This window comes from Mucilaginibacter arboris, from assembly GCF_009754915.1.
In the GTDB taxonomy this organism is placed as follows: domain Bacteria; phylum Bacteroidota; class Bacteroidia; order Sphingobacteriales; family Sphingobacteriaceae; genus Mucilaginibacter_A; species Mucilaginibacter_A arboris.
In genome coordinates this window covers 57,672-115,342 of the sequence record NZ_WPIK01000006.1, presented here as the reverse complement: position 1 = coordinate 115,342, position 57,671 = coordinate 57,672, and the positions used below count along the sequence as shown (strand labels likewise).

47 protein-coding genes and 1 pseudogene (2 of these 48 cut by a window edge) are annotated in these 57,671 nt (G+C 38.7%); 21 read left to right on the top strand and 27 right to left on the bottom strand.

Features of this window, described 5'->3' with window-relative positions:
• The 3 genes in view from GO621_RS08015 to GO621_RS08005 are tightly spaced (at most 10 nt apart) and all read right to left on the bottom strand, a layout consistent with a single transcriptional unit that may run on beyond the window.
• Positions 1 to 84, bottom strand: partial view of an MlaD family protein gene (locus GO621_RS08015; RefSeq protein WP_157565840.1) — the 5' portion only. Its footprint begins 915 nt before the window's first position; only the first 84 of its 999 coding nucleotides appear in the window; it begins with the start codon at positions 82 to 84; its stop codon lies off the left edge, out of view.
• Between the two features lie 3 nt (positions 85 to 87).
• The gene (locus tag GO621_RS08010) at positions 88 to 864 is read right to left on the bottom strand and encodes an ABC transporter ATP-binding protein (RefSeq protein WP_157565838.1); all 777 of its coding nucleotides are present in this window, start codon (positions 862 to 864) and stop codon (positions 88 to 90) included.
• Between the two features lie 10 nt (positions 865 to 874).
• Entirely contained in the window at positions 875 to 1,687 is an 813-nt protein-coding gene (locus tag GO621_RS08005) for an MlaE family ABC transporter permease (protein WP_157565837.1), read from the bottom strand.
• Positions 1,688 to 2,046: 359 nt separating this feature from the next.
• Between GO621_RS08005 and GO621_RS08000 the strand changes: the two genes are divergently transcribed.
• Positions 2,047 to 2,382, top strand: a complete 336-nt coding sequence (locus tag GO621_RS08000) for a YtxH domain-containing protein (protein ID WP_157565835.1) — start codon at positions 2,047 to 2,049, stop codon at positions 2,380 to 2,382.
• 141 nt (positions 2,383 to 2,523) lie between these two features.
• Here the strand turns inward: GO621_RS08000 and cysM are convergent, their stop codons facing one another.
• From cysM to GO621_RS07980, 4 genes are all read right to left on the bottom strand, one after another.
• Entirely contained in the window at positions 2,524 to 3,396 is an 873-nt protein-coding gene (cysM, locus tag GO621_RS07995; RefSeq protein WP_157565833.1) for a cysteine synthase CysM, read from the bottom strand.
• Positions 3,397 to 3,406: 10 nt separating this feature from the next.
• Positions 3,407 to 4,219, bottom strand: a complete 813-nt coding sequence (gene epsC, locus GO621_RS07990) for a serine O-acetyltransferase EpsC (RefSeq protein WP_157565831.1) — start codon at positions 4,217 to 4,219, stop codon at positions 3,407 to 3,409.
• A 217-nt stretch (positions 4,220 to 4,436) separates the two neighbouring features.
• Complete coding sequence (locus GO621_RS07985; RefSeq protein ID WP_157565829.1) at positions 4,437 to 5,165, bottom strand: DsbA family protein; 729 nt, start codon at positions 5,163 to 5,165, stop codon at positions 4,437 to 4,439.
• Positions 5,166 to 5,173: 8 nt separating this feature from the next.
• A complete protein-coding gene (locus tag GO621_RS07980; protein ID WP_157565827.1) occupies positions 5,174 to 6,115 on the bottom strand; it encodes a manganese catalase family protein in 942 nt (313 codons plus the stop codon).
• 268 nt (positions 6,116 to 6,383) lie between these two features.
• Here GO621_RS07980 and GO621_RS07975 point away from each other — a divergent pair, with 268 nt between their 5' ends.
• Positions 6,384 to 6,695: a hypothetical protein gene (locus GO621_RS07975; RefSeq protein ID WP_157565825.1), complete on the top strand. Its 312-nt coding sequence runs from the start codon at positions 6,384 to 6,386 to the stop codon at positions 6,693 to 6,695.
• Position 6,696: 1 nt separating this feature from the next.
• Here the strand turns inward: GO621_RS07975 and kdsB are convergent, their stop codons facing one another.
• From kdsB to trpS, 3 genes are all read right to left on the bottom strand, one after another.
• Positions 6,697 to 7,446 (bottom strand): 3-deoxy-manno-octulosonate cytidylyltransferase, encoded by a 750-nt coding sequence (gene kdsB / locus GO621_RS07970; protein ID WP_157566092.1) that lies wholly within the window; start codon positions 7,444 to 7,446, stop codon positions 6,697 to 6,699.
• Positions 7,447 to 7,570: 124 nt separating this feature from the next.
• On the bottom strand, positions 7,571 to 8,185 hold the full coding sequence (locus GO621_RS07965) for a deoxynucleoside kinase (RefSeq protein WP_157565823.1): 615 nt from the start codon (positions 8,183 to 8,185) through the stop codon (positions 7,571 to 7,573).
• Between the two features lie 103 nt (positions 8,186 to 8,288).
• Positions 8,289 to 9,284, bottom strand: coding sequence for a tryptophan--tRNA ligase (gene trpS / locus GO621_RS07960; protein ID WP_157565821.1), 996 nt, complete (start codon positions 9,282 to 9,284; stop codon positions 8,289 to 8,291).
• A gap of 39 nt (positions 9,285 to 9,323) precedes the next feature.
• Here trpS and GO621_RS07955 point away from each other — a divergent pair, with 39 nt between their 5' ends.
• Positions 9,324 to 10,079 carry a lysophospholipid acyltransferase family protein gene (locus GO621_RS07955; RefSeq protein WP_157565819.1) on the top strand — a complete coding sequence of 252 codons (756 nt, stop codon included), beginning with the start codon at positions 9,324 to 9,326 and terminating at the stop codon, positions 10,077 to 10,079.
• Positions 10,051 to 10,341: an Asp-tRNA(Asn)/Glu-tRNA(Gln) amidotransferase subunit GatC gene (gatC, locus tag GO621_RS07950; RefSeq protein ID WP_157565817.1), complete on the top strand. Its 291-nt coding sequence runs from the start codon at positions 10,051 to 10,053 to the stop codon at positions 10,339 to 10,341. The genes GO621_RS07955 and gatC overlap by 29 nt, the downstream gene beginning before the upstream one ends.
• 61 nt (positions 10,342 to 10,402) lie before the next feature.
• Here gatC and GO621_RS07945 read toward each other — a convergent pair whose 3' ends face one another.
• Complete coding sequence (locus tag GO621_RS07945) at positions 10,403 to 11,383, bottom strand: chitinase (protein WP_157565815.1); 981 nt, start codon at positions 11,381 to 11,383, stop codon at positions 10,403 to 10,405.
• A gap of 117 nt (positions 11,384 to 11,500) precedes the next feature.
• Here GO621_RS07945 and GO621_RS07940 point away from each other — a divergent pair, with 117 nt between their 5' ends.
• The 3 genes from GO621_RS07940 to GO621_RS07930 all read left to right on the top strand — a co-directional run bounded on the left by GO621_RS07940 (position 11,501) and on the right by GO621_RS07930 (position 12,663).
• Complete coding sequence (locus tag GO621_RS07940; protein WP_157565813.1) at positions 11,501 to 12,049, top strand: cob(I)yrinic acid a,c-diamide adenosyltransferase; 549 nt, start codon at positions 11,501 to 11,503, stop codon at positions 12,047 to 12,049.
• Between the two features lie 71 nt (positions 12,050 to 12,120).
• Entirely contained in the window at positions 12,121 to 12,342 is a 222-nt protein-coding gene (locus GO621_RS07935) for a DUF2795 domain-containing protein (RefSeq protein WP_002996718.1), read from the top strand.
• Positions 12,343 to 12,501: 159 nt separating this feature from the next.
• Positions 12,502 to 12,663: a lmo0937 family membrane protein gene (locus GO621_RS07930; RefSeq protein WP_157565811.1), complete on the top strand. Its 162-nt coding sequence runs from the start codon at positions 12,502 to 12,504 to the stop codon at positions 12,661 to 12,663.
• A gap of 31 nt (positions 12,664 to 12,694) precedes the next feature.
• Here the strand turns inward: GO621_RS07930 and GO621_RS07925 are convergent, their stop codons facing one another.
• Both GO621_RS07925 and queA read right to left on the bottom strand, forming a co-directional pair.
• Positions 12,695 to 13,372: a 2-C-methyl-D-erythritol 4-phosphate cytidylyltransferase gene (locus GO621_RS07925; protein WP_157565809.1), complete on the bottom strand. Its 678-nt coding sequence runs from the start codon at positions 13,370 to 13,372 to the stop codon at positions 12,695 to 12,697.
• A gap of 44 nt (positions 13,373 to 13,416) precedes the next feature.
• Positions 13,417 to 14,466, bottom strand: coding sequence for a tRNA preQ1(34) S-adenosylmethionine ribosyltransferase-isomerase QueA (queA, locus tag GO621_RS07920; RefSeq protein WP_157565807.1), 1,050 nt, complete (start codon positions 14,464 to 14,466; stop codon positions 13,417 to 13,419).
• A 208-nt stretch (positions 14,467 to 14,674) separates the two neighbouring features.
• On the opposite strand from queA, the gene GO621_RS07915 reads away from it, so the two are divergent.
• The 4 genes from GO621_RS07915 to GO621_RS07900 all read left to right on the top strand — a co-directional run bounded on the left by GO621_RS07915 (position 14,675) and on the right by GO621_RS07900 (position 18,861).
• The gene (locus GO621_RS07915; RefSeq protein WP_157565806.1) at positions 14,675 to 16,027 is read left to right on the top strand and encodes a sensor histidine kinase; all 1,353 of its coding nucleotides are present in this window, start codon (positions 14,675 to 14,677) and stop codon (positions 16,025 to 16,027) included.
• 25 nt (positions 16,028 to 16,052) lie between these two features.
• The gene (locus GO621_RS07910) at positions 16,053 to 16,430 is read left to right on the top strand and encodes a response regulator (RefSeq protein ID WP_157565804.1); all 378 of its coding nucleotides are present in this window, start codon (positions 16,053 to 16,055) and stop codon (positions 16,428 to 16,430) included.
• A complete protein-coding gene (locus GO621_RS07905; RefSeq protein WP_157565802.1) occupies positions 16,430 to 17,473 on the top strand; it encodes an adenylate/guanylate cyclase domain-containing protein in 1,044 nt (347 codons plus the stop codon). Before GO621_RS07910 ends, GO621_RS07905 begins: the two co-directional genes overlap by 1 nt.
• 101 nt (positions 17,474 to 17,574) lie before the next feature.
• Positions 17,575 to 18,861, top strand: coding sequence for a citrate synthase (locus GO621_RS07900; protein ID WP_157565800.1), 1,287 nt, complete (start codon positions 17,575 to 17,577; stop codon positions 18,859 to 18,861).
• Positions 18,862 to 19,051: 190 nt separating this feature from the next.
• Here GO621_RS07900 and GO621_RS07895 read toward each other — a convergent pair whose 3' ends face one another.
• From GO621_RS07895 to GO621_RS07885, 3 genes and pseudogenes are all read right to left on the bottom strand, one after another.
• Complete coding sequence (locus GO621_RS07895; RefSeq protein WP_157565798.1) at positions 19,052 to 20,329, bottom strand: NupC/NupG family nucleoside CNT transporter; 1,278 nt, start codon at positions 20,327 to 20,329, stop codon at positions 19,052 to 19,054.
• Positions 20,330 to 20,403: 74 nt separating this feature from the next.
• Positions 20,404 to 21,006, bottom strand: coding sequence for a bifunctional nuclease family protein (locus GO621_RS07890; protein WP_157565796.1), 603 nt, complete (start codon positions 21,004 to 21,006; stop codon positions 20,404 to 20,406).
• Between the two features lie 70 nt (positions 21,007 to 21,076).
• Positions 21,077 to 21,337 (bottom strand): annotated as a pseudogene (locus tag GO621_RS07885) (electron transfer flavoprotein subunit beta/FixA family protein); the annotation flags it as partial.
• A 42-nt stretch (positions 21,338 to 21,379) separates the two neighbouring features.
• Between GO621_RS07885 and GO621_RS07880 the strand changes: the two are divergent.
• Together GO621_RS07880 and chrA are read left to right on the top strand one after the other, a co-directional pair.
• Entirely contained in the window at positions 21,380 to 21,721 is a 342-nt protein-coding gene (locus GO621_RS07880) for a tetratricopeptide repeat protein (protein WP_157565792.1), read from the top strand.
• An 11-nt stretch (positions 21,722 to 21,732) separates the two neighbouring features.
• Positions 21,733 to 22,932: a chromate efflux transporter gene (gene chrA, locus GO621_RS07875; RefSeq protein WP_157565790.1), complete on the top strand. Its 1,200-nt coding sequence runs from the start codon at positions 21,733 to 21,735 to the stop codon at positions 22,930 to 22,932.
• Here the strand turns inward: chrA and dnaB are convergent, their stop codons facing one another.
• A complete protein-coding gene (gene dnaB / locus GO621_RS07870; RefSeq protein WP_157565788.1) occupies positions 22,933 to 24,495 on the bottom strand; it encodes a replicative DNA helicase in 1,563 nt (520 codons plus the stop codon).
• A 312-nt stretch (positions 24,496 to 24,807) separates the two neighbouring features.
• Here dnaB and rlmB point away from each other — a divergent pair, with 312 nt between their 5' ends.
• Positions 24,808 to 25,575: a 23S rRNA (guanosine(2251)-2'-O)-methyltransferase RlmB gene (gene rlmB, locus GO621_RS07865; RefSeq protein WP_157566090.1), complete on the top strand. Its 768-nt coding sequence runs from the start codon at positions 24,808 to 24,810 to the stop codon at positions 25,573 to 25,575.
• Between the two features lie 210 nt (positions 25,576 to 25,785).
• Here rlmB and GO621_RS19375 read toward each other — a convergent pair whose 3' ends face one another.
• On the bottom strand, positions 25,786 to 25,965 hold the full coding sequence (locus GO621_RS19375) for a transposase (protein ID WP_394350183.1): 180 nt from the start codon (positions 25,963 to 25,965) through the stop codon (positions 25,786 to 25,788).
• A gap of 836 nt (positions 25,966 to 26,801) precedes the next feature.
• On the opposite strand from GO621_RS19375, the gene GO621_RS07855 reads away from it, so the two are divergent.
• The 3 genes from GO621_RS07855 (at position 26,802) to GO621_RS07845 (ending at position 31,793) form a co-directional block, all read left to right on the top strand.
• Positions 26,802 to 28,937, top strand: coding sequence for a glycosyl hydrolase (locus GO621_RS07855; RefSeq protein WP_157565786.1), 2,136 nt, complete (start codon positions 26,802 to 26,804; stop codon positions 28,935 to 28,937).
• Between the two features lie 5 nt (positions 28,938 to 28,942).
• Positions 28,943 to 30,217, top strand: a complete 1,275-nt coding sequence (locus tag GO621_RS07850; RefSeq protein WP_198170177.1) for a glycoside hydrolase family 28 protein — start codon at positions 28,943 to 28,945, stop codon at positions 30,215 to 30,217.
• Positions 30,218 to 30,287: 70 nt separating this feature from the next.
• Complete coding sequence (locus GO621_RS07845) at positions 30,288 to 31,793, top strand: rhamnogalacturonidase (protein ID WP_157565782.1); 1,506 nt, start codon at positions 30,288 to 30,290, stop codon at positions 31,791 to 31,793.
• 92 nt (positions 31,794 to 31,885) lie between these two features.
• On the opposite strand, the gene GO621_RS07840 is transcribed toward GO621_RS07845, so the two are convergent.
• From GO621_RS07840 to GO621_RS07800, 9 genes are all read right to left on the bottom strand, one after another.
• On the bottom strand, positions 31,886 to 32,350 hold the full coding sequence (locus tag GO621_RS07840) for a hypothetical protein (RefSeq protein WP_157565781.1): 465 nt from the start codon (positions 32,348 to 32,350) through the stop codon (positions 31,886 to 31,888).
• A 289-nt stretch (positions 32,351 to 32,639) separates the two neighbouring features.
• Entirely contained in the window at positions 32,640 to 32,783 is a 144-nt protein-coding gene (locus GO621_RS07835) for a hypothetical protein (RefSeq protein WP_157565779.1), read from the bottom strand.
• A 10-nt stretch (positions 32,784 to 32,793) separates the two neighbouring features.
• The gene (locus tag GO621_RS07830) at positions 32,794 to 34,848 is read right to left on the bottom strand and encodes a beta-galactosidase (protein WP_232335612.1); all 2,055 of its coding nucleotides are present in this window, start codon (positions 34,846 to 34,848) and stop codon (positions 32,794 to 32,796) included.
• A gap of 354 nt (positions 34,849 to 35,202) precedes the next feature.
• Entirely contained in the window at positions 35,203 to 37,575 is a 2,373-nt protein-coding gene (locus tag GO621_RS07825; protein ID WP_157565778.1) for a glycoside hydrolase family 2 protein, read from the bottom strand.
• A 15-nt stretch (positions 37,576 to 37,590) separates the two neighbouring features.
• Complete coding sequence (locus GO621_RS07820; RefSeq protein ID WP_198170175.1) at positions 37,591 to 38,982, bottom strand: glycosyl hydrolase 53 family protein; 1,392 nt, start codon at positions 38,980 to 38,982, stop codon at positions 37,591 to 37,593.
• Between the two features lie 40 nt (positions 38,983 to 39,022).
• A complete protein-coding gene (locus tag GO621_RS07815) occupies positions 39,023 to 41,626 on the bottom strand; it encodes a glycoside hydrolase 5 family protein (RefSeq protein WP_198170174.1) in 2,604 nt (867 codons plus the stop codon).
• Between the two features lie 124 nt (positions 41,627 to 41,750).
• Complete coding sequence (locus GO621_RS07810; RefSeq protein ID WP_157565774.1) at positions 41,751 to 42,806, bottom strand: glycoside hydrolase family 53 protein; 1,056 nt, start codon at positions 42,804 to 42,806, stop codon at positions 41,751 to 41,753.
• A gap of 68 nt (positions 42,807 to 42,874) precedes the next feature.
• Entirely contained in the window at positions 42,875 to 44,383 is a 1,509-nt protein-coding gene (locus GO621_RS07805; RefSeq protein ID WP_157565772.1) for a RagB/SusD family nutrient uptake outer membrane protein, read from the bottom strand.
• Between the two features lie 17 nt (positions 44,384 to 44,400).
• A complete protein-coding gene (locus GO621_RS07800) occupies positions 44,401 to 47,484 on the bottom strand; it encodes a SusC/RagA family TonB-linked outer membrane protein (protein WP_157565770.1) in 3,084 nt (1,027 codons plus the stop codon).
• Between the two features lie 464 nt (positions 47,485 to 47,948).
• Here GO621_RS07800 and GO621_RS07795 point away from each other — a divergent pair, with 464 nt between their 5' ends.
• The 4 genes from GO621_RS07795 to GO621_RS07780 all read left to right on the top strand — a co-directional run.
• Positions 47,949 to 52,145 carry a hybrid sensor histidine kinase/response regulator transcription factor gene (locus GO621_RS07795; RefSeq protein WP_157565768.1) on the top strand — a complete coding sequence of 1,399 codons (4,197 nt, stop codon included), beginning with the start codon at positions 47,949 to 47,951 and terminating at the stop codon, positions 52,143 to 52,145.
• Between the two features lie 319 nt (positions 52,146 to 52,464).
• Entirely contained in the window at positions 52,465 to 52,755 is a 291-nt protein-coding gene (locus GO621_RS07790; RefSeq protein ID WP_157565766.1) for a hypothetical protein, read from the top strand.
• A 166-nt stretch (positions 52,756 to 52,921) separates the two neighbouring features.
• Entirely contained in the window at positions 52,922 to 55,156 is a 2,235-nt protein-coding gene (locus tag GO621_RS07785; protein WP_157565764.1) for a polysaccharide biosynthesis tyrosine autokinase, read from the top strand.
• Positions 55,157 to 55,435: 279 nt separating this feature from the next.
• On the top strand, positions 55,436 to 57,671 hold the 5' portion of the coding sequence (locus GO621_RS07780) for a S9 family peptidase (RefSeq protein WP_157565763.1). It continues 89 nt past the right edge of the window; only the first 2,236 of its 2,325 coding nucleotides appear in the window; the start codon lies at positions 55,436 to 55,438; the stop codon falls past the right edge of the window.

Genomic DNA, 57,671 nt, shown 5'->3' with positions numbered 1-57,671 from the left:
AAAAATGCCTACAATAAAAATTAAAAGGCCAAAAAATATAAATAGACCGACTAATACGTTTCGTTTAGTTTCTGTTGTCTGCATGGTTTATTGAATAAAATTGTAAGTATAAAATGTTTTTACACGTTCATCATCTGTATCAAACACTTCTTTAAAAGTTCCTGTCCGCATAAATTTTCCATCTAAAAGCATTGCAACACGATCACCAGTCATTTTTGCACAGGTTAAATCATGAGTGATGATGATGGAAGAAGTGTGATAACGCTGCTGTACTTCGTTTATCAGGTGATTTATTTCCAAACAGGTAATTGGATCAAGGCCTGCAGTTGGTTCATCGTACATCATAATTTCCGGCTTTAAAATTAAAGTGCGGGCAATACCGATACGTTTGCGCTGGCCACCAGAAAGTTCCGAAGGCATTTGATTGATGGTTTGCAGTAAACCAACAGCATCAAGTACTGATTCTACCTGTTCATTCACTTCTGCTTTGGTTAAATTTCGCTGGTTGCGTACTAATGGAAACTCTAAATTTCCGCGCACCGTCATACTATCGTATAAAGCACTGTTTTGAAAAGAAAAGCCAATCCGCAGGCGTAGTTTCTCTAATTCTTTCGGGTTTAAACTGTTTACATCTTGTCCGAGTACATTTACTGTTCCGGTATCAGGCTTTAACAAACCAGAAATTATTTTAATTAAAACAGACTTTCCAGTTCCAGACCGGCCCAAGACAACTACGTTTTCTCCCTGGTAAACTTCAAGATCAATCCCACGGAGCACCTCATAATCTCCAAAAGATTTTTCGAGGTTTTTGATATCGATAACTGATTTACTTCGATCAATAAAGGATACTTTTTCTTTTTCCATCAGTTATAAATTATGTCCGGAAAAAGCCGGAAATCTGTACAATTACAACCTCTTCCACAAAAACCAGAAACATGCCTAACACTACAGCAGAGTTAGCTGCTTTACCAACTCCTTCTGTTCCTTTATCAGAATTAAAGCCCTGATAGCAGCCTACCATTCCGATGGTAAAACCAAATACGATAGATTTAACTAATGAAGTATTGATATCAAGAAATGAAAGCGGCTCGAAAGCGTCCTGAAAAAAAGCCTTAAAGCTGGTGCCTTCATTGGTAGTAACATTAACAAAAGCACCAAGCATCGAAACCAGTGCGGTGTACATCACCAAAATCGGGATGCTGACAGTTGTTGCCAGCACACGCATACAAACCAAAAACTTAAAAGGCTTCGTTGCAGATACTTCCATCGCATCAATTTGTTCGGTCACTTTCATGGAAGCTAATTCTGCACCAATGCTTGAACCTACTTTTCCGGCAGCAATTAGTGCGGTAACTAAGGGTGCCAATGCTCTAAAAATAGCGATAGAAACTAAGGAAGGTATCCAGGAGGTTGCACCAAATTCGGCCAGCGAAGGGCGCGATTGTTTGGTAAATACAAGCCCGGTAATAAAACCAGTTAAGGTAATTAGCGGGAATGACCTGTAGCCAACTTCATAGCATTGCCTTACAAATTCTTTAAATTCGTAAGGAGGTAAAAAAGCTTCTTTAAAAAAACGGAGGATAAAACGATAAACGAGGTATATATCTTCAAAAAAAACAGAAAAACGCGATGGTAATTTTGGCTTTGCTGTTTCCTCTGTCAGTACGTTGTTGTAATCAGGCTTCATTAAGATTGTTCAAAGTATTTTTATCCTTTTTGTTTGCAGTTTTCTTAATTAAATAATTGATGATCTAACATAGAAATACAAACAAGCTTTGTGTTTTTTATAAAATGTGCAGGCAAATATAGAAAGATGGAAGAAGTTAATCGTTTGATTAAATAAATTATACGCTTGTATGATAAACGTTTATAACAGTTAAACTTCTTAATGCTTCTTTTACTGCCTTAAAAACAGCATTTCTATCGAAACATAAATAAAAGCTTTATGTTGCTGCATTGTTCGGTTTTTGGTTTTAAAATTGTTAATTCAATAGATGTAAGATCAGAAACCGGTCAAAAATTTACTTAACCCTTAAAATAATAACAATGAAAAGCGAATCAAAATTAATTGCCGGTATATTAATCGGCGTTGCAGCAGGCGTTTTAGCGGGTATTTTATTAGCACCGCAAAGCGGAGACGATACACAGGAAGCAGTTGCTGATGCAGCTTCTGATTTTGGTGATAAAGTAAAAGACAAATTTTCCGGACTGATGGATGAAGCAAGCGAGTTAAAAGAAACGCTTGGCGATAAAATTTCATCTAAATTAGATGATCTTGCCAGCCTGATCTCTTCTAAATTAGGTGATGCCAAAGATTGGAAAGACGAAAAAGTAAGCGAAGCTGCTGATAAAGCCGCAGATTTGAAAAGTAAGGTTTCTTAGTCTGTTATCAGTTTTAAGTTGTGGGTTGCCGGTTTTAACCCCTTATTTACAGGTATCAATTTTAGGTTGATAAAAGAAGTATAAAAGTTTTAAGCTAAACTTAGAACCGGAAACTTAGAACAGGCAACCCGCAACTTAACTTCATCCAAACAGATCGCTGCTTAAATAACGGTCGCCGCGGTCGCAAGCAATAAATACAATTACACCGCTTTCTAATTCCTGCGCAACTTTAACTGCTGCTGATAACGCGCCCCCGCTGCTCATTCCTGCAAAAACGCCTTCTGTACGAGCTAATTTTCGTGTCATTGCTGTTGCTTCAGCCTGAGAAACATCCATAATGCGGTCAACTCGTTTCGGATCAAAAATTTGTGGGAGATAAGCAGCAGGCCAGCGGCGTATTCCCGGGATGGAAGATTCTTCTGTTGGCTGGCAACCAATAATTTGAATATTCGGGTTTTTCTCCTTCAAAAACATAGAATTGCCCATAATAGAACCTGTTGTGCCCATAGCACTAACAAAATGAGTGATGCTGCCATTGGTATCGCGCCAGATTTCCGGTCCGGTAGTTTTATAATGAGCTAAATAATTATCCTTGTTGGCAAACTGGTTCAACAAAAAGTAATCTCCTTTTGCTGCTTTTTCTACTGCATAATCACGGCAAGCTTCAATCCCTTCCAGTAAAGTAACTTTTGCCCCGAAGGCTTCCATCGTTAACACCCTTTCTTTAGTAGAATTGGATGGCATTACCAGTTCAATTTCCAGATCAAATAATCTTGCAATCATGGCTAAAGCAATTCCAGTGTTGCCGCTCGTTGCTTCGATTAATTTGGTACCGGCTTTAATTTCTCCACGATCTAATGCACTTCTGATCATGTTTAAAGCAGCCCTGTCTTTTACACTGCCGCCCGGATTATTGCCTTCCAGTTTTGCATAAATTTTAACGTTTGGGTTTGGGTTTAACTTCGTAATTTCTACTAAAGGTGTATTTCCTATCAGATCAATAATTCCTGCCATAATGCTTCTTTTAACTGTTAATTTTTCCTTCAATTACTTCGATATTGGGTTTATGGTAAACCACAGAACCCGGAGGGACGCTTTTTGTCAACCAAACATTTCCGCCGATAATGCTGTTTGCGCCAATAACCGTATCTCCGCCTAAAATAGTTGCGCCCGAATAAATAACCACACCGTCTTCTACCGTTGGGTGCCGTTTAATATTAGCCATTGTTTTGTCTACGCTCATGGCGCCCAACGTTACGCCCTGGTATAATTTTACATGATTGCCAATGGTACAGGTTTCTCCAATTACGGTACCTGTTCCATGGTCAATGTGCAAATGCTCACCAATGTTAGCTGCAGGATGAATATCAATGCCAGTTTTAGAATGGGCATATTCTGTTAAAATGCGGGGCAAAAGCGGGACATTGGTTTTGAGCAAAGCGTGTGCAATACGATAAAAAGAAATGGCATAAAAACCGGGATAAGTCCGCACTACTTCAAACTCACTTTTTGCAGCCGGGTCACCATTAAAAATAGCCTTTACGTCTGTATTCAGCACCCGGTAAAGTTCTGGTAGTTGCGCAAAAAAGGTTTCTGATAGCTGGTTATTATCACAATTGTGGCAGGCACCTGTTGCTTCCATAATTGTATAGAGCTCATTTTTTAAAAATGCAAATGCTTCTTTTAGCTCACTAATTGTTGTAAACGATAATTTTGCCCTTTCCGGATAAAGCAAACCAATTACTTTCAAAGCCCATAAAGCAATTTCTTCGTTAGATGGAACAGTTTCCATCTGCTGCTTTTTATCCAATAAATGCTGGTAAAATTCCTGATCCATAAGTAGTATCCCAATGGTTTTAGCCAGTAGGATTTAAATATGCAATTGTAGGAATTAGTATTTGAACTGATTGTAAAAGAAACGTCGTTATTTAACAGGAGGCTGAATTAAATGCCTGAAACTTATATCCCTGTGACAGTAGCAATTATTGATGAAGATAAATTATTTGGAGAAAATAACCCTTTTTTAATATTTGAAGCCATTTGAACAGGTAAATTTATCCTTTCTGTTCAGCAGTATTGCCCAGTATTTCGGGAGCAATTACCTGAATTGCCTGAAGCAGGACTTCGTAAGGGCGGTAACCTGTTATCATAATTCCGGATTGGCCAGGTTTATGAAGGGTTAAGGTAGGAAAGCGGCCAATACGGTTATAACGGACTTTTTGCAGATCATTTCTGAACAGTTCCAGGCTTTTTTCACTGCTGATATCTTCTAAAAACTGATTGTAGTCTAAAAGGCCAGGGTTTTCTTTAGAAAATTTTTGGGCTATTGCTGCTAATACTTCCGGCTGTGCAATATTTTGTTTGTGTACCATTACGGCTTCACGAAGCTTAAACAAATATTTTTCGCCAGCTTCTTTAGATTGCATTTCTGCACTTTTTACAGCAATACAAGCCGGATAGGAAGAAGTTGGAGGATCTTCTACCCATATCTGCGGATCAATTACGGCATCTGTAATTTGTGCGGCTTCCATCCATAGTGGCCCTAATTGTGCCGGCCGGCTAATATCATTCATGGGGTCCTGGTAATTTTTCCAATCAGGAATCAATCCGCCCATACAATAAGCATAAGTAATAACAGCAGAAAATTCTTTTAACAACCTTTGCCAATGCTGCTCGAATGCCCAGCTCCAGCAACAAAGCGGATCGGTATAGTATTCTATAACTAACCGGTCCGCTTCTTTTACGGGTAAAAAATTGATGTTTTGTTCTAATTGCAAAGACATCAACAAAACTACTTAGAATCAGGATAAGTGCTCCATTGGTTTTCACCTGTTGGAACAGCACTTTTAACTTCATCGCTTCGTTCTTCGCTTAACGCTTTGTTCATTTTCTCTACTGATTTTTCTGTACGGTCTGTTCCTTTTGGTTTTAACCCTTGCAATCCGCTTGTTTCCTGTACAAATGCTAACGGATCAGCAATGTATTGCCAGGTTTCTCCTAATTGAGAGCTTTTACCTTCATTCCACGGGCCAGTTGCATCTGCACCGTTAGACATGTTATAATAGGTATTGCTATGTCTTGGATCGCCTTGCAAAATACCCGGAGGGAAATTAGGCTGGATGGTATTTAATGCAGCTTCAAATTGCTGGTAATGGGTTACTTCCCGTGTCATTAAAAAACGTAACGTTTCTTTAACGTAAGGATCGTCAGTAAATTTCATCAGATACTCATACACAATTTTTGCACGGGATTCTGATGCAATATTAGAACGTAAATCAACAGTCAGGTCGCCGTTGGCAGTTACGTAAGCAGCTGTCCAGGGATTGCCGTTGCTATCCGTTAAAGTTGGGCCGCCGCCGCTTAAAACTGTAAATTGCGGGTTAAACATAGCTTCGTGCATAAAATCTTCTTTTGCAGCTTTGCCATCCATCAATTTCATGATTTCTGATTCTTCTACCGCATTTTTTAACTCGCCGTTTACACCGCCTAATAACATTTGGATAGTTGCACCAACAATTTCAAGGTGACTAAATTCTTCTGTGGCAATATCCATCAACAGATCATACTTGTCCGGGTAAGGTTGTTTACAGGTAAAAGCCTGTGTGAAATATTGCATGGCAGCTTTTAATTCGCCATTGCTGCCGCCAAATTGTTCTAACAGCAAGCGTGCGAAACGTGGATCAGGTTTTGATACCCTGGCATTAAACTGAAGTTCTTTTACATGATAAAACATACGTTTTTAATTTAGTAGGACGTGAATGATAATTTAGTAGGAAGTGAATGATTAATTCTGACACTTACTACTTCAACAATAATTACAGCAATACGTTTTAATTATTAGGAAATGAATTTCAAAGGTTTTAATTATAAACAAATTGAAAACATAACTTCCTTTTTGTTGGTCACTATCAATTTTGTAGGCAAAAAGAGTAAACATATCTGTTAAACAGTAGTTATATTTCCAGATTAAATTTTATATTTGGTCACCAACCTAAATTATTATGAAAACCGAATTATTAAAAGAATTATCTGTATTGCATACCAAAGTTGCTGCATTAAAAGTATATGATAGCGAAAGTGCCGCACTGCTTAAACAATATAACCAGGAGTTTGAAGCAATATTAACCCGGTTGCTTGCTTTTAATGCTGATAGATTTAAAGCCCTTGCCGCTTCCCATCATAAAAAAACAATACCTGAAACACACGATGTGGATGTGCACGATGATACGGCCAGCAGTCATGGTTTTTACGATAGCGTTGCTGATTTAAACAACTGCATTAACGATTCGATTGGAACGATGAACAGTATTTAGTTTATTGGCTGTCTGCAGAATACTTTTTCAGTACGTTTTCCAGATCTGCCGGCGTATCAACTGCTAATGTTTCCAGTTCGGTTTCGGCAACTTTAATTCGATAGCCGTTCTCTATCCAACGCAGTTGCTCTAAACTTTCTGCTTTTTCTAAGGTTGAAACAGGCAGTTTGGTAATTTCCTGCAAAATATCAGCACGGTAACCATAAATACCGATATGCTTATAAAAGGTATGATGCTGCAACCAGTTTTGCAACTGCTGTCCGCGGATGTACGGAATAACCGAACGCGAAAAATATATAGCTTCAGAACGGTTGTTTAAAACAACTTTTGGTGTATTGGGATTATGAAGTTCCTCGTCCTGCTCAATTTTTTTTACTAAAGTAGCCAGCTCTGTTTTTTTATCGATAAAACAAGCAGCAACTTTGGTAATTTGTTCCGGGTTGATAAAAGGTTCATCGCCCTGAATATTAATTACCACATCAAACTCAGGAAAAGCAGCAGAAACTTCGGCACAACGATCTGTACCGCTCTGATGATACAGCGAAGTCATTACAGCTTTGCCGCCAAATTGCTGTACATGTTCTAAAATCTGCTGCTCATCGGTAGCAATAATCACTTCATTTAAAATAGTACATTTTTTAGCTTGTTCGTAAACTCTTTGAACCATGCTTTTTCCGGCAATATCAACTATTGCTTTAGCAGGAAAGCGGGTAGAAGCGTAGCGGGCCGGAATGATGCCGAGAATTTTCATTGGTTCAGTTCTGGAGTTTTCAGTTGTAAGTTCTGTATTTGCCATCCCGAGCTTGTTGAAGGATTATTGCCGGTAAAAGAAGCATCGTATAAATTTAGTTGAAACCAGTAATGCTGATTAACAACTAAAACAGCCCATTTATTTCAACTTCAATTTTTTCAATTACAGAACCTAAGTCTTCCGTATTGTTGGCAAAATCTAATTTGTCTTTATCCAGTATTAACAACTTGCCGCTTTTATAGCCTTGGATCCATTTGGTATATTTTTCGTTCAACTTAGAAAGATAATCCAGGCGGATGCCAATTTCGTATTCCCGGCCACGGCGCTGAATATTGTTTACCAAAGTTGGAACCGAAGCTTTCAGGTAAATCAACAAATCAGGAGGTTTGATAAAAGAGGTAATGTTATCAAAAATCTTGCGGTAGTTTTCGTAATCCCTTTCCGTCATTAAATCCATATCACGCAGGTTGGCCGCAAAAATGAAAGCATCTTCATAAATTGTCCGGTCCTGGATAATATTGACGTTACTTTTCTGGATTTCCATAATTTGCTGAAAGCGGCTGTTTAAAAAGAAAATCTGCAAGTTAAAACTCCAGCGTTTCATGTCGCTGTAAAAATCTTCCAAATACGGATTGTTTTCTACAGATTCGTACTGCGGCAGCCAGCCATAATTCTTTGCTAATAATTCGGTTAATGTGGTTTTTCCGGCTCCAATATTTCCAACAACGGCAATGTGCATTTGGGTTGATAGTTTTTAGTTAATAGTTCATGGTAAAGCAATTGCGATTGGGTTTTGGTTGAGAGCTATGAACGATGAACTATCTTCCATGAACCTTTCTAAATCAAAATTTCTTAAAACCAATAATTTCCCTTACTTCTTTAATGGTTTTTTGCGCGCTTTCGCGTGCTTTTACGGCACCATAACGGCTTACTTGCCGCAAGTAAGCCTCATCTTTAGCAATATCTTCAATCCGTTCGCGAATTGGCGCAGTTGCAACGATCATATCTTCTGCCAACTGCTTTTTAAAATCGCCGTACCGGATCTGGCATTTGTTGTACAAATTATTAAAATGTGCTACAGTATCCGCAGAAGAAACTACTTGCATCAAATCAAACAGGTTTTGTATTTCGGTTGGTTTAGGTTGATTTTCTTCAGTCGGGCCACTATCTGTAACCGCACGCATTACTTTTTTACGGATTGCTTCCGGCGGATCTGATAAAAACACGGCATTTCCTTCGCCTTCAGATTTTCCCATTTTCCCTTTTCCATCCAACCCCGGAATTTTAACTAAATTTTCGCTAAAGTTGAACGCGTAAGGTTCCGGAAAATATTCGTGCTGGTACAAACGGTTAAAACGGTTGCCAAAAGTGCGCGCCATTTCCAGGTGCTGCTCCTGGTCTTTCCCAACCGGAACTTTAGTTGCCCGATGAATTAAAATATCCGCAGCCATTAAAACCGGGTAAGTTAATAAACCAGCATTTACATTTTCGGGCTGCGCACGAATTTTATCCTTAAAAGAAGCACCGCGCTCCAGTTCGCCCAAATACGCATTCATGTTGAGGTACAGATACAGTTCTGCAACTTCCGGCACTTCAGATTGTACATAAATTGTTGCTTTTTCCGGGTCAATCCCTGCTGCCAGGTATTCTACCAAAACCTGTTTTACATTGCTATGTAAATTGGCAGGTGTTGGATGCGTAGTTAACGAATGCAGATCGGCAATAAAGAAAAAACAGTTGTATTCGTGCTGCATCTTCACGAAATTTTGTACGGCTCCGTAATAATTGCCCAGGTGCAATTTTCCGGTAGAGCGTATGCCGCTAAGAACAGTTTCCATAGGTGGCGAAAGTAAGGAATTTTTATATTTTTGATGCTGATGAAATTATCGATCAGGAAGCTGCACACTTATTTTTATATGTTTTGCGTGCTTCTTTTATACCTCTTTTTTTATCCTTTTTTTTATTATTTCTCCCGTAAGGAAAGCCGCTATCCAACCTTAAACAAGTTACGCAGGCTTTGGGCAAAATTGAGTTCGGGAATTAGCGGTATTTTTTACAGCTTTGAGTATGAGGTGCCGGTTGACTGGAAAAAAACCTATATCATTTGCCCGAACCATACTTCTAACCTGGATGTTTCCTGGGTAACTATCCTCACCAAAAATAATTTTAGTTTTATGGGGAAGGAGGAGTTGCTGCAAAACCCAACTACCAGATTATTTTTTAAAACGATTGATATCCCGGTTAAACGCGATAGTAATATGGCGGCTTTCCGGGCTTTTAAAAGGGTTTCTAAATATCTGAAAAACGGAATTACGATGATTATCTTTCCTGAAGGTAAAATTGCAGATATTTATCCGCCGCAATTACAGGAATTTAAGAACGGGCCATTTCGGCTGGCTATTGAACAACAAACGGCCATTATTCCGGTTACTTCTTTTAACACCTGGAAAATATTGTGGGACGATGGTTTAAAGTATGGCAGCCGGACAGGAATTTGCAATATTTACATTCACAAACCAATAGAAACTGTAGGTTTGAAACTTACAGATGCAGATGCTTTACGCGATAAGGTTTTCCGCATTATCAACCAAAAACTGAAGGAATATGAAGATAGACACGAATACAGTAGATAAAATTGCGAAACTGGCACGGTTGGAAATTGCACCGGAAGAGAAAGAAAACGTTATCAAAGACCTTAGCAAGATCCTTTCTTTTATGGAGAAGCTGAATGAGCTGGACACAACCGGCGTTGAACCTTTAGTTTACATGAGTGCCGGCGTAAACATTACCAGAAATGATGTGGTAAAAGAAGTAATTACGCACGAAGAAGCCTTACAAAATGCACCAGACCATGATGCAGATTATTTTAAAATACCAAAAGTGATTGAGAAGTGAAACAGGTATCAGGTGTGAGGTATCAACAATCAGTTGCAACCTCATACCTCAAAGCTTTCTCTCACGGATACGGCTGCATTTTCCCACAGGAACAAGCACAGTTAGTATCAGCAACTTGTAACTTTTTTAAAAAAAGCTGGTAAAAACCAATGCGGTCGTTCATATCGAAGTTTTTATCTCCTTTGTTGCATTCAATGCCACCGTTGATGATGTTGGTTGTCATGCCAAAACCTGCAACACGTCCTGCTGCTTTATCAGCTTCTGTTGGCTGCCAGTTTCCGGCCATAACATCATGCGCAGCAGGTTTTGCATTTTGCGGCATCATCCAGAAATAGATAGCTGTTTTAAAAGCCGTCACCGCATCGGCTGTTACCAGGTCCGGGTTTTGCAACAGCTTGTTTTTATCCCCAAAAATACAATCGCTGGCAAAACCATAGTTGCCGTTGTAGCTTAGTTGCAAGGGGCCGCGGCCATAATATTTCTTTCCTGGAACAGCAGGATAAACATTATTCGGACTGGTATAAGTTAGTTTGGTATTCAGTTCATGCAAAAACATCAGGCCGTCATTGTATTTGCCATCTTCGCCGCCGCGCGTTTCGTGTGCGCACTGGGCTAAAAAAGCAGCCAGCTCTTTTTTATTGGTTTCCGGGCTTTTTTCTGAACAGAAAGCGCTAAAATTAACGGTAAAAGAAGTGTATTTTTTTTGCTGTGCCCAGGCTTCGTTCCAGTCGGCATCCTGCCTCACTACAGTTGATTTACCGGTTGTTAAATCTGTACGCGTAATTTTATACATCCATACATCTCTTTTTTCTACCTTGATTTTTACTGCGGATAACTCTTTTACAGCTTTTAAAAATGATGGATAAGTATAAAACTTGTTACGCATCGGAAAAAAATCATTAAAAATCTTCTCCGCAAAAAAAATATTTAAAGGCGTATTGGCAGCAAATGATATTTTTGCAGGAACAACAACCGGGTTTTTAAAACCGGTAAATAAGGTATTAGTCAGGACAAAAGCACTTAAAATGAGCAATCTTTTCATTATTTTATAGGGATAAAAGAAGCATCCAAGATATTTATAAAACTTAATTATTGTAATGCTTCTTTTACCGGCAATTTTTCTACCTAAACAAACTAAAGCAAAATTAATTGTATCAGCATGAAACTTTATACCAAAACGGGCGATGATGGTTATACTTCCTTAATTGGCGGAACGCGTGTCCCAAAGTATCACCTGCGGATTGAAAGTTACGGTACGGTTGATGAACTGAACAGTTATATCGGCTTGATCCGCGGTCAGGAATTGGATGAAAAGGAGCAGTTGATGCTTAAAGAAATACAAGACAGATTGTTTACGATTGGTTCTTCCTTAGCTGCTGACCCTGAAAAATCCAAAATGAAAATCCCTGATCTTAAACTTGATGACATTGAATTGCTGGAAACAGAAATAGACAGAATGGAAGCAACTTTGCCCGGATTGAAACATTTTATCCTGCCTGGCGGTAATAATGCCATTTCGTTTTGTCATTTGGCCAGATGCGTTTGCCGGCGTGCAGAAAGAATTACCATACAGTTGTCAGAAAGTAGTTTTGTAGAAGAAAAAGTGAAAGTTTACCTGAACAGATTGAGTGATTACTTGTTCGTGCTGGCAAGAAAGATTGGTTATGATCAAAATATAGCAGAAAGCCTGTGGAACCCGAGGAATTAATCTGCTAAAAAATTTTAATAATCATTTTAAAATATTATACTTTTGCGAACTTTTTAAATAATAGAATTATTATGTATTGGACATTAGAATTAGCATCACATTTAGAAGATGCACCATGGCCGGCAACTAAAGATGAGCTGATTGATTATGCAATACGATCAGGAGCGCCGGTTGAGGTAATTGAGAATTTACAGGCTTTGGAAGATGATGGCGAGCCTTATGAAAATATAGAAGAAATCTGGCCTGATTACCCGACAAAAGACGATTTCTTTTTTAACGAAGACGAGTATTAGAATTATTAGTGAAAATGGTTACGGGTTATAGTTTCTAGTTAGGATAGATGGCATATAACTTCTCTTTTTAACTATTATTGCCTGAAGTTGATTTCTGGAACAATTTTAGCTTTTAGATGTTTAAAATCTACTAAAACACTAAACTAAAACTTAAAAACAATGGGAAATCTACTGTACCTTATCGCCGTAATTTTAATTATTTTATGGGTAATCGGCTTCTTGTTCCACGGGTTGGGGACTTTTGGAGACGGAGGAATAATTCACGTATTACTTGTTATTGCTGTTATTATAATCCTTTTAAAGGTAATAAGAAGGGCATAATATTTTTTAAATAAAATGAAAAGAGCCGTATTTAGCGGCTCTTTTCATTTAAAATCAATTCTGCCATCAGTAAATCGGCAGGGAAAGTTATTTTAAAATTATCAGGGTCTCCCGGTAACAAGTTAATCCTTATACCAAAACTTTCTGCCACACTTGCATCATCTGTAAATTCCTCTTTGTATTCCTGCTGATAGGCCTTTTTTATCATTTCAGATTGAAAGGTTTGCGGTGTTTGTACCAAAAATACTTCGTTTCTGTTTAAATTTTGCGAAACACCATTTGCTTTTTGCCAGCGTACAGAATCTTTACTGGGAACGGCAACCACTGAATTTCCTTCAGTTAATGCCTGCTGATATGCTTTTGAGATAATTGCTGTACTGATTAATGGGCGCACAGCATCATGAATGGCAATAACAGACGTTTCGTTAATTGTATCGATAGCATTTTTTACACTCTGAAACCTGGTATTTCCGCCTGCAATTAAAGTATGCGGAACAGTAAACTGGTGCTCTGCACACAGTTGTTCCCAGAAACTAAATTGCTGTTTATTCAACACAACCATAATCTCCGGTTTTTCCGCAGAAGCAGAAAAAGCTGTTATGGTGTGCATAATAACAGGCTTCCCGGCCAGCAACATAAATTGTTTAGGAAGCTGTGCATTCATCCTCGTTCCGGAACCTCCTGCTACTATTACTGCAAAAAATTTCATAGAACTAATAACGGCCTGCAATTTTTAGGTGCTAAAAGAAGCATTTAGATAATCAGCATGGCATCACCATAACTGTAAAAACGATATTTTTCTTTTACGGCCACTTCGTAAGCATTCATTACGTTTTCGTAACCGCCAAAGGCAGAAACCATCATTAGCAAAGTAGATTCTGGCGTATGAAAATTAGTGATCATGCAATTGGCAATGCTAAAATCATACGGCGGAAAAATGAATTTGCTGGTCCAGTCGTTGGCTGCTTTTAAAGTATGATTGGCCGAAACGGCTGATTCAATGGCACGCATAGAAGTTGTGCCAACCGCACAAATGCGTTTTTTTGCTTCGATGCCGCGGTTTACAATATCAGCTTGTTTTTGCTCTATAATAAACTGCTCCGAATCCATTTTATGTTTGGTCAAATCTTCTACCTCAACCGGGCGGAAAGTACCCAGGCCAACATGCAAAGTTACTTCTGCAAATTCTACACCTTTTAGTTCCAGGCGTTTCATCAATTCACGGCTGAAATGTAAACCGGCAGTCGGCGCAGCAACAGCGCCTTCATTTTTAGCAAAAATAGTTTGGTAACGCTCTTTATCTTCTGCAGTTGCTTTACGTTTGATGTATTTTGGAAGCGGCGTTTCGCCTAAAATTTCTACATTTTTTCTGAATTCTTCATCCGTTCCGTCAAATAAAAACCGAATGGTACGGCCGCGGGAAGTAGTATTATCAACAACTTCGGCAATTAAAAGGTCATCATCACCAAAATACAATTTGTTTCCTACGCGGATTTTACGGGCCGGATCAACCAAAACATCCCATAAACGAAGCTCTTTGTTTAGCTCACGCAGTAAAAAAACTTCGATAGTAGCACCGGTTTTTTCTTTATTGCCATATAAACGGGCTGGGAAAACTTTGGTGTTGTTCAGGATCATTACGTCTTTATCATCAAAATAATCCAAAATATCCTTAAAAATTTTATGTTCTATTTTGCCCGAATCGCGGTGCAATACCATTAACCTGGCTTCATCCCGCTTTTCTGATGGTGTATGTGCAATTAATGATTCTGGTAAATTGAACTTAAACTGAGATAATTTCATGATTTAACGTAATAAATTTAAGGGCGCAAATGTACAAATAACAATTCTTTTTATACATAATTGTTTTTGGTTTGCAAAACCCTGCTTTTTTCATAACTAAAAAAATCACGGATTGATGTATAAGGTTTTACAAGCTATCTTTATTATATTAACGGTACTGTTTTTATTGCGGTAAAAGAAGCATTACCTAAACTCCAATTTTATTTTTATGTCTATAGTGCCTTTTTTGATTGCTGTCCTGCTTGTTCGGAGTATCCGAAATACTTTGAAAACTTTTAATCATCCTAAAAAGTGGGACCAGTGGGCTAATGGAAGTAATTCTGCTATTGTTTTTATATTCATCATCCAGATCATTTTTCGTCACGAACATATTTTTGATTGGATTTGGGATTTTATACTCTTGGCCATTGTTGGTATTATTTATCAGGAAGAGCAATTGCACCCGGTTAAGGCTTTTGGTCTTTCCATCGTGCCTTATGTAGTGGTATCGCTGATAAAAAATGGTTTAACACTCTTTAGTTCCGAATTTGATAATAAGTGGAGTGGCTATGTGGGAACGGCCCAAGCATTTGCTATTGTATGGATTTTTGCTTCCTGGTTCACTTCTAACCGCCAGCAGAAAGCGATGGAGAAGGAACGGGAAAAAAGACGGCAGGAAGAGGAACTGAACCGGGCAATAGCAGCGCGAAAGGTGGAACTGGAAGCAATGGTAAAGGAGCGTACGGCAGCTTTGCAGCAGCAAAAAGAAGAATTACAACATGCGCTGGCAGAACTGCGGACAACACAAGACCAACTCATCCAATCCGAAAAATTGGCTTCTTTAGGCGAACTGACAGCAGGAATTGCGCATGAAATCCAAAACCCATTAAACTTCGTCAACAACTTCTCGGAAGTAAGCGCAGAACTGGTGGATGAAATGGAAGAAGAACTGGAAAAAGGTGATGTAAAAGAAGCATCAGCCATAGCTGCTGATATCAAACAAAACCTGGAAAAGATACGGCACCACGGAAAACGTGCAGACGGCATTGTAAAAGGCATGCTGCAACACTCGCGCAATAACAGCGGCGAGCGGCAGCTAACAGATATTAATAATTTAGCAGATGAATATCTGCGGTTAAGCTACCATGGTTTGCGGGCTAAAGACAAAACCTTTAACGCTACAATGACTACACATTTCGCGGAAAATCTTCCTAAAATAAACATTGTTCCGCAAGATATTGGAAGGGTTTTGCTTAACCTTTTTAACAATGCTTTTTATGCTACCCAGCAGAAGCAAAAAACAGCAGGGGCAGCTTACAAACCGGAGGTTACGGTGAGTACTTCTTTTACCGATACTTTTTTAGAGATCAAAGTAAAAGACAATGGGATGGGCATTCCGGAAGAAATTCAAGATAAGATATTACAACCTTTTTTCACTACAAAACCAACAGGTGAAGGAACAGGACTGGGCTTAAGTTTAAGTTATGATATTGTGGTAAAAGGACATAGTGGAAGTATAAATATTAACAGCAAAGAAGGTGTAGGTTCTGAATTTATTATTAATTTGCCTTTGCGCACTTAACTATTAATTATATTTAAACAGTTATATGAAAGTATTAGTAGTGGATGACGAGCCGGATGTACAACCGCTTTTTATGCAGCGTTTCCGTAAAGAAATTAAAAACAGAGAAGTCGAATTCAGCTTTGCCCTTTCCGGCGAAGAAGCTTTGAATTACCTACACCGGGATGGTTCTGAAATTGTACTGATTTTATCTGACATCAATATGCCTGGAATGAGTGGCCTGGATTTGCTGAAAGAGATCAGGCATGAACATCTTTCAGCCCCTCCTTATGTCATGATGATTACGGCTTATGGCGATCAGGAAAACTATCAGCAGGCTATGCAAAATGGTGCTAACGATTTTTTAACCAAACCAGTAGATTTTAATAGTCTAAAAGAAAAACTAAAAACCTTTGTTTCATAATGGCTAAAATTTTAGTAGTGGATGATGAAGCCGATCTGGAACTCTTGGTTAAGCAAAAGTTCCGGCGAAAAATCAGAGAAAATGTTTATGAATTTGTATTTGCACAAAATGGTGCCGAAGCATTAGAAAAATTGCAGCAGCACCCGGATTTAGATATAATTTTAAGTGATATTAACATGCCGGTAATGGATGGTTTAACCTTATTGAGTAAGCTTACAGAAATAAACCCTGTTATAAAAGCAGTAATGGTTTCGGCTTATGGAGATATGGCAAACATCAGGACGGCAATGAACAGGGGTGCTTTTGATTTTGTTTGTAAGCCGGTTGATTTTGAGGATCTGGACCTCACGATGGAAAAAACGATCCGACATGTTAAACAATTACAGCAAACATTAAGGGCAATTAAGGAAAACGATATTTTAAAAATGTATGTTGATGAGAACGTACTAAACTTTATGACACATAAGGAGTTTGAAAACGACCTTATGAGAAATGAAGCGCTGGAAGCCACCATCATTTTTATTGATGTTTGCAGTTTTACAGCTATAACAGAACAATTTCCGGCAAATACAGTAGTGAATTTGTTAAACAGCCTGTTTGATAAAATTGTAAAAGAAATTATTGCGCAGGGAGGCCACATCGATAAATTTATTGGTGACGCAGTAATGGCCGTTTTTAGAGGTAACAACCATCTGGAACGCGCTATTCATGCTGCTTTATGGGTAAAAAAGGAAATTGGTACAATTGAAGAAATAAAAGCAGGAAACAAAATATTTAAGCTCGAAATTTCCATTGGTATTAATTCGGGTGAAGTTGTTTCCGGTAATATCGGTTCTGTTTCCTTGAAGCGGCTTGATTATACCGTTATTGGCGATGCTGTAAATACTGCCCAACGGCTGCAGTCTGTTGGAAAACCAAGCCAGGTCCTGGTGAACGAACAAGTTTATGAACAGGTTCAAGGATCATTTAAATTTCAAAAGATTGGTTCAGTAAACTTAAAAAACAAAGCAATGCCGGTTGTAGTTTATGAAGTATTAGGGTGAAAATTTGAAAGTGTTTGAAACTCAAATTTTACAATAATATCATAACGCAAACATCAAAAGTAGCCGGATTTATTTACTTTTGAGCTTTAACCTATATCTCCATGCCAGAAACAGCACAAATAAAGCTTTCAGATAAAACCTACGATTTGCCTGTAATTACAGGGACAGAAAATGAAAAAGCAGTTGATATTGCTAAACTTCGTGATTTAACCGGTTATATTACTTTAGATACTGGCTACAAAAATACAGGTGCAACAAAAAGTGCCATTACTTTTTTGGATGGAGAACAAGGCATTTTAAGGTACCGGGGTTATTCAATTGAGCAATTGGCAGAAAAATCAACTTTTATGGAAGTTGCTTTTTTATTGATTTATGGAGAACTGCCAACCGAAAAACAAATTGCTGATTTTGAGCATGAAATTAGTCATCATACACTTGTTCATGAAGATATGAAGAAGTTTTTTGATGGTTTTCCCAGTCATTCCCATCCCATGGGGCAATTAGGGTCATTGGTTTGTTCCCTTTCTGCTTTCTATCCAGAATCATTAAAAAATAACCAAACCGAGGAGGAGATCAATTTAACCATCATTAAAATGCTGGCTAAAATGAGTACGATTGTTTCCTGGATATACAAGAAATCATTTGGCCATCCGGTTATTTATCCGCAGAATAAATATGATTATGTAAGCAACTTTTTGCACATGACTTTTGGCCAGCGTACAGAAGAAGTAGCTGTTGACCCGGTTTTGGTTGATGTAATGAACAAACTGCTTATTTTACATGCAGACCATGAGCAAAACTGTTCTACTTCAACCGTTCGTATCGTTGGTTCTTCGGATTGTAATTTATATGCTTCTATTTCTGCCGGAATTTCTGCTTTGTGGGGCCCGCTTCATGGCGGCGCAAACCAGGCGGTGATTGAAATGCTGGAGCAAATCAAAAATGATGGCGGCGATACACAAAAATGGATTGCCAAAGCAAAAGATAAAAATGACTCTTTCCGTTTAATGGGTTTTGGCCATCGCGTTTATAAAAACTTTGATCCCCGTGCCAAAATCATAAAAAAAGCATGCGATGATGTGTTGGAAAAATTAGGCGTGAACGACCCGGTCCTGGCAATAGCCAAACAACTGGAAGAAGTAGCTTTAAAAGACGAGTATTTTGTACAGCGCAAGTTGTATCCGAATGTTGATTTTTACTCCGGTATTATTTATCGCGCTTTAGGTTTCCCGACAGAAATGTTTACCGTATTATTTGCTTTAGGCCGTTTACCGGGATGGATAGCCCAATGGAAAGAAATGAAGGTGAACAAAGAACCAATTGGCCGTCCGCGTCAGGTTTATACAGGTTCTACCTTCCGGGAATATGTAGAAATGAAAGGCAGGTAAATTATAATATAAATTTTTAGGCGATAAAAGAAGCTTCCCGAAACGGAAGCTTTTTTTATGATCTGTCATTTTCGTTTTGTCATCCCGACGATAGGAGGGATCTTCATCAAAGCGAAAGATGTGCTACTTTAAAAGAAGATTTCTCACTTTGTTCAAAATAACAGCAATGCTTCTTTTATCAACCTAAATCTTACATTAAAATACCGGCAATCGTGGCGGATAAATAAGAAGCCAGCGTTCCACAGATCAAAGCCTTCATTCCTAATTTAGCCAGATCGTGGCGGCGTGCAGGGGCTAACTCGCCTATACCACCAACTTGTATGGCTATAGAACTGAAGTTTGCAAATCCGCAAAGCGCAAAACTCGCTATTAACAAGGCTTTAGGTGTTAAGCTGGCTTTAATTTTAATCAGGTCAAGGTAAGCAACAAACTCGTTCAGCACCATTTTGGTTCCCATTAACGAGCCTACTGTTCTGACATCTTTTCCGGGAACACCCATTGCCCAGGCAAAAATAGAAAACAAAGCGCCTAAAATCTGTTTCAGGCTTAATGTTTTTAAATCGATGCCTATAAAATCAAGGCTTGCATGTAAATTATTGCCCATGAAAAAGCCTATTTTTCCTAATAAATAATCCACTAAAGCAATAATCGCAATAAAGCCAATCAGCATTGCAATTACGTTTAATCCAACTTTTAAGCCATCACTTGCACCGTGCGAAATGGCATCAACCAGATTGGCATCCACTTTTTTAATCTCCAGGGAAACTTTTCCTTTTGTTTCTGATACTTCTGTTTCCGGCCAAACAATCTTAGAAATTACCAAAGCACCAGGCGCTGCCATAATACTTGCGGCAAGTAGATATTCTGCAGGTACACCAAAAGAAATATAAACCGCCATAACGCCGCCGGCAATACAAGCCATACTGCCAGCCATAGAAGCCAGCAGTTCAGACATGGTCATGCCTTTTAAAAACGGTTTGATCATGATTTGTGCTTCAACCTGGCCCACAAATGTACTGGCTACGTTAGATAATGCTTCGGCGCCCGAAACGCCCATCACTTTGTAAACTACAACGGCAACTGCTTTTACAATGCGTTGCATAATGCCTAAATGATAAGCTACACTTACCAAAACAGCAACAAAAATGATGGTTGGAATAATGCTGAAAAAGAAAATCGTATTTACATCTGTGCCGAAAGCTTTATTCAAAAACAAGCGATCGGTAAGCGGGCCGAAAACAAAGGTGGCGCCAACATGAGAAAAATCGAGGAGTTTAGAAACCTTTTCGCCAAGCCAGGCAAAAGTAGCTTTACCAACAGGCGTTTTTAAAATAAACAGGGCTAATAGTAACTGAATGGCCAACCCTGATAAGACTACCCGGTAGTTAATTGCTTTTCTGTTGTTAGATAATAAAAAAGCAAGTGCAAAAATCAGTACAATGCCTATCAGTCCGGTAAATCTTTCCATGTATGCGTATTCAGCTTAAAATAAAGCGGAAATTAAAAATTTAGATCGGGAATTACGGAATATTTCAATAAAAATCAGGAGGATTTGCGTTTGGTCAATTCATCCCTGATTTTTGCAGCTTTTTCATAAGCTTCTTCTGATAAGGCCTCTTTCAGTTTAACCTCCAATTCTTCGGTGCTAAAAGAAGTATAGCCTTTGGCAACAGCGGCAATATTTTTTTCTTCCTGCGGGTCGGCGTTGATATTTTCCAGGTAAACAAAATCATTTCCTTCAATTACAATTCCGGCAGAAGATAAAATAAATTCGTAAGTATAAATCGGGCAGTTAAAACGGACAGCCATAGCGATGCCATCGGATGTGCGGGCATCAATTTCCATTGTTTTTTTTCCGTCGGAGCAAATTAGTTTAGAGTAAAAAATACCATCAATCAGGTTGTAAATAATTACTTCCTGTATAGTAATATGAAACGACTGTGCAAAGGTTTTAAAAAGATCATGTGTAAGTGGACGGCTTGGCGTCATCTTTTCAATTTCAATTGCGATAGCCTGTGCTTCAAAACTGCCAATTACAATTGGTAAACGCCTTCGGCCACTTATTTCTCCTAAAACCAAAGCATAAGCGCCAGATTGGGTCTGACTGTAGGACAAGCCTACAATGTCTAATTTTATTTTTTGCATGTTATTGCCCATCACAACTTATCTAATTAGCTAAAGCTAATGTTTTATAATTTTTTAAAGCCTCTGTTACAGCATTAATCCTAACCGCATCATTTGCTCCGGCAGCCAGTGCTTTTCGGATCATCGGTTCTGCACTTGCCGTTCTTACATGGATTACTGTAACCGTTCGTTTATCCTTTTCTTCCAGATCAATAGCGCGCGAAAAGGCAATTTTATCATACGGGCTCAGGATAAACTGCATGCTGCTTGTATTAAATTGCGTGTTGTTATCAGTAAAAGTTATTTTTGCTGTAGTATCTGGCACATTGCTGATACAAACCAAAATGTTCATATAAAGCTTTTTTGCAAAATTAAAAAAAATACACCGTTTAAAATGCAGCAAACCCGACTGGATAAGCTTTTAGCCTTTTTTAATGACGAGCCTGGAGATGAATTTCTTAAATACGCCCTCGCAACAGAGTATTTGCGGTTGAATGATACTGCTAAAGCACTGGAATTTTATGAAGACCTGATTAACAATCATCCGGCTTATGTAGGCACCTATTATCATTTAGGGAAATTGTACGAAGCGCTTGGCCGCAAGCCTGATGCTGTTTTTACCTATGAAAAAGGTATGGAAGTTGCACGGAAAGCAAACGACATGCATGCTTTTGCCGAATTGCAAGGCGTTCACCGAGAATTAACCGGTTGGGTGGACGAATACGAAGATGATTAATTGCTGCTGTTTTGAATAAGCGCCATATTTTGTTTTTACGGGATGTATTGTTTTATACGCTTACGGCTTTTGGTGGCCCGCAAGCGCATCTGGCGTATTTATTAAGGGAGTTTGTAGAAAAACGGCGTTATATTTCTGAGGAAGAACTGATGGAGCTTAACGCACTTTCTCAAGTATTGCCTGGCCCGTCGTCCACACAAACTTTAGTAGGGATTGCCTGGAAGACCGGAGGGTTGATTTTGGCCATCATTACTTTTTTTATCTGGGTAATTCCTTCGGCTACACTAATGTGTATCGCTGCAATTTTTTACAAAATGTTTGTAGAAAAGGGAATGTTTACGCATGCTTTCCGTTATGTACAGCCGGTTACAGTTGGTGTGGTAGCTTATGCTGCTTATAGTTTCGGGCGCAAGTTTTTAAAATCAGAACTAAGCATTTTGCTTTCTATTTCGGCAATGGCTGCAACTTTAATCTTGAGAAGTGCTTATGCTTTCCCAATCCTGATTATGATGGGCGGCATTATTTCTTCAGCATTTGAAGCAAAACCGGAAGAAGATGCACTTCGGGTAAAACTATTTGCCAATATTAACCAGCGGAAAGTAACTTATTTTATCGGGATCTTGCTGTTTTTTGCTGCTTTAGGCGCTTTGATTAACCAAACTTCTCCCTTTAGTTTGCCTATCCGTTTGTTTGAAAACTTTTACCGCAATGGTATTTTAATTTTTGGCGGAGGACAGGTGCTGGTTCCGCTAATGTTTACAGAGTTTGTAGAGATGAAACATTACCTCAGTAACTCTGAGTTTTTATCCGGATTTGCTTTACAGCAAATATTACCCGGGCCAACTTTTGCCTTTACTTCTTTTATCGGTGGGTTAACGTTAGGTAACCGTGGCTATGGTATTAGCGGACAAATTGCCGGAAGTTTTATTTCCATGCTGGGCATTAATTTGCCGGGATTGATCCTGATCTTATTTATTGTCCCTTTCTGGGACGATTTGAAAAAGATCAGCAATATCCGTAATTCTTTAAGCGGCATCAATGCCGTTGCCGTTGGTTTTATGGTGGCTGCCTTTTTGTTTCTGGCACAACCATTTGTTACCGATTTTAAAGGAATTAGTTTGATGGTTGCCACTTTTTTACTGCTGCAATTTACACCGGTAAAAACGCCAGTTGTTATTTTGCTTGGCGTTTTGCTCAGCGTATTTTTTTAATTAAAAAGGCGGTTCGTCTTCCAGGTCATCCATTCTGGATGGACGGATGATAAAATTATTTGGTTTCTCAAACTCAGCAGATGATTTTAAACCGGCGGAAGCATTGGCTGGAGAAAAATCACTGGAATTATCATCCAGATCGGTAAATTTCACATATTTACCCACAAATTTCAATCGGACCCTTCCGGTTTCGCCATTTCGGTGTTTCGCAATGATGATCTCGCCAACACCTTGCGTTGGGTTATTGTCCTCATCAAACTCCAGTCCGTAGTATTCCGGGCGATATAAAAACAAAACCATATCTGCATCCTGCTCAATCGAACCAGATTCCCGTAAATCGGAAAGCATTGGCCGTTTTGATCCTCCGGGACGGTTTTCAACTGCACGGCTTAACTGTGAAAGTGCAATAACCGGTACGTTAAGCTCTTTGGCAACCGATTTTAATGCCCTCGAAATACTACCGATTTCCTGTTCCCGGTTTCCGCCGCCTTTGCCTTCGCCTTTTCCCTGCATCAACTGCAAATAATCAATGATAATCATTTGGATATCATGCTGTGATTTTAATCTTCTGCATTTTGCACGGAATTCAAAAATATTTAAAGCCGGTGTATCATCAATAATTAAAGGGGCTTGTTCTAAACGGCCAATTTTGGAGTGGATTTGCTGCCATTCCCATTCTTCCAAATTACCTTTCCTGATTTTTTCCTGTTCGATATGCGTCTCGCCGGAAACCAAACGGTTTACCAATTGAATGGACGACATCTCCAAAGAAAAAACAACAACCGGCTTGTTAAAATCAACGGCAGCATTTCGGGCGCAACTCAATACAAAAGCCGTTTTACCCATTGCCGGGCGTGCCGCAATAATTACCAGATCAGATTTTTGCCAGCCGGAAGTCATTCGGTCTAAATCCGTAAAACCGGAAGCAACACCGGTTAAGCCGTCTTTTTTATTTTTTAACGCTTCCATTTCCTTCAGCGTTTCGTGCATCAGGTCGTCCATTTTTCGGGAATCTCTACGAAGGTTATTTTGGGCGATGTCGAAAAGGTTTTTCTCAGCTTTGTCTAACAAATCCAAAACGTCGGTCGTGTCTTCGTATGCCTGGCTAATTACTTCTGTAGAAATCCTGATCAGTTCCCGCTGTAAAAACTTTTGGATGATAATCCGGGAGTGAAACTCAATATTGGCTGCCGAAGCAACACGATTGGTTAGTTCGGTAATATAATAAGCACCGCCAATCATTTCCAGATCGCCTTGCTGACGCAATTGTGCGGTTACGGTTAAAATATCAACGGGAGATGTTTTTTCGAATAGTGTTTTTATCGCTAAAAAAATCTTTTGATGGCTGTCGCGATAAAAAACTTCTGGTTTTAAAATATCAATGACAGAAGATAAAGCATCTTTTTCCAGCATTAAAGCGCCTAACACAGCTTCTTCCAGATCTGTTGCCTGCGGTTGCAGTTTACCTAAATTACTGCTCGGTGTTGGATTGGTAAACTTTGAACGCCTTTCGGAATTAAACGTACCCGGCCTGCTTGAAATATTATCACCTTCTAAACTCATAGCATCAAAAATAAACAAAATTGAGCGGTTAATAATTTCATCAATCAACACACTTTTTACAAGTATATACCGTGCGTTGATATAGAGTTAGTTATACTTTATTATTATTTTTTTGTCGATAGCTTTTTTACATCTAATTGTTAAAAAAGGGTTAGTAAAAATATATTGAGGTTGATTATAAGCATATTGTAACAATGTGGATAACTGTTAACGTTGTTAACAATTTTAGGCGGATAAAAGAAGCATCTGTATTTACCGGTATCAGTTCGCTGTTTTTATAATTACTTTCGCATAAAATTAACAAAGAAGATGATGCAGCGCCCGCAGTTTAAAAAGGAAAGCAACCAGATGGTTTTTGGCATTCGTGCTGTAATGGAAGCGGTCCGTTCGGGGAAAGAAATTGAAGCATTATACATGCAGCGGGGTTTGGGCGGAGAGTTATTTCATGAATTAAAAGCAGTACTGAACGAATACCAGATTACAGCACAACAAGTTCCGATAGAAAAACTAAACCGGATTACCGCAAAAAACCATCAGGGCATTATTGCAGTCATTTCAGAAATTACGTATCAAAAAATAGAAGATATTGTTCCGCAGGTTTATGAAAGCGGAGAAGTGCCGCTAATTTTGGTTTTGGATAGCATTACAGATGTGCGTAATATGGGCGCAATTGCGCGCACGGCAGAATGTGCAGGTGTGCAGGCAATTGTTGTCCCGGCAAAAGGTTCGGCGCAAATTAATGCAGATGCGATAAAAACTTCGGCTGGTGCATTGTATCAAATTCCAGTTTGCCGGCATCAGAATTTACTGCAAACCGTTCAGTTTTTACAAGCTTCGGGTTTGCAGTTGGTTTGTTGCACCGAGAAAACAACCGCTGATATTTATCAGCCGGATTATACTGTTCCAACAGCCATTATTATGGGTTCGGAAGAAGACGGAATTGGAAATGAACTAATCCGTATAGCCGATTATCTGGCCAAAATACCAATGTTTGGCAAAATTGAATCGCTTAATGTTTCTGTTTCTACCGGTGTAATTTTGTATGAAGCAATCCGGCAGCGGATTGCGGTTATCAGTTAGTTTTCCTGCGATACTTCTTTTGTACGGGTTAAAAACAGTATTGGTAAAATGCCCCTTTTAGCGTTAAACTTTCCTGTTTCTACAAAAAACAAATGATTTTGCTAACTTTTAGGTGATAAAAGAAGCATATCTGATATCTTGAACAAAATTTAAGCAGGTGCTAAATTGTTACTTAAAAATATGTTCAGTTTATTCCATTATAGGGCCTGTTTAAATTTTGTTTAATAATAATTTTATGGCAGAAAGTTTGACGATTTCTTCTGATGTTTCCAATAGTAGTTCATAATTTCTGTACAGCCGCCTGTCGTTATCGAACCAGGAAAAGGTCCGTTCGATTACCCATCTTTTATGGATAGGTTTAAACCCTGTTTTTTTATCATCGGAACGCACCACGATCTGTAAAATATATCCAAAACGTTTTTTTACCTGCAACTTGGATAAAAGCAGGTCATAACACTATAGAGAAGGCCATTTCTTATGATAATAATAAACCAGTTGCCTTTTGCAAAATTTGCAGGCAACATCCGCCACAGGCACCCGGATTTTACCAAATAACTGATCGCGTCCTAGGTCGGACGCAAACTATACTTCCGCTTTCTTTCATCAAATTGAAAAGTCTTTTTTATAAATTGCCACAGGGTTTCTGTTAAATCGGCAGGGTAGATCTGATTGTCGTTTTGTCACCACAAAAAGGACGCTTTCTATTGGTTTAACTTAAAATCCCTTAATTAATTCAAACAAGCCCTGAAGGATGCATGAATTCTTATTAATGAAATAAAAGCCTGTCTATTAAAATAAAAACATACCTAAACTTACTATATGGAATAACAAAATATTACTCAAAAATAAAAAGTGTTAGCGCCTGTTTAAATTTTATTTAACGTATTGTCTATGCTTCTTTTATCACCTAAAAAATATAAAGCTTTCATTTTTTTTGTATAAATTAAAACACCAAATTGATATGCTTAAAAGAAGCACCATAAATTTAAACAGCATTTTGTAAGACATAAGGGTTTTTTACTGAAAAGAATACCACCTTTGTTAAATATGATGCTTGTATCCGTTCGGATAACTGCACCTCCCTGCTTAATATAAATCTATGCATGTTAAGACTGCGATGTTCTCTATCACAAATACCTAAAAGTTATTAAACTTAGATGCTCGTGCATACATTACCGCTAAAAAAGTAAACGGGTTTTTAAATTTAGTTCAAGAACACTATTATAATGTTGAAAAGTAAAAAAAGGTATCTTCTACTGAGCATAGCATTATTGTCGGCCGGTTTACTTTTTGCACAACAAAACTGGCAAAAAGTAACGCTGCCCAAATATGCAGAAATGGCGACTACATTTAAAAATTCTCCTTCGCAATATGCCGAAACGTTAACTTATGGTTTGGAAGGGCCTTTAAGTTTAGAATCCATTTCTGCGGATTTAAATGCTATCAAAAAACAAGGCATAAAAGTAGTAACCATCGAAGGCGGCTACCACATGAAAGAACCTTACCTGTCTGCCGGTTGGTTTGAAAATGTAAAGATGATTGTACAGGAACTGAAAAAGCGGGGAATGCATTTGTGGATTATTGATGAAGGTAAATATCCGAGCGGTTTTGCGGGCGGAAAATTTAGTCAGGAACGACCTGATTTGCGGATGCAGGGATTAGTGATTGCTAAACGAATCAACCTAAAAGAAGAAGAAACGGTTAACGAAAAATTAGATGCTTCCATCATCAGCGCCGTTGCTGTTAATGCTGAAAACAAGGCGAATGAAATTATCAGCCTTAACAATCATCAGTTAAACTGGAAAGCGCCTCAAGGCAATTGGCAGATTTTATTGGCACAGCATCGCTTTAAAACTTCGGTAACACGTGCTGCTAATAACCCAACAGGTGGAAAGGATACTGTTAATTCTTTATGCGATTACCTAAATCCGGCTGCTACCCGACAGTTTCTGGAGTTTACTCATGTGCAATACAAAAAATACATTGGCGATGAATTTGGTAAAACCGTTTTAGGGTTTAGAGGAGACGAACCTGAATATAACTTTACACCCTGGACACCTGAACTGCTTAATATTTTCAAGCAAAAGAAAGGTTATGATATCACGCCTTATCTGGCTTCGTTTTTTACTCCTTTTATGACAGAAAAACAGAAGTTGGCCAAAGCAGATTTCTGGGATGTATGGTCAGATTTATTTCGGGATAACTTTTTTAAAGTACAAGCCAACTGGTGCGCGCAGAACGGCTTGGAATACATGGTGCACATCAATCACGAAGATAAACTGATGGATTTAGCCCGAAGTGAAGGTGATTATTTTAAAGATATGCGTTATGTACAGGTTCCAGGCGTTGATGCAATCTGGCACCAGATCTGGTACGATAATGTTGCTGATTTCCCCAAACTTGCTTCTTCTGCTGCACACATGTATGGCAAACCTCGTGCTTTAAGCGAAAGCTTTGCAGCTTATACACCTAAGCCTACTGTTGCTGATGCCAGATGGGTTGTGAATGAACAATTAGTTCGGGGCATCAATCTGTTTGAGTATATGTTTTGGCCTTCTTCAGCAAATGGCAAAGCTAAAGGAGAAAGTTACTTAACCGATCCTGCTTTTCCGGCTTTGGCCGAATATTCTAACCGTGCTTCTTTTTTGCTGTCAAACGGCATTCCGGCTGCGCAGGTTGGTTTGTATTGTCCTACAGAAAGCATGTGGCTGGGAGATGAAGAAGCCAATACCAGTTTGCTAAATATTGCAAAACAACTATTGGAACATCAGATTGATTTTGATTTTGTAGATAACCAAGCGCTTACATCTGTTTTTAAATTAAATAAAGGAAGCTTTACTAATTTAAGCGGACAAAGTTATCGTACGATTATCATTCCTGAAACTGAAATTATGTCGGATCAGGCATTAAAACGATTACAGGATTTTGCAAAACAAGGCGGAAAAGTAATTTTTCTTGGACATCAGCCTGAAAAAAAGTTCGACAAAACGTTTTTGCAAGCTAAACCGGTTGAATTAATAAATTGGGCGGTAAAAGAAGCATCCGGAAATTTGACTGATAACATTATTCAAAAAATAAGTTCTCCTGATGTACAATTGGAACATTCAGTTCCTGCTATTAAATACTTGCATCGCAATTGGAAGGATGCCGAAATGTATTTCTTTTTTAACGAAGGCGAACAGGATCAAAACCTGAAAGTAACTTTAAACGGAACCGGAAAAGCAGAAATTTGGGATGTAAACAGCGGTACAATTAAACCAATAACTTCATCTGCAGTAAATGGTAAAACACAGCTTCAATTGGTTTTGCCAGGGCACGAAAGCCAGTTTATTATCATTCGTTCTAATCGCACTTCTAAATGAACTGCATGAAAAAAGTATTTATCCTGTCTGCCATAATTACTATGCTGTTTTTATCGGCATTTATTCTTCCTCAACCTAAAACTGCAAAACGGTATCTTATTACTGATTTTGGTGCTAAAGGTGATAGCCTTACTTTAAATACCAAAGCAATACAAGCCGCAATTGAGCAATGTGCAGCAAAAGGCGGAGGTGTTGTTGTAGTTCCAAAAGGTATATTTATCAGTGGTGCACTCTTTTTAAAAAAAGGAGTTAACCTGGAAATTGAAAAAGGCGGCGTTTTAAAAGGTTCTATTAATCCTGAAGATTATCCGCAGATACCAACGCGTTGGGAAGGCGAGGAAAAAACCTGGACATCTGCCTTTATTAACGCTAATGATTTAAACGGCGTTACCATTAGCGGCGAAGGTACGATTGACGGTTCAGGAGATATCTGGACTGCCCGTGCCTTGAAAGCACGAGCCGAAGGAAATGTTAATCCAATACGTGTCGGACGTCCGCGTTTAATTTGTTTTCAAAACTGTAAGAATGCAACTATTGCTAACTTAAATTTACACAATCAGGCGGTTTGGTGCCTGCACGTTTTGTATAGCGATCATGTTTTGGTTCAAAATCTTAAAATTTCGGCTGATCATAACATTCCAAGTTCTGATGGAATTGATATTGATTCGAGTACTGATGTTCATATTACCGGCTGTGATATTGATGTAAATGATGACTGCATCTCCATTAAATCAGGAAAAGATGAAGACGGATTGCGGGTAAACCGTCCAAGCAAAAATATTTTGATTGATAAATCTCGTTTTGGTTACGGCCATGGTGGCGTAGCTATGGGAAGTGAAACTTCCGGTGGAATTAGTGAGGTTACCGTTGATAATTGTGTGATGGAAGCAGGAAATTGGGCGCCAATTCGTTTTAAATCGCAGCCAAGCAGAAGTGGCGTTGTGGAGAATATCACTTATAAAAACATCAAACTCAATCAAACCGGGAAAGCTTTTGAGTTTAATATGGCATGGAGAATGGTTCCGCCGATAAAACCTCCGGCTAAAGTTTTGCCGGTTGTAAAAAATATCAAGCTGATCAATATTTCTGGAACAGTTAAAAATGTGGGCGATATGAGCGGGTTAAGCGGAAGTCCAATTCAGAATGTTTCCTTTGTTAACTGCAATATAACCGCAGAAAAAGGTTTTATTTTGAAAGATGTTAAAGATGTGGATCTTTCCGGATTAAAGCTAACCGTAAAACAAGGTCAACCAATTATCAATCAGGATGAAGTTAAATAAGAGGATAGGATCAAATCCTGTAAAGTGTGAAATTATAGGGATAAAAGAAGCATTTAGTAAACTTCTTTTGATGCTGATTTTGATTTCCATGCTTCCAATAAATCTGTGTGCGCAGAATAGCTTCTTTTATAGCATTAAAAATTACGGCGCCAAAGGCGATGGAAAAACATTAGAAACCGAAGCCATAAATAAAGCTATTGAAGCTGCAGCAACAGCAGGAGGCGGAACAGTTTACTTTCCGGCAGGAAAATTTCTGAGTTATTCTATCCATCTGAAAAGTCATGTTGCTTTATATTTAGATCAAGGTTGTATTTTGCAGGCCTCTGATTATCAGGAAGGAAAGCAGAATTATGACGAGGCGGAGGCTTCTGTTTCTACAAAATATCAGGATTTTGGGCATAGTCACTGGCATAACAGTTTGATTTGGGGCGAAAACCTGGAAGATATTTCTATCCTCGGCCCCGGAACTATTTATGGAAAAGGACTTACTCGCGAAATACCAAAAAGAAAAGGCGAAGGAAATAAAGCCATCAGCCTTAAACTTTGCCGCAATGTTATTTTAAAAGATTTTTCTATTCTTTTTGGTGGACACATGGCTATCCTGGCAACTGGCGTTGATAATTTTACGGTTGATAATTTAAAAATGGATACCAATCGCGATGGCATTGATGTGGATTGTTGCCGCAACGTTCGCATTTCAAATTGTACCGTAAATTCTCCCTGGGATGATGCGATTTGTTTAAAAAGTTCTTTTGGTTTAGGTTATGCCCGTGCTACAGAAAATGTTACGATTACCAATTGTCAGGTTAGCGGTTATGATCGAGGAACGTTATTAAACGGAACTTATCAGCGCAAAGAAGCAAAAATGGTACCGGACCATGAAGGGCCAACGGGACGGATTAAAATGGGAACAGAATCTAACGGAGGATTTAAAAATATTACCATTTCTAACTGTGTTTTTGATTTTTGCAGAGGTTTAGCGCTGGAAACAGTGGATGGCGGTTTACTGGAAGATGTAACGATAACCAATATTACCATGCGGGATGTTGTTAATTCTCCAATTTTCCTTCGTCTTGGTGGCCGACTTCGGGCACCAGAAGGAACGCCAATTGGCGCTCTACGCAGAATATTAATCAGTAATGTTATGGTTTATAATGCAGATTCTCATTTTGCATCTTTAATTGCCGGCTTGCCCGGACATCCGATTGAAGATGTGAAACTCAACAACATCCGTATTTATTATCGGCCAATAGATTCAGCAGAAAGCAAAATTCAAAAAGTTGTTCCTGAGTTTGAAAAAACATATCCTGAGCCGGAAAAATTTGGTGTACTTCCTTCATACGGTTTCTTCATCCGCCACGCTAAAAACATCGAAATGAATAATGTGGAAGTTAGCTTTTTGGGAAGAGAAACGCGCCCGGCTATTATTTTGGATGATGTAAAAAGCATCAGTTTAAATAATGTAAAAGCAGAGACACCAGCAAACATGCCTCTTTTACAGCTAAAAAATGTGGAAGGATTGGAAATTCAACCTCAAAATTCTATTGATAAAAGAAGTATTAAGGTGGAGAAGTAATAAGGTGATGAGATTGTTAAACAGACCCGCCCTCGAGAGGGTAACTAAATACGAGATGGGACAAGTGCAATTTTCATTTTTTTTGATGAAATTTATGTTTTTTTAAATTTCCAGGAATATCTAAGAGTGAAGCCTTTTCCATTTTTATTTTGTTCAATAATTATATCGTAGTTTTTATTTTTGTTGTGCCAACCAAAAACATTATCTATTTTAACAAAAATGGGACTTTCATTTATATTGTTAACTATTGGTTCTAAGTCGTTGTTGTCACTGTAAAAATAGTAACAATTGACACATGTATTTTCAATTTGAAGAGGGAATAGGGCTGCATATATACTATTATTAGATTTGTTTTTGCCTGTTGAAAAATCGAAGTCAAATTGATACCCTAAAATTGGATCTCCAGTTTCTGAAAAAGATTTTTCAAAAGAAACAACTGAAAAAGAACTCATTGCATCTTTAATTTCTTTTTCGGTTTTAGCTAATAGATTTATTGGAGTTTGACCAATAGCATTAATAGAAATAACTATTAAAAGGATGGTAAACAACTTTTTCATTTTTGTATCGTGTTTTAATTTATATGATTAATAACCTTTGTATCAGTAATTACTTGCAAATTGAGAATAAAAACCCCATTAAGTGCCTTTTTATGTTTTATATCGACGACAGGTTTTTGATATGGAAAAATTATTTAGCTCCAGGAATCTCTAGCTCCTTTGTTAAGGATTCTAAAAAATAATCAATCGGATAGTTAAAAGCGTGAACTTCTTCACCTAATGGTGATACGAAACTTTTATCGTTAAAATCTAAATATAACCAAGTGGATTTATTATCGTGAAAGTGAAGCTAAAAAGAAGCGAAGTAATTATTTTCCGTAATTAAGTCTATAACATCAACAGTTCCATAACCATCGCCTTTAAAGGTAAATGTGTAAATATATTTTCCGTCTAAAGTTATTCGAGGTTTACTAAGTTTATTTCTTTCAGACATAAAAGTAAAATTATTTATCTTTCCAAACAATCACATCAGCTGGTTTAAGCGTTTTTGTTCCAATTAAAATTTTAGCTTGAGCAGGAACAGGAACTTGATAAGGTTTTCCGGAATAATTAACGCCAACCCAAAAACCGTCGCGCCAGTCAATTACTACGCCTTCCGGCAAATCTTCACTAACAATCCCTGCTTGTTGATATACTCTTTTTAGCACTGCTTTTTCTAAAGAACCGTCATCTGTATCCGCACCGACATAAGTGACAGTTCCTTTGCCCAATTTGCAAGAGATAACAGCTGCTTTTCCTGCATAAAACTGACTGCTATAAGTTGCGATAACTTCTGTTCCTGCAAAAGGTTCCAGTATATCAGCCCAATTATTCCACTTAAAGCTCTTTGTTCCCATTTTTATCGTTCCCTGAACAGAATCGGGCAGGAGATCATAAAAAGAAACTTTAGCACCGATTAAATTATAAATAGGTTCTGCCCATTTCATTTCCCAAAGTTTACCATTGCGGTCTTTTTGTCCGGTACGGGATGATAGAACTAAATGTCCGCCGTTTTCGACGTATTGTTTCCATCTGGCCACCAACTTTGCATCCAGCAGTTGATACGCCGGAGCAACCATAACCGGATATTTGGAGAAATCTTTATCCTCTGTAATAACATCAACAGGAGCGCCAAACTGTTTTAAAGCGCCATAATAACGCATTAAATGCTGCATAAAATCCCATTGATTAGTTTGAGGTTGATTGTCCATTTCCCAACGGTTATCCGGATTGTACAAAACGGCAGTTAATTTGGATTGATAAGACTTTGGCATTTTTTCATTCGGATCGTAAGATTTCCTTAAATCTTTCATCTCCTTGATCACTTTGATATATTCCAATCCGCTTGTACTTGGCGTTACGCCATCTGTACTGATAATGCCGTAATGATATTGCTCGCCACCGGTTAGTGGTTGTTTAAAGCGATAGTTGCACACAAATTTATTTCCACCGGCAAAGGCGTGCCATATCCACATGCGTACTACTCCAGGCATTGGCTGCGGATTGAACTTGCCCCAGTTTACCTGACCGGGTTGTAGTTCCATTACACCTGTTGTTCCATTAATAGACCGAAAAAAATCATTGGCAAAAGCAATACTTGTAGGAGAACCCATTCTGAAACCTTGCGGCCCTAAACCTTTATCATAACCGGCAACCAAATATTTGGTATAAGTTACAAAATCAAGATTAGTCATCCGTTCCGGATCAACAGGAGCATGATCGGGCATTAAGTTCGTTGTAATCCATTGTTCGGGTAAAATATGCTGACGTAATATTTTGTATTGCATTCCTAAAAAATCAGTTATTTCATCCGAAGAAAAGCGTTTAAAATCAAGCACAGCATGCGGATTTGGTTGCGCAATCAGTTCTTTTGCGTTAGGAATACGGACCTGATTAAAATCTGAATAACGTATGCTCCAGAAAGCTGTTCCCCAGGTTTTATTAAGTGTATCAATATTTTTGTATTTTGCTTTTAACCATTTCTGAAAACTTTCCTGTGCTGCGGGACTATAATCATACTGTCCGTAATGCGAAGGTTCGTTATCCAGTTGCCAACCCCAGATGCGTTTATCATTGGCATAATGCTTGGCCAAAGCTTCTACCATTTTGGACACATACTGCCGGTAAACCGAACTTGACCAGGAAGCTTGCTGCCGGGATCCATGCTGCATCGTTGTTCCTGTTTCGTTTACCATTAAAATTTCGGGATGTTTCTGACTTAACCATACTGGAGGTGTTGGAGAAGATGTACACAAAATCACTTTAATATGATTTTTAGAAGCCAGTTCAACAGCTTCATCCAGCCATTTAAAATCAAACTTGCCTTCTTCCGGCTCAATAAAAGCCCATGCGAATTCGCCAAAATGTGTAAACTCAAACCCAACTTCTGCCATTTTTTTAATATCGCGCTCCCAATATTCGTGCGGCCATTGTTCTGGATAATAGTAGGAGCCGATGGTCATCAAATCCTTTTTTGCAAAAAAGCGGTCTGCATTTTGAGCAGAAACATTTTTTTTCATTAGGAGGAATAGCAGCAGGAACGATAATTTAAAGTAGTGCTTCATCATAAAGCTTTTGTAATAAGTGGATACATAAATAACAAAGGTTAGCAAAAACTAAAATAGGATTTATCTAAATGCCTCTTTAAATTTATATCACAAAAAACCACAATGCTTCTTTTACCATTAAAAAATTGGCGTTTAAATTACCTTTTGATAAAGGGCCGCAAATTTTTGCCGGATAAAAGAAGTATCAAAAATAGGTTGAACAAAATTTAAACATGCTCTAATTATATTACCAGTATGGGCTTTTCTGCATTTTGCCATCAAACTACGGTTGGCACATTTAGTCTGGCCCGCACATACTACCTAAAGCTAATGCACTTTATAAATCAGTGTTCCGGGTTTTAAGTTATCTGCCGTTGCCGTTATCTCAACTGTGCCTGGTTTATCTCCTGCCTGAAGTAAAAATGATGCAATTCCGGCTTCTGCATCTACCATTGCATTACCCATAATTTGCGCATTTCCTTTAACAGAAATTTTAACTTTATTTGAACTGGTTGGAACCAATGTTCCGTTTTCATCAGTTAAATAAGCGTAGAAAAACAAGGCGTCTTTACTGCCTGCTGTCCAGCTTTTACCGCTTTCATCAGCCTTAATTACAATTTTAGAAGGCGTGCCGACAGGAGTTGCTTGTGTAGCCGTAGCTGCTTGTTTACCATTTAAATAACCAACTGCTGTTAATTTTCCGGTGGTAAAAGAAGCAGGATGAAACGTAAAAGGCGGATGCTTCAAATTATTAGAAAACATTCCGGTATCAGGTTTTTGTTTGCCTAAAGATTTACCGTTTAAAAACAGTTCTACCTGATCGCAGTTGCTGAAAATTTTTACTGTTTTTTGTGCAGGATCGTTCCAGTAATTAGCAATAAAAAGCATGGGCTTTCCAAAACCATGAACATCAGCAACAGGCCCGTTCTGACTTTGATAAAAATAAAAGCTGAATTTAGGAACCCTAAAAATATCACTGATGCCTGATGTTTCCAAATCAGCAGCATAACCGCGCTTATAATCAAACATTAACCAGTTCACATCGCCAAAGCCCGGGCCGTACAGGTTATCGTTATGCGCTTCCTGAAAATTAAGCGCCTGCTGCAATAAGCGCTGCTGGCCATCCGCTCTGGTTTGCCTTGAATTTCGCTCTTCGCTCTTTAAACCTGCGTACTCTTTCTGGTTGAAACCTGCGTTTTGTGCATAATATTCCCAGTCGCCGTATTCTGCTATTAACAATGGCTTGGGTTTGTTGTATTTTTTCCAATAATCCGGCGCTTTTAAATGCTGGCGGGCCGGGTTAAACACATCATACGCATAATCCATCCAACCAGTAGTATAAACACCTGTAAATGGCAACTCCTCATGGGCAATTTTATTTGCGGTATCCATATAAGCTTTGCTCATATTGGTTTCATTTAGGGATGCTTCCCATAAAACAATTGCCGGATGGTTGCGGTCGCGGCGGATCATATCCCGGATATTCTGAAAACTGTTTTCCTGGAATTCCTTCCCGCCAAAAAACTGCCAGCCGGGCGTAGCGTCCATCACCAAAATCCCTAACTGGTCGCAAGCATCCAGAAAAGCAGGAGAGGGCGGGTAATGCGAACATCTTACAAAATTAAAACCCGCATCTTTTATCTTCCAGGCATCGCGAAACTGGGCATTGTCAGACAAAGCATAACCGATATACGGATATTCCTGGTGCCGGTTAGTGCCAACGATTGTTAGTTTTTCGCCGTTAAGGTAAAATTCCCCTTTTTCAAATTTAACCGTCCTGATCCCGGTTTGAAATGCCGTTGCATCAATTTCCTTTCCGTTTTGCAGCACTTGTATTTTAAGTTGATATAAGTACGGATGCGAAGGCGACCACAGCTTTGGATTTTCTACCGTAAGATGCTGCTCAAAAACGGCGTGTCCTGCTGCCGGAATTGCCTGCGCTTTAGAAGAGATTGCTGCTACAGTTTTCCCTGCATCATCAATCAAACTCAATTTTACCGATGCTTCTTTTACCGCCTTAAAATCGTTATTCAAATCTGTTTTGATGATTAGTTTCGCACTTTTATCGCTTACAGCTTCTTCATGGACAAGTACGCCTCCACCAGCTTCGCGTTGCGCCTGGACGGAATTGCTGATATACAATTTATTTTTTTTGATGAGCCAGGCGTTCCGGTACAAGCCTCCGTAGTAATTAAAATCCAAATCTTTGATTGGTTTTCCGGGAGGAATAGCAGCATTGTCCTGATTATTTAACTTAACCAAAATGCAGTTTTGCCGACCGTATTTAACCACATCAGAAACATCCATATAAAAAGGAAGATAGCCGCCGATGTGTTTAAAAACATGTTTTCCGTTTACATAAATATCTGCTTCGTGCATGGCGGCATCAAACTGAATGGCAATATGCCGGCCTTTATCGGCTGCGGGAACAGTAAAAAATTTGCGGTAAAAGCAGGTTCCCTGCCATTGTTCTTTTACTTTTTTTACCGGTTCCAGTTGTGGCGTATGCGGCAAGCTAACGTTTTCCCAGACAACAGATGCTGTTTTTATCGTACTTAATTTTGTGCCGGAGTTAGTAGTGTCGATATCTTTTACGAATTGCCAGCCTTGGTTAAAATTAGTGGCCGATGGTGTTTTTTGTGCTTCAGCTTTAAAAATTGCAGTTACGGATAAGAGCAGGCAAATCAGTGTTTTTTTCATTATAAGATAGAAGTATTAATGAACGTTGTATTTTTTGGCTATCGCCGGATAAACCTGCAAAAAGGAATTAGCTTTTCCGTTCCTGTCGAAAAAGGATTCCCAGGTATTTAGAGGTTCCCAGATAAAACTGCCTAAAGCTTTATCGCCGGCAGCAGTAAAGGCAATATCGTTTACGGCTTCTTTCAGCTGCGAATATTCTGCAACCATTACATATTTATGGTAACGTTTGGCCAGATCGGCCATATTCATTTTCAGATCGCTTAAAGTTCCGTGCCATTTTGGATAGTAAGAAAGGCCGATCACATCAAAAGGAACTTTACGCTTTAACATATTATCTATAAAAAAGCGCGCTTCCAAATTTTGTCCGCCTAAAGCAATATGCAGCATTATGGGTGTTGAAGGACTAACAGCCTTTACTGCTTTTATACCAGAAAAAATGAATTGGGCTAAACTATCCAGGTTGTTTATTTCGCCGTCTGGCCAAAGCATACCGTGGTTAATCTCGTTTCCGACTTGTACCAAATCCGGCTCTGTTCCCTGATCCTTCAAAGTTTGCATTACGCTTTTGGTATAAGTAAAAACAGAATCTTTCAGGGTTGTAAAATTTAGGTTTTGCCAGGCGATGGGCTTGTCTTGCCGTTGCGGATCGGCCCAGGTATCAGAATAATGGAAGTCGAGCAAAAACTTCATTCCTGCCGCTTTTATACGTTTTGCCATTGCCAGCGTATGCGGCAAATCGCAGAAACCTTTGTTTGGCGAATAACCTTTTGCATTTTCAGGATGATCAAAAAGCCGTAGCCGAATGTAGTTAAAGCCATGATCTTTCAAAATTTTCAAAACATCTTCCTGCTTGCCGTTCTCGTTGTAAAACTTCATTCCGCGCGCTTCCAATTGTGGTAGAAAAGAAATATCAGCGCCTAATATTTTTTGCCCGAATTTGGCATTACCTGCAATTGGCGCTACTGTTGTTACCGGATGCGGTATTCCGGGTTGTACCGTACGGATTTCTGTTGATCCGGTAATCAGCTTTTCGCCTTTTGCCTGAAATTTGATCAGGCTGGTATCCCTTCCCGATTGTACATAAACGTTTAATTTCCCTTGTGATAATTTCCCGGTCAGAGTTTTTGCAGGAGTAGAATTTCGACTGGATTTTTGATCAGCAAAAAGCAGTGCTGCATCTCCCGAAACACTTAATTCGATGGTATTGGAAGCATTGGTAACTGCATTTCCTTGTTTATCAATTACGCTAATTACAATTAACGCTTTAGCTTTGCCATCTGCAATTATGGTAGTTTGATAAGGCATTACCACAATTTCTGTTGCTGCAGAAGTATCGATTTTATTTTGAGCCGAAGCCAAAAAAAAGGTCGATAAAAACAGTATTCCTATTAAAACTAATTTTTTCATGATCATAATTTGATTCTTAACACATCTGTTTCGGCCAATCTTATTGCTGCAACCAAACCTTTTCTACTTCGATAGTTAAGGGTTCGTTGTTTTTCTGCGGAAGTGTTCCAGTATTGATTGTGATTTCCAGCTTATCCGTATTGCTGATATTTAAGCTGTTAAAAGAGCTTGCCTTAAACCAAAGCGGCATAAACCCGGGATAAGGCCGTGGCAAGAGCAGGCTGGAATCGGGCTTAAAAGCAGTTAAAGGAATCTCTATATTTTTGAAATCACTGCTTAAATCAACATAAGCAGCATAAGATTGCGCATTTTTGTTGATGAGCGCTATTCTTAACGGAACTGCCAAACCTGCTGTTTTTCTCGCCCGGACAATTATCCTGGTAAAAGAAGCAAGCTCTGTTTTTCGGCCTTGTAATTTATCGCCCACAAATAACTGCATGCCCATTGCCTGGTTAACTTGCGGTTTTGGCATCGACATGTTCAATGTTAGTTGCCCGGTTTCTTCCCCGGCAATAAACCTGATCCCTCCGTTCCGGCCAAAACCAGGGAAATAAGGATTAGCATTTGTCCGGTCGGTAGTGGTGTTAAACAAAGTTAAATTTCCCTCGGGGGCAGCAACAAAAGTTTGCCAATAATCCGTATTCAAATAATCCCAGGAAAAAGGATCGCCGGAATGATTTCCAGGAAAAGCAAGATACTTTTTATCAGGAGTTTGGACGAGCAAGCGATAAGTTAATATGCCCGGAGCTACGCTCGCTTCCGGAATTACAGCCTTAAAATCGTATGGCGTTGTTCTTTCCATGGCAAGCGTTAAAGGCGCACCAAAAGCTCGGTTTACTACTAAAATAACTTTATCGCTGTCGTTTAAATTGATTGCTTTTCCGGTAATTGTTAAAGCTTTTCCTGCGCTTACTTCTGTAAATGGCTGATGTTCTAAATAAGGTTTATCATCATGTGATTTTGCTGCAACAAACTCATTTAGTCCAATCGTTCCGAATACTGTTTTTACCGGCAAATTATTGGTGTTTTTGCCTTTTTTAGTTAGTAAGTAAGTTCCGGGTTTTATGTTGAAAGAACCGTCTTTTGCAGTTGTTTGATAACTGTTGCCATCATTAACAGCTTTAATATTGAAATCGTTGCCGATATCGTTTAAGCTGATCTGCATGGGCTGCGCCGACCATTGCAAATGAACAACTTCGCGAGATGGCGAAGGCCTTTCAAACGGATCTCTTATCGTAATTGCATCCGGCATCACTTCCAATCGCCAAACGCCGTTTTCCAATTTATCTAAAAAATAAGCGCCGTAACCAGGATATTTAATCAGAGCAGAACTTCCAACGCCAGCCACGTGTTCCAGTTTTTTGGCATCAAACGGAGCAGTAGAAGTGCTGCCGGAATAGTAAAATTCCTTCGTTGTGTTCATCTCACTTAAAGAATTCTGGTAACTTACGCGATAAACATCAAAAGTGCTGTCTGCCGGATAAGTTCCGTAATTTTTATTTCGCGGAAGCAAATGAAAAACGCGGTTGGCAATTAAAAAACTGATTGCTTTTGCCGGTGTATAAGCCAGGTTAAGAAAATGCGTTTGATACTCTGTATTAGCATAAGCCGTAGCCAAAGGATCGTAAGCGAATTGTGTTACCCATTGAAAACCAGCAAGCTTAAAACTTTTGGCAACAGCAGGATACATATTTGATTGCAATAAATCTGCTGCATCAAATTCGTAAACCATCTTCGCCTTGTTCTTAAATTCCGGGATAGTATCGTAAGGGATCGTATAGCGGTCAACATTAGGAAGAAAATTCCCTTTTTGTTCGTGGCCGGCAACTAATCCTGTTGGATACCATTGGAAACTAAAACCATTTACAGTTGATTTGGCAACCGCATCAGCATAATAAGGCGACTGGCTGATGTTATAAAACAAAGGCTTTTGCCAGCCAATGCTTCGGGCAGCAGCAGCTAAACGGTTAATGTAAGCAGTAACGCCACTTTTCGGTCCACTGTGGCTTGGCTCGTTATTTAATTCGGCAGCAATAATATCCGGTTCGTCCCGGTAGTTCAGCTTTGTATAAGGGTTTACGTGCTGCAATAATTGTTTCAGGTAATTTTCCTGCGCCTTGATTGCATTTTCATTTACCGTTGCCTGTCCTTTATTATATTTTGATGAAAATCCAGCCGTATGTTCATCCCGCTCCGGATAACCATTTCCCCAGAAAGCAATTGGTGTAATGATGATCTTAATATTTCGCTCTTTTAATTTTGAGATTAAATAATCAAATAACTTTAAGTGTTCGTTTTGCAGCAGGTTTCCGGCGGTATCTGTTATCTCCGTATCCCAGATATGTACGCGGAAAGCATCTGCTCCCATTCTTGCCAAATGATAAACATCCTGATCAATTTCTTTTTCAAGATCGATGTTCAAAGCTTTAACAGAACGATAACCATAAGCAAACGGAACCGTGTAGTTTACCCCGAAAAGATAAATTTCTTCGTTTCCTTTCGTCCATCTCCAGCGGCCGTTTTTATCAATATAAGTTAAAGGTTTATTTTTGCTTTGCTGCGCGATACTTGCCTGATTAATGCTGAACAGACAAAAAAATGCACCTATAATAATCCTGTTGATCGTGGTCTTCGTTATGCTCATTCCCTTTTTTAAATTTTAGGCGGTATTGGTTATTTTAAACCAATGCTTCTTTTACCGGCTAAAAATCATTGTTCCGGTTTCACCTGGATTATGAAGATTTTTAGCCGATAAAAGAAGCATCGTATTAATTAGCAAAAGCATCTAACGCAACAGTCGGTTTTCCTGATTGATCAAAAGCGCCTAATCCGTAATTCATCCAATTGTATGCTTCTGGTTCCCAATAAAATACGCCTAAACCATTTCCGTTGCTGATTGATTTTGTTTTGCTGATCAAATCTGTTAAAAACGCTTTGGCTGTTGTAGCATCGGAAGCAGCAAATCCCACTTCGCAAATCATTACCGGCGTACTATAACGGGAAACCATATCATTCATATTCGTAAGGCATTGCGTATTATAAGTTTGCCAGTTACTTGCAGTAGGATAGAGCGACATGCCGATAATATCCCATTTTGCGCCGTTGCTTTTTAATCCGTCAAACATCCATCTGAATAAACTATTATCATAACCATTTGAAATGTGAACGATTACCTGAGTTGTGCTGCTTACTTCTTTTACAGCCTGATATCCTGCAGAAACTAATTTGGCAAAGTTTGCCATATTGGTTGATGCTCTTCCGTTTTCCCAAAGCATACCATCGTTGGTTTCATTACCAACTTGAACCCAATCAGGAGTAATATTATTAGCTTTTAAAGTATTCATAACTGATTGCGTATAATCATGAACGGTAGTAATCAAAGTATTAAAATCGAGATTTACCCAGGCAGCAGGTTTTGTTTGTTTGCTTGGATCAGCCCAGGAATCGCTGTAATGAAAGTCGATCATGATTTTCATTCCTAAGGCTGAAGCCCTTTTTGCTTTTACGACCAGATCGGCCGTATTGCACCAGCCATCTGTTGGATTAACCCAAACCCTTAGCCTGATCGCGTTCATGCCTTTATCTTTCAATAGCTGCATACAATCCTGCTGGGTTCCGCTGCTATTGTAAAATTTATAGTTGGACGCTTCCATTTGTGTCAGCCAGCTTACATCAGCCCCTTTGGCAAAAAAAGTGGAAGTGGTTGTGCCTGTGCTGCCAGTCGTGGTGGTGGTTGTAGCCGTTGTGGTAGTGGCAGGTGTATCTTTTTTACATCCCCAAAAACAGCACACCAAAATAGAAAGCAAACTGATTGTATTTTTCATGAGCAGTAATTATCTAAAGATCGGGAAGGATTTTCCTTCCCAATTTTTAGGTGATAAAAACAGTATAATCAGTATCCTGGGGTTTGTGTAAGCTTGCCTTTACTTGCGGTAATCTCATAAGTTGGAACCGGAAATAAATAAGGGCCGGCCGTTTTACCAACTGTAGCTAAAGCAGATTGCCACTGCCCGTGACGAACGAGATCCATTTTTCGTTCGCCTTCAAAATAGGTTTCCCATCCTTCTTCCTTCAAAATCCAATTGTCAAAAGAAGCTTTATCTGCTGTGGCTGAGGCAGGCATATTACCTAAAGTAGTTCCGCCATGCGCTAAACGCACCTGGTTGACTAATCCGATCGCTTCAGCAGTTGGCCCGCTGTTTTGGTTGATCGCTTCGGCCAACAGTAACATCACATCGCCCAAACGCGCTTTAGGAATATCATTGCCTTGATAAGCATTTATGGTTGAGCCACCTAAATCGGGATATTTAGCAATTACAGGGCCTGCTAATCCGTTTGCCTGCGTTTTAACTATACCGCTTTTGTTGGTATAGCTGGCAATTAACAAACTTCTTCTTTTATCATTGGCATCAAAAGAGTTGTAAAAACTCCAGGTAGCAGAAAATGGCGCATCTCCGCCTGCAAACGAACTTTGTACTTTGTTTCCGGGATAATCTTTAGGATAAGTATAAAAATCCCAGGGGTTAAAGCTGGCATGGTTCTCACTGCCGTCCTGATCCGGAACGCAGGATATTGCCCACATGGTTTCGTTATTTCTTTCGGTTGCTTCCTTGTACAAACTTGCATAGTCATTAACAAGCGAGTAGCCCATGGTCATGATCTGGCGGCCTGTTTTTTCAGCGTTCACAAAATCCTTTTCATTCATGTAAGTCCTCATTAAAACAGTTAAAGCAATTGCCTGGTTAAACCTGCCATAATCGGCAGGAGCTTTGGGCAGATTTGCTGCTGCATAAGTAAGGTCGCTTACGATGGAAGCTAAAAATGCCGCTCTTGTGGGCCTGGTCAGGTCAGTTTCGGCATCAGTACCAATTTTGGCGGGATCCAAAATTACCGGAACAGGGCCATAAAGTTGCAATAAAAAATACATGCACCAGCCACGTGCCATTCTGGCTTCGGCAGTATAAGTAGCTTTTGAAGCAGCACTTATGCTTGATTTATTGATGTCATCAATAATTTGTGTGATACGGGTAACAAAGCGTATTTTCTCAAAATGATTGCTTCCGGTTCCCTGATTTTGTAAGAAGGTAAACTGTGCAGTGCTAAACTGTGTAAAAAAACCGCCATAACCGGTAAAGATATTGCAGACATCTGTAGGATAATCAAACATCATAATATCGCCGTATTCCGGGCTAAACCAGTCATTTTCGTAACCAGCCGGGTCGTTGTAGCCCCATTTCGACTGAAATGGTTTGTAAACCTCGGCTACATAAGTAGCAAAGTCTGCTTCCGTTTTAGGATAAGTTGTGGTTGACAAGGAACCATAAAGCTGGGGGTCAAGTCCTTTTTTGCAAGAACCTAAAGTAATGGCTGCAATTGCAAATAAGATATATATTTTTTTCATGTTATTAGCTCTTAGTTTTAAAATCCTGCTTTTAAGCCGAATGAGAATGTCCTGAACATTGGATAAGGTGCATAACCGCCTTTAACGTTAGCATAAGAAACTTCAGGATCGACACCTTTGTAGTTAGTAATAATAAATAGGTTTTGTGCATCAGCAAAAACCCTTACTGATTTAGTAAACTTATTCAGGAACCTTGAATTGAAAGTATAACCCAGGGTAAGGTTGCGGCAACGGACAAAATTGGTGCTTACAATATTAATGTCTGAACCCTGAGGAAGGCCGGTAGCACTTTCTACATAGTTTACGCCAGGGCGGGTACCGGAAGTATTAGCCGAAGTGTAAACATCTAAAGCCTGGATAGTGCCGCTTTGTGTGCTGGAAATAATATTTGTTGGATCTGCCCAGGCGTAATTATAATTAGTTGCCTTGCCGCCAAACTGACTGTAAAAGAAAATGCTCAGGTCAAATTGTTTATAATGGAAATTGTTGCCAAAACCTACATTTAGTTTTGGATCAGGGTTTAATTTAAATATGTCATTACCATCCAGCTTTCCATCGCCATTAGCATCAACAAATATCGGGGCGCCAGGAAGCCTTGCGCCACCGGCGGAAGGTTGAGAGGCAGGAACAGCCTGTCCAACTTGTAGGATACCGTTTGTTTTAAAATAGTATCTTTCATTTACCGGATCAGTAGCTGATTGATATTGAACGCCTCCGTAAGAACCTAAGATATCATATACAAAACGTTCTTTCCATTTATACACATAATGGGAAACATTAATGATGGAACTCCAGCTGAAATTTTTAATCTGTACATTTTGGGTATTGATACCAATATCAAAACCCTGCCGTACCTGATGGCCTCCGTTTACCGGTGCTGATGATAAGAAAGATAAAGGCGCTGTAGGTCCATTGTTGCGGAGCAGGTTAGTTACATCATCCTTAAATATATCTGCTGATCCGGTGATCCTATCCTTAAAAAAGCCGAAATCTAAACCTAAATCTTTATTAATCGTTTTTTGCCAGGTAAGATTTGGCTGGTCAATGGCTGTACGGGCAATCGTGGCAGCAGTGCTTCCGCCGTTGTTAAAATAGAGGATATTTCCATCAGAAGCATACAAACCATAAGCGGCCGTTCCAATATTATTAGAGCCTGTTGTTCCGTAACTTGCCCTTAACTTTAACTGACTGATTACGGTTGAATTTTTCAGAAAAGCTTCCTCGTTAATTTTCCAGCCTAAAGAAACGGTAGGGAATGCAGCATATTTGTTCTGCGGAAAGAAGTAGCTAAAGCCGTCGTAACGAAATGATGCCGTTAGCAAATACCTGTTTAAAAAGGTAGCAGAAGCCCGGCCAAAATAAGAACGTGTTTTGCTGGCGGTTTTACCGGAGCTAATACCAACGTTAGCCGTTTCAGAAATTAAACTGGAGGTACCAAAAGCATCCGGCGCACCGGCACCCTGGCTCCCGAATGCGCCATAAGTATTTCTGTACTGGCCCATTCCGGCAACAGCATCCAGGTTTAGTGCACTTCCAATATCCTTTTTAAAGGTTATGGTAGCTTCCATCGTCTGGTTCTCGCGGTTACTGAAGTTTTGCGAAGCTCTTGACTGATAAGTCTGGTAATAATAAACCGTGCTTGGAACAAAGAAATCGCGGTTTGCATTTTCGTACAGATCGCCAAACAGGCCATGTACTGCTAATACGCCCGGTATGATTTTTATATCTGCAGAGATATTTGCATTTAAGCTATGAGAGTAGGTGTTATCCTGAATATCACCTAAGGATACGGGATTGGAAATTACGCCAAACCTGCTGTAATTGCCATTCGCATCCCTTACCGGTACATAAGCAGGATAACCTAAAGCAGCCTGGATCATACCAAATCCCTGGCTTCCGGAACCGCCGGTTTGCCCGCCCGAAGAAGAGTTAAGATAGCTGTTATTGCTTCCGGTAAAATTAGTGTTTAGCGTTAAAAACTTGGCAAGGTTAAATGATAAGTTGGCCCGGCCCGTGTATTTGGTTAACCCGGCATGAATTAAGGTTCCGGTCTCATTATAATATCCTCCCGAAAAATAGTAAGTAACTTTATCACTGCCGCCATTAACGGTAAGCTGATGATTGTTGATAGCGCCCGTTCTGAAGATTTGATCTAACCAGTTTGTTCCTGCTCCTGCAGCAGCAATTTGAGCGGGTGTAAATGGTGTTGGCTTGGTTCCAGTTGTGTAGTCCGAAATTAATTGATTGTACAAGGTTTCGTATTGCGTAGCATTAAGTGGTTGCAGGTAAGGGTAGTTTTTTTCGAAAGAGTAGCTACCGTTGTAACTGATGTTTAAACGACCTGCTTTGCCTTTTTTTGTGGTAATTAAAACTACACCATTACCAGCATTTACGCCATAAATCGCAGCACTGGCATCTTTCAATACTTCTATAGATTCGATATCTTCCGGGTTCAGTCCGGCCAAACCGGACCGGTTTACACCATTAGTTTCGGAAGCAATTGTACCGTTTCCGGGTTCTAAAGCATCTCCCGGATATAGGATCCCATCTACTACATAAAGCGGATTGCCCCGTCCCCTGATCGATAAATTGATCCCTCCGCCTGGTTGCGCACTTGCCTGCGATACCTGCAATCCTGCCGCTCTTCCAAAAAGCAATTGCTGGATGTTGCTGTTAGCGGCCTGCGGTACGTCTTTAGGGTCAACTTTGGTAACGGCCGTAGTTATATTCTGCCTGGTAGTTGTACCGTAGCCAATAACTACAACTTCGTTTAATCCATGCTGGTGCGTTTCCAGGATTACATTGACCACTGGCCCTGTTACCGAAACTTCCCTGGTTTCGTATCCAATTCCCTTAAAAACAAGCGTACTGCCTGCAGAAGCACTGATGTTGTACTTACCGGCAGCATCGGTAGCAGTGCCCCGCGTAGTACCTTTTACCGTAACTGTAATGCCAGGCAAGGTCGTAGCATCTTCTTTTGATGTTACGGTACCTGTTACAGAAATCCCTTGCTGGGCAAGAGCAGAAGAGAAGGATAAAGCCGAAAGCAAGAGTAGCAACACGCTGTACCTTCTCCAGAATTGGAGCGTAAAAATTTGCATAATATATTATTTAGTTAAATTGGTTTATTAACTGGAAAAGGCTTTGTATAAGAAACAAAAATCCTTCCTGGGTGAATCAGTTTTTAAACATTGATTTTCATCAACCTTAAACTGTTGCCCAATTCACACAGACAAATCAAGGGTAATTTTAAAATAATGATTAGTCTGTTTGTTCCTAATTTTGGTTCAAATGGTTATATATTCTCAAAAACTATGTTCAAAAATACTTTTTATCGTAAAACCCATCTGTTGCATTTGTAGATGGTATATGCCAATGCTTCTTTTACCGGCAAAAAAAGCAGCCAAATTATTTATGATGTTGTACATTTACATCAAAGAATTTGCCTGCTAAAAGAAGCATGGCATAATTCATTATAAACTAATAAAACAGTTCTAAACTTACTGTAATTTGTTTTTTACCAATTATTTTATAAACCGGCTTTTATCAAGCGATGTATTAAAGCATGTTAAATACTGTTCGTACAGCTCAACTCATTAATGCCTTGCAAAGGATTTTTATTTCTCTGATAACTTTTCTTGCACTTGCAATTTATCCTGCCCATGCCCAGAAACTAAACCTGAAATTCAAACACTTAACCAGTACCCAGGGACTCTCCAACAATACGGTTGAAACCATTTATCAGGATAAAAGAGGTTTTTTATGGTTTGGTACGAGGGACGGTTTAAACAAGTACGATGGCAATAAAATCCGGGTATTTAAAAATAATGTTAGAGATCCAACCAGCATCAGTGATAACTATATCAACTGTATTGCTGAAGATTTGCGTGGTAATTTATGGATCGGGACCATCAATGGGTTAAATAAATTTAATCCTTATACCAACACTTTTACCCGGTACAAGCATAGTCCTTTCAATAACAATACAGTTTCTGCAAACGATATTACTTGTATTTATAGTGATAAAAACAGCAATTTATGGATTGGTACAGAAAGCGGCGGATTAAACCTTTTTGATGCGAAGCATACCGTTTTCAAGCACTTTCATCATCAGAAAAACAGGATTGAAAGTTTACCCAGCCAACAAGTAAACTGTTTGTTTGAAGATAGTAAACAACGTTTTTGGATTGGGACTGATAAAGGGTTAAGCCTTTTTAACAGAAATACTGGTTCATTTTCTTCTACGTTTGATTTAAATGGAAACCCAAGCACACAAATTAATTATGCGATTTTAAAAATCCAGGAAGATAAAAATGGAAATATCTGGCTGGGTACTTTTAATGACGGATTGATTACGTTTAATTTAAATACACATAATTATCAGCAGTTCCGACATAGCAACAGCGATATTTTTAGCCTGAGCACTAACCAGATCAGAAGTTTATTGGCTGATCAAAAAGGAAATATCTGGGCTGGCGGCATTAACGGGAGCCTTGATTTATATAAACCGGAAAGTAACAATTTTGAACATTCACAGAATGAGTTAGGCAATCCGCTTAGTTTATCTCAAAAAACCCTTTCGGCTATTTTTAAAGATAACCAAAATAATTTATGGGTAGGAACGCATCGTGGCGGCATCAATTTTTATGCTCCTTTGGCCGATAAATTTCAATTGTATCAGCAGCAGCCCAATGCCAATAGTTTAAGCTATAATGATGTTAAAGCCTTTTATGAAGATGATAAAAACAGGATATGGATTGGTACAGACGGTGGTGGTTTAAATCTGTTTAATGCTTCAAACCATACTTTTCAGCATTTCAGGTACAACGTTTATGGCCCGGAAAGTATTAGTTCTGATGCGGTTTTAAGTATTAACGAAGACCGGTATAAAAACTTTTGGATTGGGACCTGGGGCGGTGGTTTAAATTTAATGAACAGGGATAAATACACTTTTACCCATTACGTTAATAACCCGAATGATAAAAACTCGATCAGTTCTAATTTTGTACAATCTACTTTACAAGATAGCGAAGGAAATTTCTGGATTGCAACTTATTATGGCGGCTTAAATCTTTTCAACTACAAAACACATCAATTTAAACGCATCAGCAGTGATTTTGAGCAGAAAACCAGTCTTTACGGAAACAACATCATTACTTTAAATGAAGATAAAGACAAAAATTTATGGATAGGAACGGATGATGGCGGATTGAACTGCTATAACCTGATCAAGAAAAAATTTAGCCATTATTTTTTAAACAGTGAAAGGACACCAGATATCAGGGTAATTTTTACGGATAGCAAAGGAAGGGTTTGGGTTGGGCAGACAGGCTTATTTTTGTTCGATAAAAGAAGCAACAGGTTCAATTTATTTACAGAAGAAGCTGGACTTTCCAGTGAGTTTATCAAAGGGATTACGGAAGATGAAACAGGAAATTTATGGATATCAAGTTCTAACGGACTAACGAAACTAAACCCTGAAAACAAGTCTTTCAAAAAATACAATGTGGCAGACGGCTTGCAGGAATTAGAATTTGAAGCAGGCGCTTATATGAAAACCGGGAACGGGGAAATGTATTTTGGCGGCATTAATGGCTTTAATAAATTTTATCCGAAAGATATTAAGCGGAACCAACAAGTTGCAACAGTTTACCTTACTAACTTTCAGCTGTTTAATCAAACTGTTATTCCCGGACAAAAAGATGCTCCTTTACAGCAGGATATTAGTCTTACGCATCAAATTTCTCTTAATTATAAGCAAAACACCCTTTCTTTTGAATTTGCCACCTTAAATTATACAGCTCCCGAAAACAATAATTATACCTATAAGTTAGAAGGGTTCGATCAATCCTGGCATAATCCTACTACAGAAACCAAAGCCAGTTATACCAACCTCAATCCAGGGCATTACAAATTCTATGTAAAAGCAGCAAACAATGATGGTGTCTGGAACCCTGATATCGCTTATATTAATATTGATATTTTGCCTCCTTTTTGGGCTACCTGGTGGTTCCGGTCTTTAATTATATTATCCGGTTTGACAGTGGTTTATTTTTCGCTTCGCTTTAAAAAGAACCTTGACCTGCAAAAGATCGAAGAAAACAAAAGGGACGAAATCCATCAGATGCAATTACTGTTTTTTACTAATATTTCTCATGAATTCCGCACACCGCTCAGTTTGATTTTAGGCCCTTTAGAAAAAATTAGGGAAGAAGATACCAAACAAATCTTCAAACAACATTATGAAACCATACACCGAAATGCCAACAGGCTGCTTTTGCTGATTAATGAACTGATGGATTTTAGAAAAGCAGAATCAGGCGCACTCAAACTCGGTGTAGTGCAAGGCAACCTTGATTTATTTATTTCTGAAATTACTTATGATTTTAAGGATCTTAGTTTGCAGAAACAAATTGATTTTCAAATTATCATCCGGCACAATTTTGCGGAAGCCTGGTTTGACCGGCAAATTCTGGAAAAAATAATCCTGAACCTGATTGATAATGCTTTTAAATACACGCCTGTTGGTGGAAAAATAACAGTTGAACTGTATGCAGATGCAGTAAATTTCAATTCAAGCCATCCTAATAAAATTATTATTAATAACAATTACAGGCCGCAAAAGGCTGCTTTTATCCGGGTTTCCGATAATGGTATAGGGATATCAAAAGATTCTGTCAACCATTTATTTGAGCGGTATTATCGCATCACAGATGCTCATTTAGGTTCTGGTGTTGGCCTGGCTTTTGTAAAAAGCCTGACTTTAATCCATAAAGGAAGCCTTTCTGTTTTTAGTGAAAGGGAAAAAGGTTCTGATTTTATTATTTGTGTACCGGTTGATCAAAGTGATTATCTGGCACAGGAACGATGGGTTCCAAATTCCGCCATCATCAGTACCCGACTGGAAAGTATTACAGCGCCTTATCACCAGAGTGATTACCATGATTTACCTGAACAGGAAAATTTGTTCACGGGAATTTCCAATCATTCCGTTAAACAAAAAATCCTGATTGTGGAAGATAATCATGAACTCAGGGCCTTTTTAAAAAACACTTTAAGGGAATTTTATGAAGTGATTGAAGCTGCCGACGGATTGAAAGGATTAAGTAAAGCAAAAGAATATTTACCAGACTTAATTATTAGCGATGTAATGATGCCCGGAATAAATGGCATCGATTTATGTAAAAAAATCAAAAGCGAATTTTATACCAGTCATATCCCGTTTATTATTTTATCGGCAAAAGATGCAATCGAATCTAAAATTGAAGGCGCCAGTTCGGGCGCTGATCTTTTTTTCCCTAAACCTGTAAGTATAAACCTGCTCCTAATATCCATTAACAATATTTTAGAACAACGAAAAGTATTGCAGGAAAGCTACCTTAAAAAATATTTTAACCAAACTGCAGAAGCAGCAGATGTAAATAAGGACAAAATATTTTTAGAACAATTTAATCAATTAATTGAGCAGGAACTGAGTAATGCAGATTTAGATGTGGAACATATTTGCCGGGAAATGGGAATGAGCAAAACCAAATTATACCATATTGTTAAAAAGGTTTCCGGACAGTCTATCGGTGAATACGTCAGAACATTTCGACTTAAAAAAGCAGCTTACATCATTGCCCACGAAGATGTTTTGCTAAACGATGTAATGTACCGTGTAGGCATTCAAACACAATCCTATTTTACCAAAGCCTTTAAAAAAGAATTTGGTAAAACACCTTCACAGTTTTTAAATGATCTGCAAGCAGATAAATCATAATTATGGCCCAAAGTATATCTATGCATAGTGTAGTTACAAAGCCATTTTAAGCAAGGAAAAAATGTAATTATTTTGAGGCCTTTATAGCTAAATAACCCTACTTCTTTTATCCTGAAATTTAGTATTTCTATCTTGTTTTTTTATTAAGGAGAAGCGTAAATGCCCTCTTTAATGATAAAAGGGCACAAAAAATAATTTTAATATGATTTAAAACAGCTTTAAATCTGCCTTGTTCATAATTTCGTATTTTCCTAAAAAGAAATTCAGTTTTTCTATATTTAAATTAAATTTGAATATAGTTCTCCCTAACCAGTTATTTATGAAAACCAAAGCATTTATTACAGTAATTGCAGCCTGTTTGCTGTTTTTAGGCGGGATTAAAGCAATTAATGTTTTTACATCAAAAAAAGCCCGCAATACCGATAAGAGTGTACTGATAGCAGAAATTACCCGTAATTTAGGATACAATTTTTCAAAAGCTTCTATTCTGCCTGCTTATTATAGTAACTTAAACAAACTGGCCAATTTGCCTATCGCTGTCAGCAAAACAGTCGTAGGCCTCCAAAAAAACCGTAGGGCCGAGATCAAGCTGAAAGAATTGAGCAAATAGTTTTTTTGATATGGGCAGCATTATTGGTAATGCTTCTTTTACGCCTGTATTTTTTGCTGCTATACAAAAACACAGGGGCTTCCTGTTTTTTAGGTGATAAAAGAAGTATACAAAATAGCATATACAGAATAAAATTAACAGGCTCTAACTGATTAATTATTTATTAATGAACTTATTAGTTGTAAATAGAAAAGTCTATAAAGATGGTGGCTGGAGTTTCGGCAACAGTCTGGTATTTAGGTATTTGGCTTACTGGCCTTTGTTTTTGTGTTTAACTTTTCTGGCGTTAGCAGGCTCGTGGGCTTATCTTAATTTTACGGATCCGGTTTGTAATATCCGTACAAAAATTTTAATAAAAGGTGGAGGAAATGGGCTTGAAGATGGTAATGCCTTAAATTCACTTGGATCGGCAATGCTAAAGGAAAATATTGCTAATGAGATACAGGCATCCCAAACCCAAAAATTATTGAACACTGTAGTAAAAAACCTTAATTTATATGCCCCTGTTTTCCTGGAAGAAGGGTTTAAAGGTGTATCCGCTTATCAAAATTCCCCAATAATAATTGTTGCTGATAACAACAACATCAAAGAAACGGGTAAGGTCTATTTTACAGTTGATAAAAACAGTATTCATCTGGATAAATTTACTTATCCGTTAAATAAATTGGTCAGCACACCGTACGGCAAACTGGAGTTTAAAAAAAACGTACATTTTGAAAGGCAAACGGATAATAAGTTTTACTTTAAATTGCTTGCACCAGAAAAAGTAGCGTCTTCTATAGCTTCAAAACTGATGGTTACAGCTGATAAGCAAATACCTGGCTTTGTTGCTGTTAACTATACAGATGAAGTTTCTTTACGTGGCGAAGACATTGTAAATGAATTTATAAAAGCATTTAACCAGGTAATTATTGATAAACAAAACAAGCTTACAAGCAACACTGCAAAAGTAATTGATGAGCATATTGCATCTGTAGAAAACGACCTGCTTTCTATTGAAAACAAACTCCTTTATGCCAGGTTACCCGAAGGAACAACTCCTGTTGGCGGTAAGGAAAAAAAGGTTTTGGAAAACGTTAATACCAATAATGGTAAGGCCAATCAGATCAACGCAAAAATTAATGTTCTAAACCGGGTCCGGAGTGATGCAGAAACCAAAGATTTATCAGGATTAACCATCCCCTTAACTGTTAAATTGGCTATGCCGGATTTAACGCAAATGGCAGTCAAAATAAAACATTTGCAAACAGAAGCAGAACGCGTAAAAAAAACGGGTGGAGAAAGTAGCCCCATTTACGTTGCCTGCCAAAGCAACATAGAAAAAATCAGGTTCCAGCTATTGAAAAGGCTTCATGGACAAATAAGTGTTTTACAGGCAGACAGAAATAACCTGCTGCAAAAAAATAACTCGTACTTGTCGGCGTTAGTTACAGGGCTGGAAAAACCGCAGCAATTACTTTCTATCCAAAAGGAGCAGGCAGTAAAAAAACAGGAGTATGTTTTTCTTCTAAAACAAAAAGAAGAGATAGCGGTGGCTTCTGTTGCTAATGCAACCGACAGTAAAATTATTGAAAGTGTGAAATCTTATCCGGTTAACCATAATCAGCAACTTATTTATCTAAGTGCTGTTTTTACCGCATTAATTACCGGATTTGGCGTAGTTACAAAAAAAGAGACTTTAAGAAGCAGGGTTATGTTTCAAAAAGATATTGAACAGGTAACAAAGCTGCCTGTTATTGGCGGGATTGCAGCTGAAAAAACTATAAAAGGTTTATGGTTAAGAAACAACAAAAAAGCGCTGATAACGGGCCAGTTTAGAAAGTTGAGGGCTTCACTTAATTACCTGATCATGGACACGAGGCAAAAGCGCATATTGGTTACTTCGGCAGTTGCAGGTGAAGGTAAAAGCTTTGTAGCACAACACCTTGCTTTAAGTCAGGCACAAACCGGAAAAAAAGTAGCTTTGTTAAGCATAGCTTTTAAACAGCCGGTTGCAGCAAGTACAATGCCGGATGGTTTAGACAGATTTGAAGTTATGGCATATTTACCAGGAACTACAGGTAATGAAAAGATAATTTGGCCGGTTACCATAGAGAAAAGCAATTTTTTAATAGCTGACGGAGAGCTTCCGGAAAATTCTTCGGGATTATTAAAGGATATAAAAATAGCTGAATTATTAAATTACCTGGACGAACAATTTGATTGTACCATTATTGATACGGCAACATCTGATACTATTGCCGATGCTTATGCCTTATCGGCCCTGTGTGATGCAACACTTTACATTATACGGCAAGGCCACACGCCAAAGGCGTTGATTAAAGGCTTGGATAAAGAAAAATTATACAACGCGGCAATTGTATTTAACGGCCTCAATGGTATAAATATCAGCAGTAATTAAGGATTACGCATGCTTCTTTTATCAACCCAAAAACAGAAGTACTGCCTTTGTTTTTTCCTGTTATTAAAAAAGCAAAACTGAAAAATACAGGCATAAAAGAAGCATTGTAAATAAGCTTCAATAACTTCTTTTATATTGATCAACGGGTATTTATAATATTCCTATTTAGTTTACTCCTGATAATGACAATTTGTGCTGATTTTAATAAAATAGAGTAGTAAGTGAACTTTTACGTTGGTTTGCTCTATATTGCTTGTCAATTTGTTTATTATATCAACAATGCACAAACTTCTGTTAACAGCCATTCCTTTTGCATTCGCATTAACCCTGCATGCCCAGCAACCTAACGTTTTAACTGCAAAAGATTACGAACATGCCGAAAGTTTTCTGGCCTACAATACCGAACAATACATTGATTACGGTAATGTTCGCCCTAATTGGTTGCAGGCCGACCGTTTTTGGTACCGTGTTTTAACTCCTCAGGGAAGTGAATTTATATTAGTTGATCCCGCCAAAAAAACACGTAATGCTGCTTTTAACCAACAAAAATTAGCAACGGCACTTTCTGCGGCAACTGGTAAAACCTATCAGGCTTCGATGTTGCCTTTTCAAACTTTTAGTTTTTCTGCTGATGACAAGTTTATCATTTTTCAGGCTGATGGCAAGCAGTGGAAATCTGATTTGCAGACTTATCAAATTACTCCGGATACATCCAGGATTGTAACAACCGTTGCAGGGACAGGCAGGCGTCAGGGAAGAAGTAGTAACGAAGTTTTATCTCCTGATGGTAAACGTGCAGCTTTTATTAAGGATTATAATTTATGGGTTCGTGATGTTAAAACCAATCAACAAACCCAATTGACTACTGATGGTATTAAAAATTTTGGTTACGCCACTGATAATGCCGGCTGGACACATAGCGATAGCCCGATTTTACTTTGGTCGCCGGATTCTAAAAAGATTGCTACCAATAAGCAGGACGAGCGCAATGTAAGCGATATGTATTTGGTTACTACCAATGTGGGCAAGCCAACTTTAAAAGCATGGAAGTATCCGTTACCGGGCGACACGGAAATTGCTACCATTCAGCGTGTTATTATTAATGTTGATGTTCCTAAAGTAATTATGTTGCAGGTTCCGCCCGACCCGCACCGATCTACTTTTCAGGATGATATTTCTATGGAGGACCTGAACTGGAGCGAAGATGCTTCTCATCTGGCTTTTATTTCTACTTCCCGCGATCATAAACAGGAAAAAGTCAGGATTGCTGATGCAGCAACAGGAGCTGTGCGCGAAGTTTTTGAAGAAACAGTTCCTACACAATACGAATCGGGCTGGGGAAGCGCCAACTGGAAATATCTTCCAAAAAGTAACGAGATCATCTGGTTTTCAGAACGGGATAATTGGGGCCATCTTTATTTATATAATGCCTCAACCGGAAAACTAAAAAACCAGATTACCAAAGGCAATTGGGTAGTAACAAAACTACTTAAAGTAGATGAAAAAAACCGGGAACTATATTTTATGACTGATGGAAGAGAAAGCAAAAATCCTTATTTCAGTCAGTTATGTAAAATTGATTTTGATGGAAAACATTTAACTGTGCTCACGCCGGAAGAAGGAAACCATCAAATTTCTTTATCTCCTTCAAACAATTATTTTATTGATAGTTATTCTCAGCCTGATGTTCCGCCGGTTACACTTTTACGTGATTTGAAAGGAAAACTCATTGTTAATTTAGAAAAAACTGGTGTTTCCAGGCTTGTTGCAACTGGCTGGAAAGCACCAACCCTAATCACGGTTAAAGCCAATGATGGCAAAACAGATTTGTATGGACTGATGTTTACGCCATCAAAATTAGATGCACAAAAGAAGTATCCGGTTATCGATTATATCTATCCCGGTCCGCAAGGTGGCAGTGTAGGTAGTTGGTCTTTCGCAGCTTCCCGAGGAGATAACCAAGCACTTGCCGAATTAGGGTTTGTTGTGGTAGAAATTGAAGGAACAAGCAATCCGTTGCGTTCCAAAAGCTTTCACGATATGAGTTATGGCAACATGTCGGAAAACACACTTCCAGATCAAATTACCGGCATCCAGCAATTGGCGCAAAAGTATGCTTATATTGATCTAAACCGTGTTGGGATCTGGGGACATTCGGGCGGAGGTTTTGCAACTGCAGCCGCTATGTTCCGTTATCCTGATTTTTTTAAAGTTGGTATTTCGGAATCTGGCAACCATGACAACCGAAATTACGAGGATGACTGGGGCGAACGTTACGACGGATTAGTTGCTAATTCTGATTATGCAGCGCATGCAAACGAGGACATCGCCAAAAACCTAAAAGGAAAGCTGATGCTTGCCCATGGTTTAATGGATGATAACGTTCCTCCGCAAAACACTTTATTGGTTGTAGAAGCATTGGAAAAAGCTAACAAAGATTATGATTTAGTGGTTTTTCCAAATAGCCCTCATGGTTACGGCAATTTTTCTCCTTACATGATGCGCCGCCGTTGGG

Coding starts and splice junctions, on each gene's coding strand:
- GO621_RS08010 (WP_157565838.1), bottom strand. CDS start 864: ATGGAAAAAGAAAAAGTATCCTTTATTGATCGAAGTAAATCAGTTATC.
- GO621_RS08005 (WP_157565837.1), bottom strand. CDS start 1,687: ATGAAGCCTGATTACAACAACGTACTGACAGAGGAAACAGCAAAGCCA.
- GO621_RS08000 (WP_157565835.1), top strand. CDS start 2,047: ATGAAAAGCGAATCAAAATTAATTGCCGGTATATTAATCGGCGTTGCA.
- cysM (WP_157565833.1), bottom strand. CDS start 3,396: ATGGCAGGAATTATTGATCTGATAGGAAATACACCTTTAGTAGAAATT.
- epsC (WP_157565831.1), bottom strand. CDS start 4,219: ATGGATCAGGAATTTTACCAGCATTTATTGGATAAAAAGCAGCAGATG.
- GO621_RS07985 (WP_157565829.1), bottom strand. CDS start 5,165: ATGTCTTTGCAATTAGAACAAAACATCAATTTTTTACCCGTAAAAGAA.
- GO621_RS07980 (WP_157565827.1), bottom strand. CDS start 6,115: ATGTTTTATCATGTAAAAGAACTTCAGTTTAATGCCAGGGTATCAAAA.
- GO621_RS07975 (WP_157565825.1), top strand. CDS start 6,384: ATGAAAACCGAATTATTAAAAGAATTATCTGTATTGCATACCAAAGTT.
- kdsB (WP_157566092.1), bottom strand. CDS start 7,446: ATGAAAATTCTCGGCATCATTCCGGCCCGCTACGCTTCTACCCGCTTT.
- GO621_RS07965 (WP_157565823.1), bottom strand. CDS start 8,185: ATGCACATTGCCGTTGTTGGAAATATTGGAGCCGGAAAAACCACATTA.
- trpS (WP_157565821.1), bottom strand. CDS start 9,284: ATGGAAACTGTTCTTAGCGGCATACGCTCTACCGGAAAATTGCACCTG.
- GO621_RS07955 (WP_157565819.1), top strand. CDS start 9,324: ATGAAATTATCGATCAGGAAGCTGCACACTTATTTTTATATGTTTTGC.
- gatC (WP_157565817.1), top strand. CDS start 10,051: ATGAAGATAGACACGAATACAGTAGATAAAATTGCGAAACTGGCACGG.
- GO621_RS07945 (WP_157565815.1), bottom strand. CDS start 11,383: ATGAAAAGATTGCTCATTTTAAGTGCTTTTGTCCTGACTAATACCTTA.
- GO621_RS07940 (WP_157565813.1), top strand. CDS start 11,501: ATGAAACTTTATACCAAAACGGGCGATGATGGTTATACTTCCTTAATT.
- GO621_RS07935 (WP_002996718.1), top strand. CDS start 12,121: ATGTATTGGACATTAGAATTAGCATCACATTTAGAAGATGCACCATGG.
- GO621_RS07930 (WP_157565811.1), top strand. CDS start 12,502: ATGGGAAATCTACTGTACCTTATCGCCGTAATTTTAATTATTTTATGG.
- GO621_RS07925 (WP_157565809.1), bottom strand. CDS start 13,372: ATGAAATTTTTTGCAGTAATAGTAGCAGGAGGTTCCGGAACGAGGATG.
- queA (WP_157565807.1), bottom strand. CDS start 14,466: ATGAAATTATCTCAGTTTAAGTTCAATTTACCAGAATCATTAATTGCA.
- GO621_RS07915 (WP_157565806.1), top strand. CDS start 14,675: ATGTCTATAGTGCCTTTTTTGATTGCTGTCCTGCTTGTTCGGAGTATC.
- GO621_RS07910 (WP_157565804.1), top strand. CDS start 16,053: ATGAAAGTATTAGTAGTGGATGACGAGCCGGATGTACAACCGCTTTTT.
- GO621_RS07905 (WP_157565802.1), top strand. CDS start 16,430: ATGGCTAAAATTTTAGTAGTGGATGATGAAGCCGATCTGGAACTCTTG.
- GO621_RS07900 (WP_157565800.1), top strand. CDS start 17,575: ATGCCAGAAACAGCACAAATAAAGCTTTCAGATAAAACCTACGATTTG.
- GO621_RS07895 (WP_157565798.1), bottom strand. CDS start 20,329: ATGGAAAGATTTACCGGACTGATAGGCATTGTACTGATTTTTGCACTT.
- GO621_RS07890 (WP_157565796.1), bottom strand. CDS start 21,006: ATGCAAAAAATAAAATTAGACATTGTAGGCTTGTCCTACAGTCAGACC.
- GO621_RS07880 (WP_157565792.1), top strand. CDS start 21,380: ATGCAGCAAACCCGACTGGATAAGCTTTTAGCCTTTTTTAATGACGAG.
- dnaB (WP_157565788.1), bottom strand. CDS start 24,495: ATGAGTTTAGAAGGTGATAATATTTCAAGCAGGCCGGGTACGTTTAAT.
- rlmB (WP_157566090.1), top strand. CDS start 24,808: ATGCAGCGCCCGCAGTTTAAAAAGGAAAGCAACCAGATGGTTTTTGGC.
- GO621_RS07855 (WP_157565786.1), top strand. CDS start 26,802: ATGTTGAAAAGTAAAAAAAGGTATCTTCTACTGAGCATAGCATTATTG.
- GO621_RS07850 (WP_198170177.1), top strand. CDS start 28,943: ATGAAAAAAGTATTTATCCTGTCTGCCATAATTACTATGCTGTTTTTA.
- GO621_RS07845 (WP_157565782.1), top strand. CDS start 30,288: ATGCTGATTTTGATTTCCATGCTTCCAATAAATCTGTGTGCGCAGAAT.
- GO621_RS07840 (WP_157565781.1), bottom strand. CDS start 32,350: ATGAAAAAGTTGTTTACCATCCTTTTAATAGTTATTTCTATTAATGCT.
- GO621_RS07835 (WP_157565779.1), bottom strand. CDS start 32,783: ATGTCTGAAAGAAATAAACTTAGTAAACCTCGAATAACTTTAGACGGA.
- GO621_RS07830 (WP_232335612.1), bottom strand. CDS start 34,848: ATGAAAAAAAATGTTTCTGCTCAAAATGCAGACCGCTTTTTTGCAAAA.
- GO621_RS07825 (WP_157565778.1), bottom strand. CDS start 37,575: ATGAAAAAAACACTGATTTGCCTGCTCTTATCCGTAACTGCAATTTTT.
- GO621_RS07820 (WP_198170175.1), bottom strand. CDS start 38,982: ATGAAAAAATTAGTTTTAATAGGAATACTGTTTTTATCGACCTTTTTT.
- GO621_RS07815 (WP_198170174.1), bottom strand. CDS start 41,626: ATGAGCATAACGAAGACCACGATCAACAGGATTATTATAGGTGCATTT.
- GO621_RS07810 (WP_157565774.1), bottom strand. CDS start 42,806: ATGAAAAATACAATCAGTTTGCTTTCTATTTTGGTGTGCTGTTTTTGG.
- GO621_RS07805 (WP_157565772.1), bottom strand. CDS start 44,383: ATGAAAAAAATATATATCTTATTTGCAATTGCAGCCATTACTTTAGGT.
- GO621_RS07800 (WP_157565770.1), bottom strand. CDS start 47,484: ATGCAAATTTTTACGCTCCAATTCTGGAGAAGGTACAGCGTGTTGCTA.
- GO621_RS07795 (WP_157565768.1), top strand. CDS start 47,949: ATGTTAAATACTGTTCGTACAGCTCAACTCATTAATGCCTTGCAAAGG.
- GO621_RS07790 (WP_157565766.1), top strand. CDS start 52,465: ATGAAAACCAAAGCATTTATTACAGTAATTGCAGCCTGTTTGCTGTTT.
- GO621_RS07785 (WP_157565764.1), top strand. CDS start 52,922: ATGAACTTATTAGTTGTAAATAGAAAAGTCTATAAAGATGGTGGCTGG.